This window comes from Microcoleus sp. EPA2, assembly GCA_020882975.1.
Taxonomy (GTDB): domain Bacteria; phylum Cyanobacteriota; class Cyanobacteriia; order Cyanobacteriales; family Microcoleaceae; genus Microcoleus.
Map to the genome: position 1 here is coordinate 57,672 of JAHRFD010000012.1, position 57,671 is coordinate 115,342.

General features: G+C 45.2%; 47 protein-coding genes (2 of these 47 cut by a window edge). 18 read left to right on the forward strand and 29 right to left on the reverse strand.

The genetic code is table 11. From position 1 onward, the window contains the following. Positions 1 to 39, reverse strand: partial view of a DUF2811 domain-containing protein gene (locus tag AAFP14_RS12995; RefSeq protein ID WP_340517738.1) — the start only. Its footprint begins 207 nt before the window's first position; the window shows 39 of its 246 coding nt (coding positions 1-39); the start codon lies at positions 37 to 39; the stop codon falls past the left edge of the window. A gap of 312 nt (positions 40 to 351) precedes the next feature. Between AAFP14_RS12995 and AAFP14_RS13000 the strand changes: the two genes are divergently transcribed. Next, entirely contained in the window at positions 352 to 483 is a 132-nt protein-coding gene (locus AAFP14_RS13000; RefSeq protein ID WP_341732670.1) for a hypothetical protein, read from the forward strand. A 253-nt stretch (positions 484 to 736) separates the two neighbouring features. Here AAFP14_RS13000 and AAFP14_RS13005 read toward each other — a convergent pair whose 3' ends face one another. The 4 genes from AAFP14_RS13005 to AAFP14_RS13020 form a co-directional block, all read right to left on the reverse strand. Continuing rightward, positions 737 to 1,168, reverse strand: a complete 432-nt coding sequence (locus AAFP14_RS13005) for a GUN4 domain-containing protein (RefSeq protein WP_341732671.1) — start codon at positions 1,166 to 1,168, stop codon at positions 737 to 739. After that, positions 1,131 to 1,274 (reverse strand): hypothetical protein, encoded by a 144-nt coding sequence (locus AAFP14_RS13010; protein ID WP_341732672.1) that lies wholly within the window; start codon positions 1,272 to 1,274, stop codon positions 1,131 to 1,133. The genes AAFP14_RS13005 and AAFP14_RS13010 overlap by 38 nt, the downstream gene beginning before the upstream one ends. A 38-nt stretch (positions 1,275 to 1,312) precedes the next feature. Then, entirely contained in the window at positions 1,313 to 5,710 is a 4,398-nt protein-coding gene (gene nrdJ / locus AAFP14_RS13015) for a ribonucleoside-triphosphate reductase, adenosylcobalamin-dependent (RefSeq protein ID WP_341732673.1), read from the reverse strand. Positions 5,711 to 5,918: 208 nt separating this feature from the next. Further along, on the reverse strand, positions 5,919 to 6,206 hold the full coding sequence (locus tag AAFP14_RS13020; protein WP_341732674.1) for a hypothetical protein: 288 nt from the start codon (positions 6,204 to 6,206) through the stop codon (positions 5,919 to 5,921). A gap of 43 nt (positions 6,207 to 6,249) precedes the next feature. Here AAFP14_RS13020 and AAFP14_RS13025 point away from each other — a divergent pair, with 43 nt between their 5' ends. Beyond that, a complete protein-coding gene (locus AAFP14_RS13025; protein WP_341732675.1) occupies positions 6,250 to 6,474 on the forward strand; it encodes a hypothetical protein in 225 nt (74 codons plus the stop codon). Here AAFP14_RS13025 and AAFP14_RS13030 read toward each other — a convergent pair. Next, complete coding sequence (locus AAFP14_RS13030; protein WP_341732676.1) at positions 6,460 to 8,622, reverse strand: DUF4394 domain-containing protein; 2,163 nt, start codon at positions 8,620 to 8,622, stop codon at positions 6,460 to 6,462. The genes AAFP14_RS13025 and AAFP14_RS13030 overlap by 15 nt on opposite strands. 135 nt (positions 8,623 to 8,757) lie before the next feature. On the opposite strand from AAFP14_RS13030, the gene AAFP14_RS13035 reads away from it, so the two are divergent. Next, the gene (locus AAFP14_RS13035) at positions 8,758 to 8,913 is read left to right on the forward strand and encodes an element excision factor XisI family protein (RefSeq protein WP_341732677.1); all 156 of its coding nucleotides are present in this window, start codon (positions 8,758 to 8,760) and stop codon (positions 8,911 to 8,913) included. A 173-nt stretch (positions 8,914 to 9,086) separates the two neighbouring features. Here the strand turns inward: AAFP14_RS13035 and AAFP14_RS13040 are convergent, their stop codons facing one another. After that, a complete protein-coding gene (locus AAFP14_RS13040) occupies positions 9,087 to 13,625 on the reverse strand; it encodes a WD40 domain-containing protein (protein ID WP_341732678.1) in 4,539 nt (1,512 codons plus the stop codon). Positions 13,626 to 14,014: 389 nt separating this feature from the next. On the opposite strand from AAFP14_RS13040, the gene AAFP14_RS13045 reads away from it, so the two are divergent. Next, on the forward strand, positions 14,015 to 14,371 hold the full coding sequence (locus AAFP14_RS13045; protein WP_341732679.1) for a hypothetical protein: 357 nt from the start codon (positions 14,015 to 14,017) through the stop codon (positions 14,369 to 14,371). Positions 14,372 to 14,500: 129 nt separating this feature from the next. On the opposite strand, the gene AAFP14_RS13050 is transcribed toward AAFP14_RS13045, so the two are convergent. From AAFP14_RS13050 to AAFP14_RS13060, 3 genes are all read right to left on the reverse strand, one after another. Continuing rightward, positions 14,501 to 15,469, reverse strand: coding sequence for a YegS/Rv2252/BmrU family lipid kinase (locus AAFP14_RS13050; RefSeq protein WP_341732680.1), 969 nt, complete (start codon positions 15,467 to 15,469; stop codon positions 14,501 to 14,503). A 660-nt stretch (positions 15,470 to 16,129) separates the two neighbouring features. Then, positions 16,130 to 17,002: a DUF3891 family protein gene (locus AAFP14_RS13055; protein ID WP_341732681.1), complete on the reverse strand. Its 873-nt coding sequence runs from the start codon at positions 17,000 to 17,002 to the stop codon at positions 16,130 to 16,132. Between the two features lie 181 nt (positions 17,003 to 17,183). Then, positions 17,184 to 18,785, reverse strand: a complete 1,602-nt coding sequence (locus tag AAFP14_RS13060) for a metallophosphoesterase family protein (protein ID WP_341732682.1) — start codon at positions 18,783 to 18,785, stop codon at positions 17,184 to 17,186. 453 nt (positions 18,786 to 19,238) lie between these two features. On the opposite strand from AAFP14_RS13060, the gene AAFP14_RS13065 reads away from it, so the two are divergent. Then, entirely contained in the window at positions 19,239 to 20,624 is a 1,386-nt protein-coding gene (locus AAFP14_RS13065; RefSeq protein ID WP_341732683.1) for a hypothetical protein, read from the forward strand. A gap of 133 nt (positions 20,625 to 20,757) precedes the next feature. Here the strand turns inward: AAFP14_RS13065 and AAFP14_RS13070 are convergent, their stop codons facing one another. Beyond that, positions 20,758 to 21,156 carry a DUF4342 domain-containing protein gene (locus AAFP14_RS13070; protein WP_341732684.1) on the reverse strand — a complete coding sequence of 133 codons (399 nt, stop codon included), beginning with the start codon at positions 21,154 to 21,156 and terminating at the stop codon, positions 20,758 to 20,760. A gap of 803 nt (positions 21,157 to 21,959) precedes the next feature. On the opposite strand from AAFP14_RS13070, the gene AAFP14_RS13075 reads away from it, so the two are divergent. Next, complete coding sequence (locus AAFP14_RS13075; RefSeq protein WP_341732685.1) at positions 21,960 to 24,854, forward strand: AAA-like domain-containing protein; 2,895 nt, start codon at positions 21,960 to 21,962, stop codon at positions 24,852 to 24,854. 59 nt (positions 24,855 to 24,913) lie between these two features. Here the strand turns inward: AAFP14_RS13075 and AAFP14_RS13080 are convergent, their stop codons facing one another. Beyond that, positions 24,914 to 25,294, reverse strand: a complete 381-nt coding sequence (locus AAFP14_RS13080) for a hypothetical protein (RefSeq protein ID WP_341732686.1) — start codon at positions 25,292 to 25,294, stop codon at positions 24,914 to 24,916. Here AAFP14_RS13080 and AAFP14_RS26685 point away from each other — a divergent pair. Beyond that, the gene (locus AAFP14_RS26685) at positions 25,272 to 25,484 is read left to right on the forward strand and encodes a hypothetical protein (protein ID WP_472851047.1); all 213 of its coding nucleotides are present in this window, start codon (positions 25,272 to 25,274) and stop codon (positions 25,482 to 25,484) included. The two genes, AAFP14_RS13080 and AAFP14_RS26685, sit on opposite strands and share 23 nt — an antisense overlap. Here AAFP14_RS26685 and secF read toward each other — a convergent pair. The 3 genes from secF to AAFP14_RS13095 form a co-directional block, all read right to left on the reverse strand. Further along, on the reverse strand, positions 25,481 to 26,449 hold the full coding sequence (gene secF, locus AAFP14_RS13085; protein ID WP_341732687.1) for a protein translocase subunit SecF: 969 nt from the start codon (positions 26,447 to 26,449) through the stop codon (positions 25,481 to 25,483). The genes AAFP14_RS26685 and secF overlap by 4 nt on opposite strands. Before the next feature lie 225 nt (positions 26,450 to 26,674). Then, positions 26,675 to 28,066 (reverse strand): protein translocase subunit SecD, encoded by a 1,392-nt coding sequence (secD, locus tag AAFP14_RS13090; RefSeq protein ID WP_341732688.1) that lies wholly within the window; start codon positions 28,064 to 28,066, stop codon positions 26,675 to 26,677. A gap of 243 nt (positions 28,067 to 28,309) precedes the next feature. Next, positions 28,310 to 29,293: an alpha-ketoacid dehydrogenase subunit beta gene (locus AAFP14_RS13095; RefSeq protein WP_341732689.1), complete on the reverse strand. Its 984-nt coding sequence runs from the start codon at positions 29,291 to 29,293 to the stop codon at positions 28,310 to 28,312. A 189-nt stretch (positions 29,294 to 29,482) separates the two neighbouring features. Here AAFP14_RS13095 and AAFP14_RS13100 point away from each other — a divergent pair, with 189 nt between their 5' ends. Next, entirely contained in the window at positions 29,483 to 30,058 is a 576-nt protein-coding gene (locus AAFP14_RS13100) for a Uma2 family endonuclease (RefSeq protein WP_341732690.1), read from the forward strand. Between the two features lie 221 nt (positions 30,059 to 30,279). Here the strand turns inward: AAFP14_RS13100 and AAFP14_RS13105 are convergent, their stop codons facing one another. Next, complete coding sequence (locus AAFP14_RS13105) at positions 30,280 to 31,653, reverse strand: NACHT domain-containing protein (RefSeq protein WP_341732691.1); 1,374 nt, start codon at positions 31,651 to 31,653, stop codon at positions 30,280 to 30,282. 268 nt (positions 31,654 to 31,921) lie between these two features. Here AAFP14_RS13105 and AAFP14_RS13110 point away from each other — a divergent pair, with 268 nt between their 5' ends. Next, a complete protein-coding gene (locus AAFP14_RS13110) occupies positions 31,922 to 32,767 on the forward strand; it encodes an SH3 domain-containing protein (RefSeq protein ID WP_341732692.1) in 846 nt (281 codons plus the stop codon). Positions 32,768 to 33,034: 267 nt separating this feature from the next. Here the strand turns inward: AAFP14_RS13110 and AAFP14_RS13115 are convergent, their stop codons facing one another. The 3 genes from AAFP14_RS13115 to AAFP14_RS13125 form a co-directional block, all read right to left on the reverse strand. Next, positions 33,035 to 33,784, reverse strand: coding sequence for a M15 family metallopeptidase (locus AAFP14_RS13115; RefSeq protein ID WP_341732693.1), 750 nt, complete (start codon positions 33,782 to 33,784; stop codon positions 33,035 to 33,037). Positions 33,785 to 34,210: 426 nt separating this feature from the next. Continuing rightward, on the reverse strand, positions 34,211 to 35,287 hold the full coding sequence (gene acsF, locus AAFP14_RS13120; RefSeq protein WP_341732694.1) for a magnesium-protoporphyrin IX monomethyl ester (oxidative) cyclase: 1,077 nt from the start codon (positions 35,285 to 35,287) through the stop codon (positions 34,211 to 34,213). Between the two features lie 25 nt (positions 35,288 to 35,312). After that, positions 35,313 to 35,483: a hypothetical protein gene (locus AAFP14_RS13125; protein ID WP_341732695.1), complete on the reverse strand. Its 171-nt coding sequence runs from the start codon at positions 35,481 to 35,483 to the stop codon at positions 35,313 to 35,315. A 170-nt stretch (positions 35,484 to 35,653) separates the two neighbouring features. Here AAFP14_RS13125 and AAFP14_RS13130 point away from each other — a divergent pair, with 170 nt between their 5' ends. Continuing rightward, entirely contained in the window at positions 35,654 to 36,130 is a 477-nt protein-coding gene (locus AAFP14_RS13130) for a TM2 domain-containing protein (RefSeq protein WP_341732696.1), read from the forward strand. A 247-nt stretch (positions 36,131 to 36,377) separates the two neighbouring features. After that, positions 36,378 to 36,551 (forward strand): 50S ribosomal protein L32, encoded by a 174-nt coding sequence (gene rpmF / locus AAFP14_RS13135; protein ID WP_006632406.1) that lies wholly within the window; start codon positions 36,378 to 36,380, stop codon positions 36,549 to 36,551. 38 nt (positions 36,552 to 36,589) lie between these two features. Here rpmF and queA read toward each other — a convergent pair whose 3' ends face one another. Then, complete coding sequence (gene queA / locus AAFP14_RS13140; protein ID WP_341732750.1) at positions 36,590 to 37,759, reverse strand: tRNA preQ1(34) S-adenosylmethionine ribosyltransferase-isomerase QueA; 1,170 nt, start codon at positions 37,757 to 37,759, stop codon at positions 36,590 to 36,592. A 145-nt stretch (positions 37,760 to 37,904) separates the two neighbouring features. Here queA and AAFP14_RS13145 point away from each other — a divergent pair, with 145 nt between their 5' ends. Further along, positions 37,905 to 38,294, forward strand: coding sequence for a hypothetical protein (locus AAFP14_RS13145; RefSeq protein ID WP_340521259.1), 390 nt, complete (start codon positions 37,905 to 37,907; stop codon positions 38,292 to 38,294). 100 nt (positions 38,295 to 38,394) lie between these two features. Here the strand turns inward: AAFP14_RS13145 and AAFP14_RS13150 are convergent, their stop codons facing one another. Next, positions 38,395 to 39,003 carry a YraN family protein gene (locus tag AAFP14_RS13150; protein ID WP_341732697.1) on the reverse strand — a complete coding sequence of 203 codons (609 nt, stop codon included), beginning with the start codon at positions 39,001 to 39,003 and terminating at the stop codon, positions 38,395 to 38,397. A gap of 14 nt (positions 39,004 to 39,017) precedes the next feature. Between AAFP14_RS13150 and AAFP14_RS13155 the strand changes: the two genes are divergently transcribed. Continuing rightward, positions 39,018 to 39,530, forward strand: a complete 513-nt coding sequence (locus AAFP14_RS13155) for a pentapeptide repeat-containing protein (RefSeq protein ID WP_341732698.1) — start codon at positions 39,018 to 39,020, stop codon at positions 39,528 to 39,530. A gap of 106 nt (positions 39,531 to 39,636) precedes the next feature. On the opposite strand, the gene AAFP14_RS13160 is transcribed toward AAFP14_RS13155, so the two are convergent. From AAFP14_RS13160 to AAFP14_RS13185, 6 genes are all read right to left on the reverse strand, one after another. Continuing rightward, positions 39,637 to 41,106 (reverse strand): hypothetical protein, encoded by a 1,470-nt coding sequence (locus AAFP14_RS13160; RefSeq protein ID WP_341732699.1) that lies wholly within the window; start codon positions 41,104 to 41,106, stop codon positions 39,637 to 39,639. A 136-nt stretch (positions 41,107 to 41,242) separates the two neighbouring features. Next, a complete protein-coding gene (locus AAFP14_RS13165) occupies positions 41,243 to 42,670 on the reverse strand; it encodes a hypothetical protein (protein ID WP_341732700.1) in 1,428 nt (475 codons plus the stop codon). A gap of 62 nt (positions 42,671 to 42,732) precedes the next feature. After that, positions 42,733 to 46,839, reverse strand: a complete 4,107-nt coding sequence (cobN, locus tag AAFP14_RS13170; RefSeq protein ID WP_341732701.1) for a cobaltochelatase subunit CobN — start codon at positions 46,837 to 46,839, stop codon at positions 42,733 to 42,735. A gap of 166 nt (positions 46,840 to 47,005) precedes the next feature. Next, positions 47,006 to 47,866: an EamA family transporter gene (locus AAFP14_RS13175; RefSeq protein WP_341732702.1), complete on the reverse strand. Its 861-nt coding sequence runs from the start codon at positions 47,864 to 47,866 to the stop codon at positions 47,006 to 47,008. Then, positions 47,863 to 48,600 (reverse strand): ABC transporter ATP-binding protein, encoded by a 738-nt coding sequence (locus AAFP14_RS13180; RefSeq protein WP_341732751.1) that lies wholly within the window; start codon positions 48,598 to 48,600, stop codon positions 47,863 to 47,865. The genes AAFP14_RS13175 and AAFP14_RS13180 overlap by 4 nt, the downstream gene beginning before the upstream one ends. Positions 48,601 to 48,848: 248 nt before the next feature. Further along, entirely contained in the window at positions 48,849 to 49,661 is an 813-nt protein-coding gene (locus AAFP14_RS13185; RefSeq protein ID WP_341732703.1) for an ABC transporter ATP-binding protein, read from the reverse strand. 156 nt (positions 49,662 to 49,817) lie between these two features. On the opposite strand from AAFP14_RS13185, the gene AAFP14_RS13190 reads away from it, so the two are divergent. The 5 genes from AAFP14_RS13190 to AAFP14_RS13210 all read left to right on the forward strand — a co-directional run bounded on the left by AAFP14_RS13190 (position 49,818) and on the right by AAFP14_RS13210 (position 53,960). Then, positions 49,818 to 50,081, forward strand: a complete 264-nt coding sequence (locus AAFP14_RS13190) for a DUF433 domain-containing protein (RefSeq protein ID WP_341732704.1) — start codon at positions 49,818 to 49,820, stop codon at positions 50,079 to 50,081. A gap of 12 nt (positions 50,082 to 50,093) precedes the next feature. Next, positions 50,094 to 50,351, forward strand: a complete 258-nt coding sequence (locus tag AAFP14_RS13195; RefSeq protein WP_341732705.1) for a type II toxin-antitoxin system MqsA family antitoxin — start codon at positions 50,094 to 50,096, stop codon at positions 50,349 to 50,351. Between the two features lie 251 nt (positions 50,352 to 50,602). Then, positions 50,603 to 50,725 carry a hypothetical protein gene (locus AAFP14_RS13200; RefSeq protein ID WP_341732706.1) on the forward strand — a complete coding sequence of 41 codons (123 nt, stop codon included), beginning with the start codon at positions 50,603 to 50,605 and terminating at the stop codon, positions 50,723 to 50,725. Positions 50,726 to 50,994: 269 nt separating this feature from the next. Continuing rightward, positions 50,995 to 51,909 carry a Uma2 family endonuclease gene (locus tag AAFP14_RS13205; RefSeq protein ID WP_341732707.1) on the forward strand — a complete coding sequence of 305 codons (915 nt, stop codon included), beginning with the start codon at positions 50,995 to 50,997 and terminating at the stop codon, positions 51,907 to 51,909. A 182-nt stretch (positions 51,910 to 52,091) separates the two neighbouring features. Then, positions 52,092 to 53,960 carry a hypothetical protein gene (locus AAFP14_RS13210; protein ID WP_341732708.1) on the forward strand — a complete coding sequence of 623 codons (1,869 nt, stop codon included), beginning with the start codon at positions 52,092 to 52,094 and terminating at the stop codon, positions 53,958 to 53,960. A gap of 174 nt (positions 53,961 to 54,134) precedes the next feature. On the opposite strand, the gene AAFP14_RS13215 is transcribed toward AAFP14_RS13210, so the two are convergent. Together AAFP14_RS13215 and AAFP14_RS13220 are read right to left on the reverse strand one after the other, a co-directional pair. Beyond that, positions 54,135 to 56,141: a beta-barrel domain-containing protein gene (locus AAFP14_RS13215; RefSeq protein WP_341732709.1), complete on the reverse strand. Its 2,007-nt coding sequence runs from the start codon at positions 56,139 to 56,141 to the stop codon at positions 54,135 to 54,137. Positions 56,142 to 56,181: 40 nt separating this feature from the next. Beyond that, on the reverse strand, positions 56,182 to 57,671 hold the 3' portion of the coding sequence (locus tag AAFP14_RS13220; protein ID WP_341732710.1) for a peptidase domain-containing ABC transporter. The gene runs 1,516 nt beyond the window's last position; only the last 1,490 of its 3,006 coding nucleotides appear in the window; its start codon lies beyond the right edge, outside the window — the gene reads right to left on this strand; the stop codon is at positions 56,182 to 56,184.

Sequence of the window (57,671 nt, forward strand, 5' to 3'; positions counted from 1 at the left end):
TTCGGGAATTTCGGCAAAAATACTGACTGTTGGGTTCATCATTTTTTTTAGTCTCGCTAATAAATTGAAAATAGAACCCACCTTTCGGCCGGATACAGGTGTAGACACTGCCGAAACCAGAGCATTTTTTTTAGGTAGGTCGCATCATTGTGCGCTATGAGGGGGTAGGTTTGTCAATGTGGCGAAATATTACAAAGTCCTTTAGATAAAAAAAAGATTTACGCAATAATCAGGCTTTGAGTACATTTTTTGTTACATATTTTTATATTCTTTAGAAAAACCGAGGGATGGGGGAGCAGGTTAACAAAATCCCCAATACCGCAGCAAGATCCGACAGCGCCGTTGATTTCTGTGGAAAACTTTGTCAAATCTGTGGAAAACCTGCAACTTGCCTGTGGAAACGTTGTGGAATATGGCGGAAAAACTAAGGGAAAAAATAAGAATTACGAAGGGGGATGGATATTGTTGATGCTGGATGGTTGACCAAAAAAAACAGTCCTGCCCACCTGCCCCAGCAGGGTGGTTTCAGGCAAGAATAGAAAAAACTTTGGGGAGTTGGTTGGCCAAAGCCATTTGTGCTTGTGGTGCTGTACCTCGCTAATATTTTTTTACTTCAACGGTTTCATCGCCGTTGATGCCGATTTCTAGGGTTTATCCGGCTAGTTGGTTTGTGTGTGGAATGTTTCGGCTGGGGCGATGTCTAATTGGATTAATAAAATCCTGAAACGTTTAGATGTTACAGTCTACAAATCTCGACGCGAGAGAAGAGAACCTCCTCCAGCCCATCCCCTATCACCTCATAAGGAAGATGACCTTGCACCGCAAACTCTGAAAAAGTGAGGTTGTGGTAGTACACCGATTGGTTATTTTTTCTCCAGCCTACCTTGTGGCCAAACTTTTGGCAAACTTCCCTATCGTATTCACTGGTTCCCCCCAGACTTTGATAGATGTGCTTCTGCACAGAAAAGCCAAAGCGCCCATTACTGTATTTTACCCAAAGTTGGTCAATGGTTCGCAAGTCCTGGCAGGGGAATTTTTCAATACTTTCTCTATTCAGCCATCCTCTTTTTTCCCTACCCCCCACCTTCAACATCACTCTCACCGTTTCCTCATCGGCTTCTTTCCACTTTTTAGCTGCCAATAAATTCCGCAAGTTTATATAATCCATTGATGTTTTCGCGTTGCAGGTTTGCTGCTGCTTGTAGTTCGATTAGTTTTTTTTCGGCTTTGGTTTCATCACTGGCTTTTTGGGAGATGTCTAATATCTTAAACAAAAAAAAATCCCCCAGATGGAGGATTTGATTCAACACTATTAAATAGCCTTAGTTTCCGGCATCAAACACTTATCAGAATCGCAGCCGGCTGGCCCGGAATCCATCATTTCACCCAAGTCATAGCGACTGAGTGCCACTTCAAACACATCTATTTGACGACGAACTAAAACGTCTTTCAACATCGTCTCGTAAGTTTCCTTTTTAATCGGTTCAAAGGGCAAACGTGGGAAAGTTTCTAGGGCATCAAAGCGAGACAACAGTGCGGCGGAAATGTAGCCTTCGTCATCGCGAATGGCTTCATAAATCCGCGTTCCCAAACTTTCAATTTCATTTTCCCGCAACTCTATCGTGGCGCTGGTGTTGTGTCTCACGTAGAACTTTTGGACTTGCATATAAAAGTCCATTTGTGCTGCGGCTGAGAATTTGTTGATGTCAATTTCATCCGCACCGGGCAAATCTGCCCAACTGACAGCAACTGGTATTTCTACTAGCCATTCTGTACAGCGTTCGTCGAAGGGGTTGTTTAGCAAATTGCCGTTTTCATCTTTGTCAGATTGGGAGGGAATTACGTTGTATCCGTAGTCGATGCAGGCGAGGGCTACAGGGTCGTTTTTGCCGAAAGTGATGCGGCGAATGAAACGTTGGGCTTTGGGGGGATGCCAGCCTGGGGAAGCACCTGTCAGCAGCGATTTTGTACCTGATGGTTGGACGGTGGTGCAGCGATTTGGTCGTTTTAATGAATGGCGATCGCAATAATCCCATACTACCTCATTCACAATCTCCCGCCAACCAGTCAAATACTCTTCTTCCCGCTGTTTAAACGCAATTCCTTGGTCGGTTTCCGGGCGGCCTTCCACCCACCAGCGCAACCACTCAACGCCAAAAGCATGAACGAAGAAGTCGAATAATCCGGTGAAAGATACGCCGACAATCGGGTCTAATTCGCGGCTGTATTGATAGCGAGGTTCGCTAAATTTGTGATTGAGAAGTACGGCGACAGATAAACCTGCGGCCCTGAAAGCTTCTTCTTGTTCTTTGAAGTTGTAAGGGTCGATTTGATTGAGGTGAACCTCAGAAAGATTACAGTTTCCAGTTAGGGTATTGCCGAAAACTCCCTTATGAAACTCTGGTTCGTTGAAACAGTAAGTATCATGCAATCCTGGTAATTCTTCGACACTTCTGACAACTTGCCATTTACCTTTACCTTTAGCCTTTGTCCCTTTACTCACATCCAACCGTTGACAAGGAATTTCACCACAGTCAGTAATTTGCAAGTAATACAAATCCCGACTTCGGACGCCGTAATTAGTAACTGCTGCTTGATGAGCACAAAGATTTAGCGATGAGCCAATACCACATTTGGTCAAAAGTAGCTGAACTCTAAAAGCGCGATCGCGATCGGAAAGATAAATTCTGATACCATTACTATGGGTATTCGATCCGTCCGTATCGGCTAATCCAGCAATAAAATGTAAAATTGCTTGCCGATTCCAACTCGCAATTACATTTAGTGCTTCCGGGTTAACTTTCAAACTTTTCAGAAATTCTCCAGAAAAGCTCAAGTTAGTTACATCTGTAAAAACAGGTAAATAGTCATAGTTTCTTTCAGGCGACTTATTTCCTGCTACTGACAATGCCATTTTGCCTTCGTAAAGTCGAACTTTTGCATGATCATTTTGGTCTGTAGTTCCATCTCCTACAGCCACACCCAAAGTGTAAGCATAACTCGAATCGATATTCATGCCATCTTCATACTGAATTGTAAAAGGTTCAGTATGAATGCTATATCGACTTGTATCCATCAAGTCTTTGGTTTGGACTTCCTGGTAAACTTTACCAAAGCGATCCTTGACAAAGAAACGATGATATTCTGTGGCATCCAGATAAGTACCATCAGCAAACTTTACACGATAAAGTTTGCGTCGCCCGCCATTCGTATCGCTCGCTGTCTGAAATGGTGTGACTGAGCTCCACCTTTGACCATTCCAAATCTCGATTTCAGTTCCAACAACGTCCTTTATTTTATGCAGTCCATCTTTCGTAATTAGCAAAGTGTCACCACTGACACAGTGAAAATTAGAGCCGATGATTTCACCACAGTTGTGCGCCACAATACCATTGGCATCGAACTGAGATGGACCGGGTACAGTGCAATCGTAAACGGATTCGATCCCACTGAGAGAAAGTGACTGAACTGTTACAACAAAACGTTCGCGGTTTAACTTACGCTTGTATCCATTTAATAAATTGCCCAGCTTTTTCTGTTTGTCAGGCTGACGGAAACCAACGATATCTCGGTAGTAAATCAGATTGTCGTTAGCGATGACTAATTCGTGCTGCGCTTGGCACCAGTAGGGAGCCATATTACGATCGGTATCGGGCATCAAACGATAACCTGCTGTCCGACGATTTTGATAAACAGTCGAAACAATTCCTAAGCGCAGCAGCATTCGCTGAACAGCTTGGAGTAATTCGAGATTACTTTGGGCTAAACGTATACTAATGCCTTTATTTTGCATTCCTTGGACACTGCCATCAGCATCAAACAACCCTTGTAAGAACCCACGATAAAGCTCGTAGCTTGCTTCTTCAACTTCCTGGGTAACTACTTTTTTACCGCGATGAATGTTGAACTGTGCCGCTAGTTTGGCAAGCCCAGTGGAAGCGACTTGATGCAAATTGTGTTGGCGATGATAGTGGCCTCCTAAATTCGCACCGCAAGTTACATTTTTATGGAGGGTTGTGACTGCATACTCAGCCATCTCTCTTTGAGAGTCACCCCAAAATCGTAATATGGCCTGGTCGTTCCATTTGGTTTCTGCTAAAGACCCGTCACCGACGAGACTGCCTAGTAGCCACCCTTCTTCAAATGTTCCCGCACCATCCCAAGGCTGAATTCCTCGGTGATTGTGCAAGCAAATACGATCGCCTGGTTTCAAATCCTCAGCCGCTATCCATTCGGTGTATTGACGCTTTTGGGTTTGAGCGCTTACCCGTAAAACTTGATGGTTTCCGGTCAGACGTAGCGAGACACCTTCTTTTGTGGATAAGGTGAAAACAGTGCGATCGCCTGTATAGAAAAAGCCATCAGCCGTTGTGCTAAAGAGTTCGCCGTTGACATAAGTCCCATGTTGCTTCCCGATTAAGTCTTTAACCTGGCGTGGACCAAATTCCGTATGAACCCAAGTATCAGCAGTCACACACGGGTTTAAACCCAAACGAACTGACCGATGCTCTAATTCTTCCGCAGTCATCTCAGGATAGCGTTCCTGCAACCACTGCTTAGCTTTTCCTTCGTCGTAGGCTTTCAAGAACTCAATTTTAAGACTTGGTGTTGAAAGTAGATCGACGTTAGCTCTAGCTACAGCTTCACCAGCCCATTGAATTGCACCTTCACCAGAATAATACTGTTTGCGAACAGCATCAATACATTCTTCTAATGTCGGTTTGGCATGGAAAACACGGGTATGGTTTGCCATGCGAAGGGCATCGCGTTCTGGATCAATTTTCCAGTTGCCATTTTCATCTTGTTGCCACAGGTTATTTTTAGCATTGGCTCCCAGTTCGTCATCAAAAGAAAACTGACGAATTCCCGCGCTGCGCCTAATATTTCCAGCAACAATTGTGACAGCAGCTTCATCAATCAATACGCAGCATTCTACTGAATTTAACTGCCGCCCTAAAGCTTTATTCAAAATAGCCGAGCAACGTTGATAAAGGTCAGGCAGTTTCACCGGATTTGCGACTCCGCCAAAACCTTTTAAAGGCTCTCCCGCCGGGCGAACGTCGCTCAAATCTATGTAAACTTGAACTTCGCCTGCAAATCTTTCATCTGTGGATAATTCCAGCAAAGTTTGATAGGAGTTTACCCAACCTTGGCGGGAGTCTCCGACATAAATTGTTGCGGTTTTTTCGTCTATTTTTACTTCGGTTGCTTGGCGGCGCGACTGGGTGGGTGTAGAGCCGATTTCGCCTTGCATTGTCACGGTTAAGCGGTTGCTAATCGGTGGTAATTGGTTGATATATTTGGGTTCCAAAACTGCACCGGTGCCGCAGCCCATCATCGCCAAATCCATCAATAAGCCAAAGGCCCGCCAGTCAAGAATATTGGTTGAGGAACAGTTATATGCGCCGGAAAAATTCTCTGGTTGCTCGATCCATTTGCTACCACCCACCCACAGCCAGCGCCCGGAAGCAAGGGTTTTGAGCTCCTTTTGCATCCGGTGTAGGAGTTGTGTTTCTTCGGGGGTGAGGTTTCCGAGCTTTTGGAGGCCCTTGACGGTACGATCGCACACATCAGCCCAAGTTTCCCTTCCCGTGTCGGTACGGCGGCTGTAAGTCCTGAAAAATACTGGATTGGCTGCGGGTGCTGTTTCGGGAAAATCGGAGAGGTGGCGTTTCTCGCGGGCACTCGATCGCTCTAATTCTTGAACCATAGGTTGTGTACTGACGTGTCGGAATATATCAACAGACTATGAATATACAACAGGATTCAGATTTAGGGTTAAAGCTTGACAAATTTCATATTTTGCACTATATATGGTGGACGCTTCCATACCAGCAAACTGGGGCGATCGACTAAAAACTTCAGCAAAAAACCCGGTTTTTAGCAAAAACCGGGTTAACCATAAATCTGGTGCATTGTCAAGTGTTTGTCAATAAAAACTCAACATTTGGCAGTAGGGGGTCTTGAACAATTCCTACACCTTGAAATCCCCAACGTTCCAGCAGTTGTTTGATATCTTGACCAGAAATGGACTCGACCCCGAAGCGATTGGCAACGTCTGCTGCATGATTGTTCAGGTAGCTCAAAGCGTCATAGTCTTCGCGGAAAATCAGCAGAAAACTCGCGACTGTATCAGGGTTGGGACAAGCGCTGAGATATTTGCCATCAGCACGGGAACGCAACAGGTAAAAAATTTGAGATAACATCTTATCTTTATTTGCGAAAATAATAGATTAACTCAAATTGGGAATGGGGAATGGGGAATGGGGAATGGGGAATGGGGAATGGGGAATGGGGAATTGGGAATTGGGAATTGGGAATTGGGAATTGGGAATTGGGAATTGGGAATTGGGAATTGGGCCCAAAAGCGAAGCTGAGGGATTGGGCATTCTCTTCCTTCTTCCTGAATTTCCCCCTTTGGGGGGGGCTGGGGGGGTGACTTCTTCCTTCTTCCCCAATTTAAATCAAAGTTAGCGCCAAACCTTTGACTGGGCGGCCGTCGCCAATTTGACCGATAATGGAAGCTTGACCACTTGTCAAATTGATATTGTACAAGCTGGAAACTCCGCCAACATCGATCGCAGCCACAACTTTCTCATTACCGCCGACACTCCTAATATCAAAGCCGAGGACAGTAGAAGCGTTAATTCCCAAAGATCCGATCGTATTTAAGACTCCATTATTCGGCGGATCTTGCCTCACCAAAACATCCAAATTGCTGTCAATTACAAACAGCGTTGTCGAAGTTGTACCTGCAAAGTTGTTCGTGTACGCAGCCCCCACACCTGCTGGAGAATTGCCAAAATTGCGATCGCCCGCCCGGTAAGCCAAATTCCCGTCGAGTTGAATTCCCCCCGTCAGGGTGTCAGCATCGACAATTGCGCCTGTATCCGGGTTGAGGCGGGCGTTTTGTCCTGCTTGATTGACTAACCGAAGGCGATCGACTGTGGGATTGAAATCGAAACCCGCAGCCCCCGGAGTCAGCCCGACAGCAAACTGTCCTGTACCGACTTGACTTGCAACCCCAGTTACCGGGTCGATCGCGTACAATCGATTGCTAGAACCTAAACCGTAAAGCAAACCGTTAGCAGGGCGAAAATCTATTCCCACCAAACTTTCTCCACTCTGCAAACCAGTGATGGCGACATCGCTGAGTAAAGTACGGGGTGCAGCCTCGTTAAAACCGACAATTCTGTCTCCACCATTGGTGGTAGTTAAGGCATAAGCTGTAGGCAAAGGCAAAGCCAAAGCGTTAATCTGTCTCCCGTCGGCAATTTGACTGACAAAGGAAGCTTGACCGGTACTTAAATTGATGTTGTACAAGCCAGAAACGCCGCCAACTTCTAGCGCCGCCACAGCGACATCCCGGCCGCCAAAACTTCTGATATCAAAGCCCAGAATGCTACTTGCATCAACTCCCAAAGATCCGATCGTATTTAAGACTCCATTATTGGGCGGATCTTGTCTTACCAAGACGTCTAAATTGCTGTCAATTACAAACAGCGTTGTCGAAGTTGCGCCCGCAAAATTGTTAGTATATCCAGCCGCCGCCGCCCCTGGAGTTGACCCAAAATTGCGATCGCCCGCCCGGTAAGCCAAATTCCCGTCGAGTTGAATTCCGCCCGCCAGCGTGTCAGCATCGACAATTGCGCCTGTATCGGGGTTGAGGCGGGCGTTTTGACCGGCTTGATTGACCAACCGAATGCGATCGACTGTGGGATTGAAATCCAAACTCGCAGCCCCAGCAGTCACCCCAACAGCAAATTGTCCTGTACCAACTTGAGTTGCTTCTCCGGTTTTGGGATTAACAGTATACAAGCGATTGCTGCTACCTAAACCGTAAAGTACGCCGTTAGCCGGTCGATAATCAATCGATAGCAAATTTTCTCCCTGCTGCAATCCACTCACAGGTACATCTGTGATGACACTTTGGGGGTTGACAAGGCTAAAACCGACAATGCGATTAGCGGGAGTTAAAGCATAAGCTGTTGTCAGTCCTACGGGCAAGGGAGCGGGAACAATGGTACTAATATTAGTAGTGAAGTCGGTTTGGTCGATCGCGTTTCGACTCACACCTTTGAGGGTTGCCAGAAATTCTCCAGTTACCCGGTCTTGAATAACAGTATCGTTTCCAGCTTCGATAATATTCAAGTCGCCAAAACTGAGTCCTCCCGCCAAACCGATTAAATCTGTACCGTTGGCAAAATCTGCGATCGCGTCAGCATTTCCCAAACTCACACCACCGCTGGTACGGAAAGGGTCAGCATTAGCATAGCGACTCAAAACAAAGACATCAGCCCCATCTTGGCCTACCAAAACATCAGTATCTCGATCGCCAGACAACAAATCATTGCCAGAGTTACCAGAGATAGAATCGCTACCTTTTCCACCAAATAAAAAGTCGCTATCTTCGCCACCGTTAACAGTGTCGTTACCTAAATCTCCAAATATCGAATCTCTGCCGGAATTTCCGTCTAGTGAATCGCCCTCTTTCCCACCAAAAATGCTGTCATTACCAGAATTGCCAGCGATCGCATCACTGCCCATCAAACCAAAAATCAAATCTTCTTCTGGAGTTCCTGCGAGTGTCTCGGCTTGTGCAGTGCCTCTAATTTCTGCCATGATTCAATCCCCCTATAAGTTTGACATTTCCGCCACCTTTGGGCAACGGGATTATCACTACATATAGTAATACGCTAGCTCTCTAATTTTGGATCTTTCTATGGACTATAAAATCTGGATGCAGCAGGCACTGAAGTGGGTATTGCTAATGAGCTCGTTGAATTGGGAGTACCGAACCAAGATATCGTACTCGGTGTTGCCCCGCCGATGATGCGAAAATTGACTGAATTTGCGATCGGATCAGTTTTCTGGTTTTTTCTATTAGATTGTCGCATTAATGCAATGATGTAGATGCAGATCAACGGTAAACCAGCAGTCCGGCAAGGATTGAAACCCCTGCCTCAAAGCGAAAGTCCTCGCTATGAGGACTAAAGAATTAATTAGTCCTCATAGCGAGGACTTTCGCTATTAGACAGGGAATTGATTCCCTGTCGGACTTGGTGGAGTGACAGCCTTTGCGACAATCAATTTTCCACAGCCCCTAAAGCTTTGAGCGTGGCTTTTTCAACTTCCGTTAAACCCGTAACACCTGTGATATTCATCCCCTCATAAGGTCGATAGCTTTTCAGTATTTTGAGGCACTCACCAGTCTCAAAATCCCAAAGTATAATTGTGCCATCACGACAGCAAGCAGCAATAATTTTTCCATTTGAACTGAAAGCAATAGAGTTAATTCTACTGGTATGACCTGGCAAAATTTTTAGACATTCACCTGTACTGATATCCCATAATCTTACCGTTCCATCGACACTTCCACTCACAACTATTTCACTAGAAGAACTAAAGGCAACTGAACGTATCCAATCAGTATGCCCCTGCAAAATTTGGAGGCATTCACCGCTGCGGACATCCCATAGTCTTATGGTGCGATCGACACTGCCACTAGCAAGTATTTCACCGTTATAGCTAAAGGCGATCGCGCGCGCCCAACCCGTATGCCCCTGTAAGATGTGGAGGCATTCACCAGTATGGATATCGCACAGCCTCACCGTTCCGTCAAAACCTGCACTGGCAAAGATTTCGCCCAAAGGACTGAAAGCAGCCGAGTTTACAGAATTGTTATGCCCGTCCAACGTTTTGAGGCATTCGCCAGTACCGATATCCCACAACCTCACCGTTTGGTCATAACCTGCACTAGCAAGTATTTCACCCGAAGGACTGAAGGCGATCGATCGCGTTTCATTGCCAAATTCTGGCAAAGTATGAAGGCATTCACCACTGCGAATATCCCACAGTTTCAGTGTTTGGTCGTAACTAGCGCTGGCAAGTATTTCACCCGAAGGATTGAAGGCAACTAAGTTTACCCGATCGAGGTGTCCGCGCAAGATTTGGGGGCATTCATCACTGCTGACATCCCACAGCTTGACTGTTTGCGCGTCATCGCCGCTGGCAAGCATTTCACCGTTGGGACTAAAGGCGATCGACCTTACTTGATTGCTATGCCCTTGCAGCGTATTCAAGCATTCACCGCTGTTGATATCCCACAGCTTCAGCGTTTTATCGTAACTGCCGCTAACAAGTATTTCACCGCCAGGATGGAAGGCGATTGACCCTATTCGATCGTTATGCCCTTGCAAAGTATTCAAGCATTCACCGCTGTTGATATCCCACAGTTTTGCTGTGCGATCGTGACTGCCACTTGCAAGTATTTCGCCCGAAGGGCTAAAGGCGATCGACCGTATTTGATCGAAATGTCCCTCCAAAGTTTTGAGACATTCACCGCTGCTGACATTCCACAGCTTCACTGTTTTGTCGCTGCTGCCACTAGCAAGTATTTCACCACCGGAATTGAAAGCCACTGAAAACACGCTTTTAGTATGACCTTGCAAAGTTTTGAGACATTCACCAGTACCGATATTCCACAGCCTCACTGTTTTGTCGCCGCTTCCACTGGCAAGCATCTCACCAGCAGGATGGAAAGCCACTGAAAACACGACTTTAGTATGACCCTGCAAAATTTTGCAGCATTCACCCGTGTGAATATTCCATAACCTGATCGTGCAATCGAAACTCCCGCTAGCGAGTATATTTCCATCAGGATAGAAGGTGACTGACATTACTGATCCGGTATGTCCCTGCAAAACTTTTAAACATTCACCAGTCTTGACATCCCATAACTTGATTGTATTTTCATAACTCCCGCTAGCCAGTATCTCACCGTCAGGACTGAAGGCGACTGACTCCACTACGTTGGTATGTCCTTTACAGGTCAATATTTCTCTACCGCTGCTAGCTTCCCACAAGCGAACTACGCCATCACTATCACCTGTAGCTAACAGTTTGCCATCAGGACTAAATGTTACTGACCGAACACTAGCGAAGATTTTAGTAAAAACAGAATCAGCTAAATTCGCTTCAGCAAAATTGACGCGGCGCAGACTAGCATTTGTAAAATCAGCACCTAAAATAACTGCACGAGAAAGGTCTTTTGCTTCTAACGCAGTGCGATCTATTTTCACCAACAGCGTCGCCGCATTGCCTCCCACATAACCTACCTCACTTTCTGTTTTTCCTCGCGTTGCTTCCACAATTTCCAGTAGGGGCAATCCCCCCGTGGTTGCCCTCACATCTGGACCGGGCGGGCACGGGGGCACCGCCCCTACATTTTGGCCGGGCGGGCACGGGGGCACCGCCCCTACCATTGGTAACAACAAATCCATCACTGCTTTTGTCAGAGGCGAGTGTCCGAAACTCGGAAGAAGTTGCTCTAAATCTTCAGCAACAAATCCCTTCAAAGCTGCGATAAGTTCACCTTTATTTCTCTTCTGCGCCTGAAGCCGACAATAATTAGACCAAGTGTATTCTTGAGGCGCTGCATTAGGATCTAAACAAGACTGTTCCGGCGCAACTAATTCGGTAAAATCTGCCGCTAAAACTCCCAATTCCGCGGCAAATTTATAAGCGACAAAAAACTCTAATAGCGAACGGTGCGCCGGAGTATAATCGCCATCGGCATTGCGGATTAGCATGGTTTGACCCATCATGTCATAATGCCAGTGGTCTAAGTCTTTTTCCTCTTGGACGATGGAACCAAACAGGCCGCGAATGCGATCGGGAAAACCGCGATAATTCAGGCTCATTTGGTTGGTAGACAGCATTTCCCAAGACAGTTCGCACAAGAAATAAAGCTTATCTGCCAAAGAAGTAAAAGTGCGTTCAGCTTTGATATCTCTTTCTATCTTCCGTCGCACCGCATACAGATAAATCCGCGACATATCCACTGGTTTTCCAGCTTCAATATCGGGCAATGCTTCCAAAATTAACTCGGTCATCACCGGGCGGCGCGCTAAATCTAATAATTGCGGGTTTCCCATCACTTTTTCGACAGTAGCTGCTTCTGTTTGAAATGACAGCGCTTGCCCAATTTGTTCGTCGTTAAATTTCTGTAATTCTAATACTTCAAATTGTGGAGTTTCGCCTGTTAAAATGGTTGTTGATGCTTGGAGTTCGGCATTGAACAATGCCCGTCCTTCCTTGCCTTCAGGAAAGTGTTCGGTACGGCAAGTGAGGATGACTTTTGCGCCGGGAACCACGGCTTTTGCTAGTTCCCAGAAGTTGTTGATGGTTTCCTGCCGATCGCACTTAGCGGCCATTTCATCAAAACCATCGAAAATCAACAGAAACTTACCCATCCGATTCAGTTGTTCAAACGCCGAATAACCCGCCAAAGGTATCTCGTGTTTCCGAAAGAAAAACTCCGAAAATAGCGACTCCACACTTACGGCTTTAGCGTAATCTCGCAGCGGAATTACTAACGGCAAACGCGGGCGTTCCAAGCCGCCTTTTTGAGCTTTTTTGTAGCGTTGCAGCGCCATCCAAGCATAGTGCATCGCAAACCAAGTTTTTCCCGTCCCAAATTCTCCTAAAACTGAAATATGTTCTTTTACGGGGTCATCTAACCACAGGTCAATATAACCTTCAATCCAGCCATCTCCCTCGCCATAATGACTCACTCCTATTTTGCGGTGAGTATCGGGGTCAATTTCTTCTTTTGTACAAGCTAGCGGCACGTATTTTGTATTAATTTTCCGGCTGGTAATTTCAGTTTCTAGCCAATCCAGATAAGCGGTAAAATCGGCATCTTGGTCGAGCAATTCATCGAAAGTATAGCAAGCTAGATCGCGATTTTCATCTTTTTTTACTTCATCCCGCGCGGCGCGACTGATGCGGCGGGCGGTAACTAACCAGCCTTCATCGGTGCGCTGTTTATTCACCGATTCGCGCAAGGCCAAGATGTCCTTGACTCCAGCTTCTCCGGCAATTCCGCGCACTAAAATGCGATCGTACTTTTTGCGTCTCACCGGAACATCGATAATCCATTCAAAATAGTTATCTTCGCAGATTTGATAGGTTTCAAACTGATAATTTAATGTTTCAAACCAACCGCGAACTTGTTGTGATAAAATAAAAGCCTGAGACTTTTGAATATTAGTGGATGCTGCTGCGGGAAGTGCGGGAATATCTTCGTCTTCCAAGCGCGCAAACTCGGTGCGAATTCCTTCCAGAGTGGGAAGACGTTCGATGCGATCCATTACCAGAGATAGGCGTTTTTGCAAAGAAGCGATCGCATTTCCCACCATCACGTCGTTGATCGATCGCGTCCGCTTTGCGACTTCCATAAACACGGCCGCAAAAGCCATGAATTCTCGTCTGGGGTCAATCCCTAAATTTCGGAGTTCCCGGCCCAAAGCAGACTCATTCAGATAGTCGTCGCCTGCTTGAATTAAAATCCCTGGGCTATCAGACTCGAAGGCTTTGCGAAATGCTGATTCAATCTCTTTTTGGCGAAACAGTTCTAAAATCTGCTTAGGTTTGCCAGCACCGTACTCTACTAAAGTATAAACATAAACTCCGCTAAAATCTGCGGGCGGAGCATCGGGGTCGAGGTTAAATCTCTTTAAGATTTTGATAACTCTTTCGTTGCGCTGAAGCTTGTCTTGTAGGGTGCCGAAGGGAATGGCCGTCAGGAGACTGATAACTAAGTCGAGACTAATTGGGATCATTTAGGCTTTCCTGTTTTTCCGTGGGAGTAACGCTCAAATCTAGAATCGGTAGGCTGTGTCCCTGAAATGCGCGGAGGGCGATCGCCCACAGCTCTATTTTTATGTTAACGCATAAGCCAACTACAGACTGCTCAATATTTGCCGTTCATCTCTCTCTTCTCTTTCTCTGTGTTCTCTGCGCTCTCTGTGGTTAAATAATTCCGATCCAACTGCACTTTCGGCCGATCGGGAATATTACCAAATACCTTAACATTTTTCACAACATTTAACAACCATAAAATAGAGAAAAAACCGACATATACAGTAGTAAAATAATCTCTAATATTAGTTGTGAACTCCTGGTATCAAAAGCTAAAATATAGATAACTTACAAATAAGAATTGCTATCTATGAAAATACAATCTTCCGTCTTAGTCCACCTAGGATTTGGCAAATATGTGCGATCGGACCGAGTAACAGCAGTCATCCCAATCGAAGAAGAACGGGGCCCCGGACGACGGACTTTCGTGCATATAGACGGCGAACCAGACCCCATCGTTGCTTCCCGCGCCGAAGACACAATTGTCCGCGATTTAGTGCAGGAACCCCGCGAAATTACTCAAGCCCGTCAACAACAGGAAATCCTCCAAGATTTGCTGGCTGATTTGAGCAATGTCAACGTCACCGTGCGTCGCATTAGTCGCGATGAAGGTGGACTAGACCTCGAACGTTTAGAACGTCGGATTCGCCAAATCTTAGAAGCTTAAAAACAAAAGACCGCCCCTGCGGTATTCCTCCCAAAGCCACCTAATTTATCTTTTCTCCTCACTTAGTCCGCCCAGGCGGACTTTGTTTTTATAGGCGCGAATTATCTTCAACGGACTGGATTTGTGTAGTTACAAAGTCTCCTTCAAAACAACTTTGATATCCGACAAACCCGTAAGTTTTTCCGTCACTGGTTCCTCTTCAATGCGGGGTACAAACACAGTTAACCCCCCCGGTACACACTCAATCGACAGCGGTGTCATGCCGATAATTTCCCCATCTAAAACAACTTTTTGAGGTGGATCGGTAGTAATTTTGATTTTTTTGGCTCGCATATAACCGATGTCATCCCGATCGCTCGCATTCCCAGTCAAAGCAGTTTGCAATAGGTGATAAGAAGCTGCGATCGCCCCAGCTTTATTCACAGGTGCCACCAGAGTCACATCCAGCAAACCATCATCAAAAATAATCCCCGCGGGCCCTTGAGCTAAAATAGAAGTAGGCGGCGCGGCATTCGCCACCGTAACAGCCACAGCAGTAACACTAACGATCTTATCTTCAGTTTCGATTTCCGCTTCAAACCTTTCTAAGTTATTTAACTGTTTAATCCCCGACAAAACATAAGCCAACATTCCCCAGCGATTTTTCATTTCGCGATCGGCTAATTCCACAGTTTCCGCCTCAAAACCAACTCCCGCCAACAAAACCATCGGCAGTTCACCGTTACAAATACCCGCATCCACCACCCGCGTTAAGCCTCCCAAAATCGTTTCGCAGGCCGTTTGAATTGTATTCGGCAGATCTAAAGCATTTGCAAAAGCATTCGCAGTCCCCCGCGAAATAATGCCCAAAGGAATATTTGTGCCAACAATCGCACCGGCAACCGCCGACAAAGTACCATCACCACCGGAAGCAATAATGGACTCAACGCCTCTAGAAACCGCTTCTAGGGCAATTTCGGCCGCATCTAATTCAGGTGTGGTCAGCCGAATATCCAAGTCGATCTCAGATTCCAAAAGTTGCTGAATTAAAGCTAAATCTTGGTCGGGATCGCTTTGACCGGCCGCGGGATTAAAAATTAGGCAAGCAGAACGTTTCATAAATAATTCCTAACAGGTAAGTAGAAGGAAGAAGTCACCCCCCAGCCCTGGGCTGTTGCATTCTCCGAAAAATAGGGATGAGGTAGGGGTAGTGCCCCAGGGCTGTTTCATTCTCACCAAAAAAAGGGTTTTGTAGGGGTAGCGCCAAGAGTGCCTACCCAGGGCGGTTTCATTCTCCAAAAAACGAGGGCTTTGTAGGGGTAGTGGATGGTGCGTGCCCATTGGTGTCAACTTAAGCTCAAATCCAGTCAGAGATTGCTGTTTGACTATTAAATCCAGAGCCCCCCTAGCCCCCCGATCGAAGGGGGGAACAAGATTCCGATCAAAGTCCCCCTTCGATCGGGGGATGCGAGGGGGATCTAGACTTGGCGTAAAAGCGAGAGATACCAAAGCTTTCAGGCTTAAGTTGACACTAATGGTGCGTGCCTACCCCCTCCACCGACCATTTTCCGTCATTTCAGAGATTGGGGCAACCACGGGGGGATTGCCCCTACAAGAGAATGAAACAGCCCTGGGGCACGGCCCCTACAGAGAATGAAACCGCCCTGCCCCAGCCCCCCCCCAAGGGGGGAAATTCAGGAAGTAAAGAGGAAGGAAGAAGCAAGAAGTCACCCCACTGTGCCTACTCCCCTGAAGCAGCAGCTATTTCTCAAATTTTAACTAAGACTTGACAAAAGTCCACTCCAACACTTTTTTGGGGGCTTTATGCAAGGCTTCTTTAATTTCCTCGTTGCTGTCAAACTTGGCTTGATTCAAATAGGATGCTTCCACATTCACAGTAAACTTTTCTTCGGCAAAGGGCCAAGGAGTTACTGTCAGCAGTTCGTTGCTATGTTGCACAATGTCATAGCGTTTGCCGTCAGGACCGACGCTAATTTCTAAAGCTCGTTCTCCCGCGGGTAACTCCCGGCAGCACAAAATTAAAGATAGCCGATCGCACCACTGGAAAAAAGCATAAGCAGACTCAGCATCCTCTTTCCTAATCTTCAACTCCTTGCGCCATTTTTGTTGATTTTCCAGTTGTTCATCCAAGAAGTCATCAAGTTCCTTCAACTCTCCCCGCTTTCCTTCAATCAGATAGCTCATGTGCATAGAAATCAGCATGGCTACCCACCTACCACGATATAGCGCATTCTGCGTCATGGCTTTGAGTTTCGGCACACAAATTTCGGTTTGTAGCGTAAAATCCAAGGGCGCGCCCGCCTCAGTTAGGATGTTTTCTTCCCACTCTTTTTCTAAATCATCGTGATGGGAAATAGCTGCTATGGTTTCGTACAAGCGAAGGGGAGACTCAGAGCGCTTCCACTGTCCGCCAAGTTGCGCAGCCAGCAAAGCATGGGCGCGGTGATAAATAATTTCCCAACCAGTGGCGGTTAAGTTAGCAATCATGACAATTTTCTCGTTGGTAAGGTTGATTTTTTGTTGAAGTAAGTAGAAGGAAGAAGTCACCCCCCCCAAGGGGGGAAATTCAGGAAGAAGATCGATGTGAAGAATAGCAAGCCAGTAAGCTTTTGAGCGATTTGGATCTTGCATTTAATTAGGTGGACTTACTTAATCGATCGCACTTCGATGAGACATCTGGCACAATTCTGATGGGGTAGGCATCAGCCTCCCCTAGACAGCCTATTTACCAGAGTCAGCTTGATTGTTGAGCACCAACTGTGTTAGCGATGCCCAAGGCCCAGATGAAAAAGCACCCAGAGATGGATGGATGCTAAATCACAAAAGGTTCGATCGCACTATCCTGCCACTTCCCGCTAAATCGTTCCGCCACCAAAGGTCGGACTCGGAACTTGGGGGGGCACCCATCCAAAACATCAATCCGCAAACACGAATAAGGACGGCGTTTCTGGGAACCTTGACCGCTGCGGCCGACATATAGCAAAGATTCCGCTACCGGGCGGCCGACTTTTTTTCCCTCCGCCGATCGCGCCAACTGATACACTGGATAACCGGAAGTTTCCTCCAACACTGGCCCTTCCACACGCTGACGACGCAGACTGTGCCCGCTTCCCCCACAGATAATCCAATTAATATGAGAATCAGCGTGGCCTGTATCCCCAGTCCGCAGGTATTCCAGACAATGAGCGTGGCCAGTCAGCACTAAATCTACTAACGGACGCCCCCGCAACCCCTCCCCAACTTCCCGCGCCACCGCATCGAATACCTCCCGTAAATGCCACCGAACAGCCAAAGTTTGAGCTTGATTCCACTTGGTCGCCTCAGTCACGTAGGGGGGATGGTGCAGGTAAATTACCCGCCCCCGCACCTGGGAATCAGCCCAAGATGCAATCAAACCCAGTTTCAGCCATTCGAGTTGTTCAAAGTCAGTAGCCGCGGTTTGGTCCGGGGAGAGTTGTTTGTCAATATCCATCAGCATTTCGTCAACTTGCGCTAATTTGGCACGCAAGTCGTCTAGCTGTTCGGCTTCCGACGGAATTTCCGGCTTCAGACGAGCGGAGGTTTCCAGCATTTCGGTTTTTTCTTGCTCCAATTTCTCCCTTTCTTGTGCCAAATTCTGGCGGCGAAGGTCGCCCTCTTTGGTTTTTGGGAGTGGCAAAGGTTCGTTAAAGGTGTTGGAATCGAGAGCAAAGAAGTCAATGCCGCCACTGCGGAAACTGTAGTAACGGTTGGGTAAGCGGGTAAAGCGTCCGGGTTGGTAGCGCAAGCAGCGGCCGGTGTTGGTTTGAGCCGTGTAGTGGGTGTCTAGGTGGCGATCGAGTTCTCCCGGCAGTTTGTGAGCTTGCAGGTAGTCGAGAAAGGCTTTAGCATAGGCATTGCCGCGATCGGAACCGTGCCAGCCTACATCCAGATCTAACTTTGAGCCTAACAGGTGGCGCAGTGGCTGTGCCGTAGCTGAGAGAATGCCGTAGAACAGCGGTAAGTCGTAATAGTCGTGATTTCCCGGTACTGGTAGGAACGGAAAATTGAATATCATGCGATCGTAGGCAATCCGAGATGGCGCATCGCCACCCACTAGAAACTCGCGGTAAGGGCGAATGAAGTTTTGCAAATAGTATTCGCTGGAACCGACTAGATAAACGACATCGCCTGTATGCAGCAGGAAACGGCAATTTTGGCGCTCCTGCACCATCAGTTCCGCAACTTGGCGCTGGGGGTTGTGACCCCGGTGGTTGCCGGTGCCGCTGTCCCCTACGACTAAAAACGAAAACTCTGGATCGTCTGGAACTCGATCGTCCAAAATTATCTTAGTTTGGTCGATCGCCCGATCGGCGATCGATTTATCTTGCCACCGTACCCGCTCTTTCATCTTGCGGACTTTTACCGAAATTGGCGGGTCGGACACGAATTTCACGCCACTTCATCTCCCAAATAGTTGAGTTCCTAGTTAATATTGCGACGAGCGATCGAGTTTTTGCATCTCTCTAAAAGCAGAAAATTGACTTTAGACCGGGTTTTAAACCCTGTTTTTTGAGAAAGTAGCCCAGCAACTTTTGTCAACCCTCAACCCAGAAAAAATACTGTGAGATTAGCACCGCGGGAAGCTGAATTTCCACCATCCCAAAGCTTTTGTCGGCTTTAGTGTAATTCAAGATACCGATCGCCTCTGTGCCGACCCGTGGCCACAAATCTCCCAGTTTTAATGTTTTAAATTTCCTCTCTCCCCCTGTCTCCCCCCCTATCGCTCTCTGCCTCTGTCTCCCTGAAATCCCAGCAGTTTTGATTGATTAATCATGGCACGATCGCAGCGCATTTTGATACCATTCAATCAAACGGAGGAATCAGGGAATGCACGGGAGGTGCGTAAATGGAACTCTTTGGAGAACAAAAACGGTGCTTGGATTGCTTAGTCACGTCGATCGAACAATTAGGAGGTCGAGTAGACGTTCCCAAGCTAGAGCAGATAGCCGAGCTCATCATTCAAACGATGAGGGGGCCTTGGCGCTATTTTCACACGTCGGAACATATTTTTGAGGTCGGGGGGTCCGTCGATCCGATCGAAGTGTTGGCGGCGCTATTTCACGACCTGGTATACGTGCAAGTCGATCAGGGAGTAAATTTTAATATCAGTAGCGCCCTTTGTCCTTTTGTCAAGGAGGTGCGATCGCAGTTAGTGATTAGGGATGAAACCGAACTCCCCAAGGATGCTATGTATGAGCTCGTGGCAGCCGTATTTGGGTTTGTCCCAGGTCAAACTCTGTCTCCCTTTGCCGGTCAAAATGAATTCTTAAGTGCGGTGATTGCAGGGAAATGTTTAGAAGCTTTTTTGCCTCCTAGGACGATCGTTCAGATCTCCGCCTGCATTGAAGCTACTATTCCTTTTCGTGGAGTTTCGCCCAACGGCTTAAGTGCGATCGAACTTTTGCACCAGCGTTTGGTCAATGTAAATCGTGATTTTAATTTAGGATTAACAGATTCAGAACTATGCCAAATTGTCAAGCGATCGGTTAGATTAGCAAATCGCGATGTCGAGAATTTTGCCTCTCCCAATTCCTCTAACTTCTTAGACAATACTTGGAATTTGATGCCCGAAACCAACCACGAATTGAGCAACGTCAATTCCTATACTGTGGGTGGATACCGCCGCTCTTTACAAAAAATGGAAGGATTTTTGAACTTCCTCAAACCCGAACTGGTTTTTCAGCAGTTCATGGAAGAACCGGACGATGAAACCTACACTAACATGATTGCCCGCACCAGAAAGAATATTGCAGTTGCCAAACTGTATTTGGGTATCAAGCTGATTACGATCGCTATTTTAGAAGCCCTTTCCTACCGTTTGGGACGCGACATTCCCCTTTCTACTATGATGGGAGAATTACGCGCACCTGGCTTTACAACCTCTGCCTTAGAGGATTACTTACCAGAGCGGAATATCGCCTATCCTCTCGAAAATCAGTTACAAAAACAAGTCTTAGATTTGTTAGAGATAGGACGCAATCAAGAATCTCCCTATGATATTAAAAACTCCCCTGTTTCTACGTTTATTATCAAATCTATTGGCTTTGCAGAAACTGACAGCTTTTTGAAAAAAGCTCACGATTTTTTCGCAGGTCATCTTTCTTCAGAAGAACTTCTATCCTACTGCGATGCCGAGGTTATTGACACCATAGCATCAGGAGTTATGAAACTTTTTGATAGTAGAAAGATAGCTTTAGGGAAAGTTCAACTAGCACATAAGGTGATTTCTTAGAATATCATTCATTAGACGAGCAAATTTGATATCTTCTAATCCCCCTTTTTTTAAAATTTTTGACCCTCTTCCCCCTAAAAAAAGGGGGAAGAGGGGGGATAGAAGCAATGATTATTATCCAAAGCCCTAGAGGTTAAGTAATTTCACTCTTTTCGATAATGATAGTCATGTGAGCTACTAAAGCACCGATCGCCCCTACTGCTGCAATCACTGGAAACAACGCCGCACCGATCACTCCACCGACTACTCCCACCGTCAGAGGCACTTCAATCAAGATCCGCCCCTCTTCATTTTTGATAATTATCCGGCGGATATTCCCTTCGTGAATCAGTTCTTTAACTTTAGCAACCAAATCATCACCATTAATCTTTAACTCCTCAACGCTCACTTTTTGCTGAGTATATACAGGAGTTTCTAGAGGTGGTACTTCCACCCCACTAACTTTTTGGGGCGAAACTTTAGTACCTACAGGTATCGAGTCAATTTCTCTTTCCCCAACTGGTTCTTGTTCGCGGTCTGTGTATGTGTCCATTCTTTCTTCTCCCTTCCTTTAGGTATTTTTTTTATATAATTATTCTAATTAACACCGAAATTATTGTTAAGTCATCTTTCTTTTGGCTGATATTAACCAGAGCAAAAGTTATTCAGAGAATCATTCCCTCAGTAGCAATTAAGATTCGTCTCCACTCCTGTGTCTAGCCCTATCGCCCTCTCACCCTCTCTCCGCCCAGGGCAGGGCTATTTCACTCTTGGTAGGGGCCGTGCCCCCGTGCCGGCCCTCATTGGCCGCCGATGCGAATAAAATCGTCTGTGATGGGGGGTAGTCTAGGAATGGGCGGGCATCATAGGTGTCAATTTAACTTCTAACCCAGTCAGAGACTGCTGTTTAACTATTAAATCTAGATCCCCCCTAGCCCCCCTTAAGAAGGGGGGAACAAGAACTTGCTCAAAGTCTCCCTGCCCCCTGTTCCTTGTGCCAATAGGCTAACTGTCTATCCATCGCCCCGGCATCGCCACAGCTCGAAAAAGCCTCTAATCTAGATAGAAAAAGGATTAGAGCTAGATTTTTAATGTTGAGTTATTCCGACTCAGCGACTGTGCAACTTCAAAAAGTGACATTGTACTGAAATGGCGATCGACCCATAGTTAATACACTTAGCACATCTAGTTCGGCAAATCGCCCATGGAAATCCTCACTTCCTGCCCTCAAATTAGGCTCACATCAAACTCTGTGAAATTCCCCGCAAAAGTCGCGCCCCCGGAAGTTCCTACCGTTAACATCCTAGAGTTTTTAATGAGAATTGCCTAAACAAAAAACAGGAAGAAAAATAAATTATGCTCCAACTTTTATCAAAACCAAGCCAACTGCAACAAGTCGAAGTTTCTGTTGACCAAAAGCCAGGTAAAATAGACAAGTTTCCTTTTTCTTCCCGTTTAATTTCAGTGTCAGATTTGCCAGCGACAGAATTTGAATATCAAGTAGGGGGAAGTTTGCCCCCAAATTCTCCTACCTATGTCACCAGGGCCGCCGATCGCGAACTTTACAAATCTTTAAAAGCTGGTGAGTTTTGCTATGTACTAACTTCCCGACAAATGGGAAAGTCGAGTTTGCGCGTACAATCCGCCCGCCGCTTGCAAGCAGAAGGTACTGTCTGCGGTACAGTTGATATTACCGGCATTGGCACTACCGATATGACTCCCATGCAGTGGTATGCGGGTTTTACTGGCACTCTCGCCAATAGCTTTAAAATTAAGTCGATGAATTTTAGGACTTGGTGGCGCGATCGAGAACACTTACCACCAGTATTAAGATTAAATGAATTTATCGAACAAGTATTGCTTCCTTCCACAGAACGCAATATAGTAATTTTTATAGATGAAATTGACAGCGTTCTTTCCCTCAATTTTTCTAGCGATGATTTTTTTGCAATGGTCCGAGGATGCTACAATAAACGCGCTGAAAATCCCGAATATAACCGCCTTACTTTTGCCTTATTTGGAGTCACAACTCCTCAAGATTTAATTACTGATAAAACCCGAACCCCGTTTAATATAGGTCGCCCCATAGAACTCAAAGGATTTACCCTCGACGAAGCAATCCCTTTGGCTCAAGGATTTGCCGAACAAATAGAAAACTCCCTAGAAGTGCTCAGAGAAATCTTGGAATGGACGGGAGGACAGCCTTTTCTTACTCAAAAATTTTGTAAATTAGCTTCGGAAAAATTAGGAATCTCAACAAGTAATGACAGCGGAAATTACCCTAAATATCGAGTGGCTAACACTCAATTATTCATGGCAGATTTAGTCTATTCCAGTGCCATAAACAACTGGGAATTTCAAGACGAACCGGAACATCTTAAAACAATTCGCGATCGCCTCCTGAGAAATCCCCAGCGCACGGCTCGTTTGCTAGGACTTTACCAAGAAATTTTGTCAAATCTCACCTCTGTCACTATTCTCAATAACAGCCAAGATACCTGTTCCATAAACAGTGAATTTGATGGTGGGGTGGGCACGGAACTAGCCCTAGTTCAAGATAGTCCAGAAAAAATGGAATTATTACTTTCAGGTTTAATCGTCAAAGATGGACAAAGACTGAGAGTATATAATCCGATTTACGCCTCAGTTTTTAACCAAGAGTGGATACAGAAAGAATTAGCCAAACTGCGGCCATACTCGGAGTCGATCTCCGCTTGGGAAGCCTCCAATCATACCGACACTTCCCGCTTGCTGCAAGGTAGAGCGCTAGCAGAAGCGTTAAGCTGGGCCGCAGACAAAAGCTTGAGCGATCGAGATTATCAATTTCTGTCAGCCAGCCAAGAATTAGAAAAACTCCAAGTACAAAAAGCTTTATCCACAGAAAAAGCAGCCTCAAAAATATTAACCGAAGCCAATTTAGTCTTGACAAAAGCTCAAAAAAAAGCTAAGCTAACAATCCAATTCAGCTTGTTAGGACTCGCTACCATTACTACGATTGCTGTCGGCATTATAACTCACGCCCAACGAGTCACCCAACAAATAGAAAATCAAAAAAAACAAGCAATAATTGCCCAAATAGAAGCCCTCAATTCTACAGCCGATATTTCCCTAGCTTACGACCAACTCGGAGCTTTAATTGCCGCAGTCAGCGCCACCAAAAAACTTAGAGAAATAGAAGTATCTTCAGGATTCAAAGCGCAGATAGTAAATAGATTGCACCATACGATCGATGCAGTGCAAGAACGCAATCGTTTGGCGAACGGACACACAGCTAGCTTTAGCCCGGATGGTAAGTTAATTGTTAGTGTCGGCGACAATTATAGTGTGAAAGTTTTTCAGCCAAACGGCAAGCTGATTTTGACTTTACCTGGACATAAACAGTCAGTTACTGAGGTGGTGTTCAGTCCTGATAGTAAGTTAATTGCTTCCACAAGTTTTGATAAAACTGTCAGAATTTGGGGCAGAGATGGCAGTTTGCAGCAAATTCTCAAAGGACACCAAGATTTAGTTTGGAGCGCTAGTTTTAGCCCCAAATTAGCACAAATTGCTAGCGCGAGTTCTGACAAAACTATTAAAATTTGGAGTTTAAATGGAGTTTTGCTACAAACTCTTAGAGGTCATACTAGACCGGTAACATCAGTGAGGTTTAGTCCCGATGGAAAGATGTTAGCTTCCACCAGTCAAGATAAAACTATAAAACTTTGGAAACGCGATGGAAACAAGCAATTTAGACTTCATAAAACTCTTGTAGGACACACAGATGAAGTGTGGGGCTGTAATTTCTCACCCAATGGCGAGATGATTGCGAGTGCGAGTCACGACTGGAGTGTCAAACTTTGGAATACTGAAGGCAAATTACTAAAATCTTTAGCCGATTCTACAACGGGTGTGGGTAGTGTTAATTGGAGTCCTAACAGCCAAACTGTGGCTGGCGGTAGTATGGATGGTAAGGTAAGAATTTGGCGGGCGGATGGTACTTTGCTGCAAACTTTGAAGGGACATCCTGGGGATGTTTGGAGTTTGAGTTTTAGTCCCGATGGTAAAACTTTAGCATCTGGGGGTAAAGATTCGTCGGTAAGGCTTTGGAATCTGGATGCTAGGACAGTGGAAAGTGGGGAACTTGACAAATTACTGACTATCGGGTGCGATCGACTCAGAGACTACCTACAATACAATCGGAATGTTGAAAAAGACCGACATTTGTGCGATCGAAAACAGAAAATTAATCTACCTAATTTTTTCAATAAGTAGGGTATATAAATCTGATTTGATGTTTAATAGTTTATTACTTCTTGCTTCTTCTTTCTGATTCAAAATCGGCAAACCCACTTCCACAGAGGATGACTAGGCCCCTGTTGGCGAATCCGACTTACTTGTTGTTCCAAACGCTGTTTTTCTCGTATTGGTAATCCTCGCACAACATTTCGACCTTGCCAACTTAGCACTCCCAAAGTCATCCCCAAGCACAAACCCAAACCGAGAGTTGGCCAGCGGTGAAAGTATAAACCGTAACGCACCGCAGCCCAAGTAAAGTTTTCGATCCACAAAGCAATTTCATCGCGTAAAGCCCAAATACTCCAAGAACCGATGCTAAGCCACAAAAATATTACAGTAAACCAGCGACCGTATACTGTTAGTTTATGGAGCCTTTGGACTTCGATTTGAAAATTGGAATCGCTGTCATTACTCATTGTTATTGGTTATTTGTTGTTTGTTGTTTGTTGTTTGTTATTGGTTATTTGTTATTGGTTGTTGGTTATTGGTTATTGGTTATTGGTTATTTGTTGTTTGTTTTTTGTTATTGGCGGTTCCTGGCCTTCGACTCTTCCACTAGACTGCGGTAGGCGCGTGGGAAGGGTCGAAGGGTCAACAGTCAACTAAACTTCATCAGATGGACTCATGGCTTCTACAGGAACGGGGATAGAGTTGCCCGTGCGACTGCGCCACCAAGCTAGCAGCGTACTAGCAATGAAAATACTGGAATATGCACCGGCAATAAAACCCACAATCAAAGCTAAAGCAAAGTATTTGAGAGTTTCGCCACCAAACAAAAAGATAGAAAACAGTGTCAGTAGCGTAGTCAGCGTCGTGTTAATCGACCTTCCAAGGGTCTGGATCACAGCATCATCGACAATTTGGTCGATCGACAAACCGGGATTTAGCTTAATTACTTCACGCACGCGATCGTAAATCACTACTGTATCGTTAACAGAAAAACCGATAATTGTCAAGAGAGCAACCACAAATAAACTGTCTACTTCTACGCCTAGAACTAAACCCAAAAATGAAAAAATACCCAGAGTAATTAACACATCGTGGAACAGGGCTACGAAAGCAAAAAAGGCATAATCTAACTGAAATCGGAAGGTCAGATAAATAGTAATGCCAGCAAAAGAGAGTAATAAAGCCAACAATCCCGAAGTAAATAATTGTTTACCGAGGGTAGGACCTACCGTATCAATTTGAGTAGATTTAGGGGCAAAATCACCTATTTTCTCACTCAAAGCTGTTTGCAACTTAGTCCGCTTTTCCACATCCAAAGTTTTCGTTCTTAGCGATAAACCTCGCTGTTCTTTGCCGACAACTTGAATGGTACTACCGGCTAAACCTTGGGTATCGAGGACTTCCCGGACAGCAGCAAGATTGATGGGTTTACAATTTTCTGGTTTCGTACAGTCAAGTTCAAATTGTAGCCTAGTGCCACCGATAAAGTCCAAACTAGGGCGTAGGGGTGCACGGATGTCGGGACGAGTCCAAGAAATTGCCATCGAGACTATACCCGCAAGGATAATCGCGGCGGAAATACTCCACCAGATCGATCGCTGTTTGATTACACTGAATTTCATAAGTTGAAGGAAGAAGGAAGAAGGAAGAAGGAAGAAGGAAGAGGGAAGAGGGAAGAGGGAAGAAGCAAGAAGGATGAGGGATGAGGGAAGAAGCAAGAGGGAAGCAATCAGTAGTTAACTTTTAAGTAAGTCCACCTAATTAAACGTAAGATACAGGTGGCTAAAAAGCTTGCTGTATGAGCATTCTTCACCTCGATCTTCTTCCTTCTTCCTTCTACTTAACTGTTAACTATTGGCAGTTTTCGACAAATTAGGACAGAACCATTCAGGTTTCCGCAATTCTGGAAAGCCCAAAACTACCAACATTAGAGTGCGGCTACAAGTGATAGCAGTAAACATACTGACTGCGACACCCAAGGCTAGCGTGACAGCAAACCCTTTCACTAAACCCGCACCCAAGTAGAACAGCGCTGCACAAGCAATTAGTGTTGTGACGTTACCATCTAAAATGCTAGAAAAAGCCCGGTAAAAACCCGATTCTACAGAACGGTATAGGGTTTTTCCAGCCCGCAACTCTTCTCGCGTGCGTTCAAAAATCAGCACATTGGCATCCACAGCCATACCAATGCTGAGCACAAAACCAGCAATTCCCGGTAGCGTTAAGGTTACTCCCAACAGCACGAAAGCAGCCCAAGTTAACAAAGCATAAATTAACAGGGCAATATCTGCAATTACGCCAGGGAGTCGATAGTAGGCGATCATGAAAATCAAGACTAAAACTAAACCCCCAATCCCTGCGGTGATACTGCTTTGAATACTGTCTTTACCCAAACTAGCACCGACTGTGCGGTTTTCAATAATTTCTACGGGTACTGGTAAAGCACCACCGCGCAGTTGCACTCCTAAATCGTTAGCTTCTTGGGCTGTAAAACGACCTTGAATTACGGCATTGCCTCCTGTAATTCCTGTTTGGGCAAATTCTACGCCCACTACAGGAGAACTAATCATTCTTTCGTCTAGAAAAATGCCGAGAGTTCGTCCAGTTCCGGCTAAATTTTTAGTAAGTTCGCCAAATAATTCGCCTCCTCTGGTGTCGAAACGGAGAGCGACATTCCATTCGTTACCAGTGGGTTGAGCTTGAGCATCCTTCAGGTTGCTTCCGCCGAGTTCACTACTTTTGTATAGTTTCGAGATTGCCTCATTACTCCTTTTCAAAGCAGCTTGATTTTCTTTAAATGCTGCTTCATTGGGGGTAGTTTTTAATGCTGCTTGTTTGGCGAGTAATTCCTGCTGCAACTGCCTCTCTATGGCTAATTGGGCTTCTGTTCCTGGTAGTTGTTCCCGGAATTCTAGCTTGGCGGTGCCGCCCAAAACTCGTTCTGCTTGCTGGGGGTCATTTACTCCTGGCAATTGTACGATAATTTGGTCTTCTCCTACTGTTTGTACTAAGGCTTCGGAAACTCCTAAACCGTTGACGCGATTTTCTACGATGCGTCGCACTGCTTCTAACATTCCCTGGTCAATTTTGGGGATGGTGGGGGTAGTTTTGACTTGAATTGTGAGTTGTGAGCCTCCTTGCAAGTCTAATCCTAGCCGCGTAGGAAGTGTTACTATGACAGTAGTGGCGGCGATGATTAAAACAAAAATTAGGGCTAATAGTGAACGTTGTTTTTGCATATTTAATTATTTGTTATTGGTTATTAGTCATTGGTTGTTAGTTGTTTTTTATTTGTTATTTGTTGTTTGTTATTGGTTTTTTGTTATTGGGTTAATAGTTAATTGTTAATTTTTGTTGGTTATTTGTTATTTGGTTAATGACCAATAACCAATAACCACTAACCAATAACCACTAACCACTAACCACTAACCAATAACCGACAACTAACAACCAATAACTAATAACCAACAACCAATGACTATTTATACTCGTAGGGCTACCATTTTTTGCACGGCTTCGATAATTTGAGCTGGCTGTACAATTGTCAGTCTTTCCAAATTACCGTTGTATGGTGTGGGGATATCTTGTGATGAAAGTCGCAAAACTGGTGCGTCGAGTTCGTCAAAGTAGCGATCGCTAATTGAGGCAATTAATTCCGCACCGATGCCTCCTGTTTTCATGCACTCCTCCACAATAATTACTTTGTGGGTTTTGCGAATGGATGCACCAATGGTATCCATGTCAAGGGGTTTGAGAGAAATTAGGTCGATTACTTCTGGATCGCAACCCTCTTTTACGAGTGCGGGCACGGCTTGCATGACGTGATGCCTCATCCGGGAATAGGTCAAAATTGTGACATCTTTGCCCGATCGCACTATTTCCGCTTTGTCCAGTGGCACTAAATATTCTGTTTCTGGCAAATCTTCTTTCAAGTTGTAAAGGAGAACGTGCTCGAAAAACAGCACTGGATTATCATCGCGGATGGCTGATTTTAAAAGCCCTTTGGCATTGTAAGCAGTCGAACAGGCAACTATTTTTAGACCTGGAACTGCTTGGAAATAGGCTTCCAGTCGCTGAGAGTGTTCGGCGCCTAGTTGCCGGCCCACACCACCGGGACCGCGAATTACCATGGGCATTTTGAAGTTGCCGCCGGAGGTGTAGCGCAGCATTCCAGCATTGTTGGAGATTTGGTTGAACGCTAGGAGCAAAAAGCCCATGTTCATGCCTTCGATGATCGGCCGCAATCCTGTCATTGCTGCCCCTACGGCCATGCCTGTAAAACTATTTTCGGCGATCGGGGTATCGAGGACGCGGAGGTCGCCATATTTATTACAGAGGTCTTTGGTGACTTTGTAGGAACCGCCATAGTGGCCTACGTCTTCGCCGAGTACGAATACAGCGGAGTCGCGGGCCATTTCTTCGTCTAGGGCCTCGCGGAGGGCGTTGAACAATAAGGTTTCTGCCATAGGAGGTGAATGATTGCAGGAGGGTTAGATTAGAATCTTAACCTTTTGGGGGTGTGGATTTGAATGCGATCGCAAATTCGGCAGTTACAACCTGAGATTTTGCCAATCTATATCATAACATTTGTCTTATGTCAATAAATATTTAAGTTAAAATAATACTAACTTGCCTGCCCCTAGCAGAGGAATATTATGCTCCAGACAAAACCTCAACTAACTCTGGAAGAGTTTTTCGCTCTTCCCCAAGGAGAAGGCGATATTACCTACGAACTTATTGACGAGCAAGCAGTACCGAAGATGTCACCTAAAAAATTTCATTCTCGCCTCACCCGAAGCCTCATAAAAATCCTCGAACAGTGGGGTGAGCAAGGGGGAGAAATTGGTGTAGAATGGGGGGTGAAATTAACCAGACTGGGGCGAGACTGGGTGCCAGTACCAGACCTTTTATATGTTTCTTACGAACGCTTGTCTCCTGAGTGGAATCAAGATGAAGCCTGTCCTGTAGTCCCTGAATTAGTCATAGAAATTATTTCACCAGAACAGACTTTTGGTCAGTTAGCTGCTAAAGCGAGAAATTATTTAGATGCTCAGGTATTGCGGGTTTGGGTGGTAGATAGCAAGGCTAGAAGTATTACAGTTTTTTACCCCGATGCAGCACCGCAGACTTATATCGGAGATACGCTATTAACAGATACACTTTTTGAGGGATTAGAATTTACGGCAGAACATCTATTTCAGATGGCAAAAATACCACCCACCTTCTGTTAGATACTGGACTTACTCTAGAAGTAGGGGTTATAGATATTCGGTTTGGTTGAGCGAGGCTTACTTAATTGGTCATTAATTGGTAAACTCCACATAATATCGTTGACCGTTGCATGGTCATGATTTAACCACAGAGAACACAGAGAACACAGAGAGATCCCAGAGAAATGAATAATTCCTCTGAAGACAGGAATTGATCTAACAACTACAGGACTTACGCATAACTAATGACTAATTTGGGCAAAATGCTTTTGCAATAAATTGTGAATAAATCGATAACGCCGATCGCCCGTTTTTTGCATCAGCAAGCGCCCCGCTGCTACATCGAGGAAAAGACTGTAATTCCAAGGAATGTACCCATTAGACCACAGCACTAGGTGCAAGATAAATTTTTCAAGGGCTGGAATCCCCGGTAACAAAGCACTAATTACCGATGCGATCGCCCCTGCTATCAATCCCCAAATTGAGCCACTAACCAAAGTGGCCGCTAATCCCAAAATCACCCAAATCAGCCCGCCCAGCAGCTTAACTCCAAAGTAATACGCCCGCTGCTGTTCGCCAGTTTCTAGCCAGGTAAAGGGTATTTTATCGAGTAAAACTTCTTGAATTCCTTGCTGTTCCATCTTGTTCGCCAGCCATCCCAGCCAGTGCCGTATTTGTTCCGATCGCAGTTCTTTACCTTTGGGATACTGCTTCACTTCCCCAGTCATTTGGCGACGAATGTAGGCTGTCAATAGGTATTTGCGTTGTTCTTCTGCTGAATTTAAACGCTTCCAAGATTCGATTAATATGTCTTCGTAGGCCAAAGCCATCATGCTTAACAATAGTGGTGCTTTAGCCATTTTTAACAAATCCGGCTCCGGTTCGAGGCTATACCAAAGTTCGCGACTTCTGGCTTCTAAAAGATAATTTTTAATTTGAGTTTCGGTCAGAGGTTTCAATAAAACTGCTGCGTGCAGACTCAATCTATTTAGACAGTTTTTGTAAACTTCAAAATTGCTACAAACTACTAAATGTTGGGGTGCTAATTCACTGGCAATAAACTGATTTATTGCTTGAATACATAAGTCTTGGCGGTGAGTTTCTACTTGTTCCAAACCATCTAGCAAAGGCAGTAATTTGTGTTCTTTAAGCCACTTTTTACCTACCGCCGTGGGGATGTCGTATTTAAATTTAAGTTGAGCAATTAACCAATCGGCGATCGCCCCGGATTCGGCTTTCCAAGTACCGAGTTCAAATAGTACCGGTAGTGGCTTGGTAGCATCTTTTTGGGCGCGGGAAACTAAGACCAGAGCTAATTCTAACAGTGTAGTGGTTTTTCCGGCACCCGTCGCGCCTAAAATGACCAATTTACCCCCCGTGCGATCGAACACTTTTGCCACGCTAGCTTTGGGAGGTAGCTGAAAACTAGGACGGTTTCCCACCTTGACTTCGACATCCCAACAGCGGGTGACACCGGGAGGCGCAGCTTCTTGACGGAGGTTTGATAAGACGGCATTGTGCAAAGAGTGCGATCGAGATGCTTGGACTTCCCGCTTCACATCCTGGAGTAATCGATCGCGAGGCGGTTGTAATCTCAGAGGAATCAATCTTGACATTTTAGTTAATCGGCTCAACCTTACCCTGGATGCTTGATTTGCCAGATTAGGCACAACTGGCTCACAGCAACAGTACCATCACTATAGGTGTTCAGTAAATATTAACTAGAATTGGACATCTCCCGCAGCCGGAAGCACGGGGCTTTAGACCCATTTTTTCGGTAAACTTTGCCCTAATAGGATTGTTGTGTAGAATTTGCCCTCACCTGGTGTTGTTGATTATTCTGGATATAGCGCTCCCAAACATCCATGAATATTTCAAAAATATATGTCATTAAAAACTAGCCAAATCATCATCCTCTGCCTAGCAGGGCTATCAACGGCGATCGGAGTAGCCTGGGCAACCATACAGTCAGGTTCGATGCAAGTCTCAAATCCTGCCGTGACAGAATCAGCAGTATCCGACAAAAAAACTACTTCAGCGGTTCCAACCACAATTCCTAAATCTCAGAATACCGAACCACTGGAACTAAAAACCAGACCCATCCAATCTCAGAAATTGCAACCTCAACCTGCGAAAAATTCCCCAGTTACATCTTCTGTAATCCCAGAAAACTCGAAGCCAAAAGTTGAGCCGATATCGATCGCACCTCCCGATGGGGGCTGCAAAATCAGTATGGCTGTAGTCAGCGATCCCAATCCACCGCTAAATGTGCGATCGAACCCAGGAGTAACAGACAGCAAAATAGTAGGAACACTCAAAAATAATACCTTTGTTTCCGTCGCCGAAGAAGAAAATGGCTGGTTACGAATTACCGATCCAGTTGCCGGTTGGATTGCCAAAAACCGCACCGAAAGTAGTTGTCCCAATGTGCGACAGGAGATTAACTTTTTGCCTGGGGGTAATGAGGCTATTGTGAAAGGTCGAATTATTGGTGGTGGCAGTCACTCTTACATAATTCGCATCCTTAAAGGTCAAACAATGACTGTGAGGAACCGCAAAGATGTTTTTCCACAAATTTTGAGTCCTGATGGGAAACTGTTGGGAGGAGATCCTTATCAAAACAATCCAACTGAGTGGAGTGGAAAAGTTCCCGTTACTGGTAATTACACATTTCAACTAGACTCAAATTTCCGAGGATACGAATATGAATTTTCAGTAAAAGTCCGATAAGTGTGCAGGTTTGTAACATAGGAATTATCTCAAATCCTCTCTTCATCGTCCTGTATTAAACTCTCTCTTCTCTTCCTTCGCGTACTTCGCGCCTTCGCGGTTAAATCATTCCGATACAACCGGAATTGATATAAATCATGACCATGCAACGGTCAACAATATTACGGATTGGTAGTGAGAAACCAAGTTTTTAGGATAATACTTCCTGGAGGGGCAAAGATTCGCTAAAAAATCCGGTTTCTTTGTGGGAGTGCGTAAGTCCTAAAATTAAGGAATCGCTCCTAGGGAAACATCCAGAATCGCAAATTTTTCCCAATCTTCTGAATCAAAGTGCCACCATTCTGTTGTGATTCCCATAAATCCTTGCTTTTTCATCGCATCTTCCAGCAATTTACGATTTTTACGAGATAGGGCGCTGCCTCCTTGATAATCTCTGTGAGCTTTTACGGTAAAATCATCAAAGGGTGTGGGCATTTCTAATTCTTTGCCCGTGCGATCGACTAAAGTTAAATCAATAGCAGCACCGCGATTGTGGCGCGAACCCCTAGCAGGATTAGCCACATAGCGGGGATCTGGCAAAACTTGCCACATTTGTTTTGTAACGGAGAAAGGTCTGTAGCAATCGTAAACTTTCAAACCCAATCCGATTTTTTCTAAATCTGTTTGAACTAGGGCTAACTTTTGAGCAACGGAACTTCTCAAGGCACATTTGGCTGTGGAGTAGAGTTTTCGTTTTAAGAAATTGTTAGCTGTGGCGTAGCGAATATCGAGACGAATGTTGGGGTTGACAGTGCGGATGTCAACCAGTCGCGCCCAATTGGGAAGTTGACTCATGAAAATACTTTCAGGTACTACGGGGTTTAATTCTGGTTGGGGAGATTGCACTTGTGGTGGCTCCTGGGCGCGGACAAATGTGGGATGGTGCAGACCGTGAAGCGAAGCTATCCCGTAGGGAATCGCACATAGCAAAACTAACATAAATGCGATCGGGTATTTTCCAAAACGTTTAAATTTCATAAAAACCTCACGGGATCTTAGAAACCCAGTGGCTTGAGCCCTGGGAGGAAAATATAATACCAATTTTAAAAAAGAATGCAACAGTAGTCTTGTCCCTCCCCTTGATAAGGGGGGGTTAGGGGGGGTCAAAGATTGTTGCACGATTTTAGAGAAACAGTAGTCTTGTCCCTCCCCTTGATAAGGGGGGGTTAGGGGGGGTCAAAGATTGTTGCACGATTTTAGAGACATGGTATAAATATCTGGAAGGAAACTTCCTATATAGCAATCCTTGCAGGAGTCGTAAATATTTTTACCCCACCCCAACCCTCCCCAAACTCGCGGGGAGGGAGTAAGAAATTCACAAATGATTTAGGATTGCTATATATCAAAAAAAAAGCGGCTCTACTGGTCGCAGAACCGCCCTAAAATAGGATCTAAAATCCCAATTTAACGCACAGCACCCTCAACAGAAGGTGATTGGATTGTCTTCATGAAGTAAAGCTTGAGTAATTGCCAGCCATTGGACAAATACAGAGGCAATTTTTGGAACAATTGCAAGAATTTGGGAGTATTGGACTCAACAATTGCGGTCAATTTTTGATTGTTTTTGAGGCAAACATCCAGCCGTTCGTAAAATTCTGGATTGTTCACATCTAGCATGACTGGGAATACTCGACCGGCGGTTTCGTTGGTCTTTTTGATGACTTCGATGTCGTATTCGCGAGCATCTAGACCTAGCGATCGATAAAAACCCGCTCTCTGGATATCATTGAGATACATGGTGGCGAATACCGACAGCAAGAAGAAGCGACACCAAAGTTTTGCCTTCCAATCGTTCAACATCTGAGGCTGAGCTCTCATCACCGCATCGAAGAAATCTCCGTGGCGGTTTTCATCCTGACACCAATTTTCAAAGAATCGGAAAATTGGATAAATTTGGTCTTCAGGGTGAGCCTTTAAGTGTTGGTAAATGGTGATGTAGCGCCAATAACCTATCTTTTCAGACAAGTAAGTAGCGTAGAAAATGAACTTCGGCTTAAAGAAAGTGTAGCTGCGGCTCTTAGTCAGGAAACCTAAATCCAGGGACAAATTAAAATCCGACAAAGCTTTGTTGAGGAATCCGGCGTGCCGCGCTTCATCCCGTGACATGAGGGAGAAACCCTCGGCTAGCACAGGATTTTTGTCCTTGAGCTTGCGAGCCAACTCTTTGTACAGCAAGAACCCAGAAAACTCAGCCGTGCAGGAACGTTCCAGAAATTCAATGAATAACTGGCGTTTTTCGCCGTCAATGTGATCCCAAGATTGAGCGAACTCCTCATCCCGCACGAAGTGATTTTTGTTGTAGTCAACGCGGAACTCTTGCATGATTGCTTCTAGTTCGGCTTCGTTGATCGAGATGTCCATTTTTGCCATCTCGTCAAAATCTGTTGTGTAAAATCTCGGTGTGAGAATAGTTTCTTTGGCTGGGGTTTTTACTCCCGGCCGCATTTCTTCAAAAGTTGGTTTTTTGAGGGAATCTACCATATTTTTATTGGATTTCTGTTTATAACTACTGGCTGGTTTCAGTTTTCAGGTATGGCGATCGCCCGCGGGGGCCTATATTTTTTTCCACTGAACTACGGTGGGGTAGTCTGAGTGGAATCAAGGGAGGCAAACCTGCTGTAATTTCCACGTTCTCCAGTGTACCAATTTCTTGACCCACGGAATATGTTGCTGGCATTAAGAATTGCTACGCAGAATTACTCATCGGCCTGGGGAATTGGGTCCCCTAATTTATGACCATACACAAATAAAGTCTGGTGTCAAGCTGTTTAAACACAGAACAGACAGTACAAAATATAGATATAACTGACTCGAATTCTTAGAATAAGCAGGCAGGACGTTCAGAAAATGAGCAATTTAGGTGTTAGTTACCTTTTATGGGCTGCTTGTTTTTTCGGCCCCTTCGGACTCCACCGTCTTTATAACGGGAAGATTGGTACGGGTTTGCTGTGGCTGTTTACCTTTGGGTTATTTGGGTTTGGACAAGTGTTTGACTTACTGCTGCTCCCCAACATGGTGGAGGAACATCAGGCGACTCTCCGGGGCAAACTGGGTGTATCTGGGACAGGGATACCACTACATCCAATCAACGGAGCGATCGCCCAGACATATCCCAAGCAAACTCCCGACCAGTTGGGGGTGAAACTACTGAAAGCAGCTTATCTTAAAAGCGGAAAATTGTCGGTAACTCAAGGGGTGATGGCAACTGGTGCTACCTTTGCCGAAGTGGAAGAAGCCTTCACGGCAATGCTGAAAACAGGTTATGTCAGTATTGAGAACGACCCTGTAACGGGCGTTGTGATGTATTACTTTCACGAACTCTAGTCTAGCCAGAGTGGTCGATCGGCCTGCTGCTGCGCCTGAGTCGATCGCCCGCGATCTCAATTCCGGTTGTATCGGAATGATTAAACCACAGAGAACACAGAGGACACAGAGAAAGAGAAGAGAGAAATCATAATTCCGATGTCAACGGATTTGATATGACGGGGTAGTTGCTGTCGATCGACACAGCACGATCGGCAAAATCAGCTAGAATGTTTGTTTGTCTATATCAGCAGAAGTATTTACGGTCATGGCAGTCCCTAAGAAGAAAACCTCCAAATCCAAGAAGAATATGCGTAAAGCAACCTGGAAGCGCAAAGCTGTGGTGGCAGCTCAGAAGGCTTTGTCCCTGGGCAAATCCGTTCTGACTGGACGTTCCAACAGCTTCGTGTATCCCGGCAATGAAGAAGAAGAGGAAGAGTAAAACAGGAAGAGGGGGCATGGGGCCAACCCGATGCCCCATCATTCAATCTCCTCTTTAATCTGATACGCTTCGGGCAAAATCAGCATGGCATCGCCAAAGGAATAAAAGCGGTACTCCTGGGCGATGGCCTCTCTATATAAATCGAGCACGCGCGATCGACCAATCATCGCACTGATCATCATCAACAATGTAGAGCGGGGTAAGTGAAAATTGGTAATCATCCCATCTACTACCTGCCATTTATAACCCGGATAAATAAACAAATTTGTCTGGCCATAAAAAGGTTGCAAGGGAAAATCACCAATTTTGGTCTCTGTGGCCGCGGCCGCCCCTTCCAACGCTCGCACTGCTGTCGTACCCACAGCAATAATCCGCCCGCCTCTGGCTTTAGTTTCGCGGATTTTTTCGACGGTGGCGGGGGATACTTCCACCCTTTCCCCGTGCATCCGGTGAGTCGTCACGTCTTCCACCTCCACGGGGCGAAAAGTCCCGACTCCAACATGGAGGGTGACAAAAGTTTTTTCAATTCCCCGCTGCTGCAAGCGGCTGAACAAGTCTTGGGTGAAGTGTAGGCCAGCAGTGGGGGCTGCGATCGCCCCTAGTCGATTAGCATAAACAGTCTGGTACTGTTCTGGCGCTGCTTGGGAATTGTCAATGTAGGGCGGTAGGGGTACGTGACCATAATCGTCCAAAAAAGGTATGAGAGACATTTCTGTAGGCAGATTAAACTCCAACAGTCGCCCTCCTGTGGCATCGTCCCTTTCTATAACTGTCGCAGTCAGGCGCTCCGGTAGTGTGGCTAATGCTGCTTCGCCAAGGCAACAACAGGGGCCGGAGGCTTCCTCGTGGCCAGGTGGAGCGATCCGATCGAACTCTATTTTCGCTCCCAACTTCAAGCGTTTTCCGGGTTTAACCAAAGCCAGCCAGCAATTGTGTTGTCGTTCTTCCATCAACAATATCTCTACAGCCGGACCATTGGGTTTGTGCCCGTAGAGCCTAGCTGGGAGTACGCGAGTATTGTTGAGTACCAGCAAATCGCCTGGGTTGAGTAAATCTGGCAAATCTTGGAAAATCCGGTGTTGTTGGGTGCTGGCAGAATCTACCACCAGCAAGCGGGAACTGTCCCTGGGCACTACGGGATTTTGGGCAATCCGCGAGGGGGGAAGTTCGTAGTCATAGGCGTCCAAAGACCAGTCTATCTCTGTCATCGGGTGAATTCCTGTCAAAAATCTGTCAACTTGGTAACAAATTGGGTAAAAACCCCCATCCAAAGTAGGGTGCTTTTCCCCTTGTAGCGGCGGATCTAGAAGGGGAGAATAGAGGTGTAGCATCAGCTTTGCTCGAAGGATAGTTATGGAATACCTCTACTACATCGCCAATACTAGCCTCACTCTAAGAGTCGTGGATTACCTACGCAGGGCTAGTCATCTGCCCTTGCAATTTATCACCGTGATTCACCAAATTAACGGTTGGGTAGTCAAGGTGAAAATGAGCCAATATTTAACTCCAGAAATGCACGGGGATTTTCGGGCTTTTATGAATGAACTTGGGATTCCTTACGATCCTGAAATTCGGTTACAAATGGCACTTTGGAGTTTGGAAACGGGACAGTCGCCCCTGAGCGTGATGCGCCGTTACCAGGTAGCCGTAGTTTGTCACGGAAGTCCCGATCGCAAGGAAATTGAAGCCTTTCGCCATCAGTTTGTTAAGGGACTCGGATATTGTCCCGAAACTTTGGCCTGAGTTCAGGGGCGCAGAAATTGGCTGTGATGGCACTAGGCTCGGCAGCAACAATTTCAGAATCTAACATCTAATACCTAAAATTTCAAATTAGATGACATTTCTAATGGCTAAAAGCCGATCGAATGTATGTTTGCAAAGTTAGCAGGTAAGTGCCTGTAAGTGCGGGTTGAGAGTTGGCTGTCGTTGATGATAATCTTTTGTGAGTCTTTAGCCCTGAAGATTCGCACCTGACTAGGGCGACATCAAAACGACACGGATTATTTGCTAAATCGGGGTAAGCACTTAAAAATATTTCGGCAGTTTGCCAAATTTTTGCTTGTTTCGCCGCACTAATCGCCAGGATTCCATCGGTATCCCAATTGCCCCGACTGCGAGTTTTAACCTCTACAAATGCTAAAGTCGGAGATGGGAAATCGGGAATGGGGAATCGGGAGTTTTCAGGACATTCCTGGACTGTACTCTCTCGATCTGTTCCCTGTGCAATGATATCAATTTCTCCCCATCGACAGTGCCATTGTCGGTGCAGGATTTCCCAGCCTTGCTGCTGCAACCACTCGGAGACTAAGTTTTCTCCTAAAGTGCCGAGTTGGCGAGAGTGGGAAGATGGGGAACAATTGGAGTCAGCAAGAGCAATCCGGTTCGAGGGCTTCGCTAACGGGCGATCGCCCTTTCTGGTAAAATTCAATTTTGAACTATCACAGATGCTCATTAGCGCTAACTTGTATGGATTCTCGAATTCGCCAACATATTTATACTTTCTTGCTCAGTGTTGTTATTCTAGCAGTATTTGTCGCTGGGGCGATCGGCATTAATGCCGCACCAGCCCTAGCCTTGGATCACGACAAAGAAATCCTTGTTGGCGCTGATTTTAGTGGGCGGGTGCTGACAGACGACAGTTTTAATAAAGCTAATCTTCGCAACAGCAATTTTACCAATGCAGATTTGCGGGGCGTCAGTTTTTTTGCAGCCAATATGGAAGAAGCAAATTTAGAAGGTGCTAATTTCACGGGTGCTACTTTAGATTTGGCTCGCATGATGAAAGCAAATTTAACTAATGCTATTCTTGAAGGTGCTTTTGCTTACAATACTAGATTAGAAGGAGCGGTGATTGACGGTGCTGATTTTACTGAGACATTGCTGCGGGACGATATGTTGGAAAAACTTTGTCTAGTTGCCAAAGGCACTAATCCGGTAACAGGTAGGGCGACTCGCGAAACTCTGTTTTGCGATTATTAGAAATTGAGATGGAATTCGTTGCCGATCGCCATCATATCAATTCCGGTGACACCGGAACGCTCTAACCCCACAGAATACAGAGTCCCAGAAGAGATAGGATTTGAGATCACCCCTCGATGCTTGGGGATTTGGGGTTGGGCCATGTGATGCTGGTATCGGCGGCGATGAGACGAGAAACCGCGATCGCCCCAAACCGATTAAGATGGCTAGGGTCAAAAAAATACTGATGGCGACTGGGCCACTGCTGGGATAACTCGCGGAAAGCGAAACCTTTTTGGCGGGAGAGTTGCTGCATTCGTTGCCGAAATTGTTGTTGGGCCCAGATACGAGTGTCGTCTAGATAGTCGTCGGTGAGGGGTAAACTCACAAAAACCAATGGAATTTTGCGACTTTTGGTCAAAGCGATGACTGAATTGAAGGCTTGGGCTTGTTTACCTCCGAGGTTAAAGTTTTCGTAGTCGCGATCGAATCTACCAGAAACATAAGGGCGATCGTTATAGTAGGTGTTGGGATTGTAACGGACAGACAGGGGCAGAAATCCGTTGGAGTCGATCGAGTCTGCCAACTCGCTGACTGGATTGATGCCGATGACAGCAGTGTTAGCAACCGGCAAGATACCTATTCTACGATCGTCAATTTTAGCAACCGGCAAAATACTTGCTTTCTGGAAAGTACCCCTGGGACAAGGTTGGGGAAATTGGTAACACTGGGGAATCACGTTGGGTTCATCTTCTGGGAGTTTAGGGCGAATACCGGCAACTAAAAGTTGATTGCCCTCGGAAGCGATAATAGAGTTAAAAGTGCGATCGACTCTGCCACTATTGAACGCCCGTACCCCATCAGCCCAGACAATCATTTGAGGTAACTGCTGGGGTTTTAATAGTCGCCGCAGTTGAAAGTCAACTACTTGTGCGGTGGCACCGTTGACTGCAAAATTAAATATGGTTAAGCCCGATCGACCCTTTTGCGCCAAAGATTGTTTTAGTGCTTTGGGATCGACACCTTGCAGCGCCCGCGAACTCCCCACAATCAAAACATCAGGCGGGCCCACCGTCGCCACGTAGGATAGATAAAGTTCTAGTTGTTCGTTAAGCAAATCGCTACTGAAGCTGGCGGAAGTTTGACGGCTTGTCCCTGCTTGCTGTTGCGAATAAGCCAGGTTTCTCATGTATTCCACCACTTTTTTCTCAGCAAAAGCCCGTTTGGGACTGCTTGGAGGAACAGCTTGCATCCAAGCTACAGCTTGCACCCACAGGGCTGCTACTTCATCCCACTCTTGTTTTGAATTGGCTGATTGAGCCAAATTAGAAGCTTGGGTGGCAAAGTTTACTGACTCCGTGAAGCCATCATTTTCGGCGCAAGAACGCGCGCTAGCGAACTTTTTGGGTTTTTTGGAGTTATTAGCCACAACAGGTTCCAGGGGCTGTGCTTGGACTGGCGAGATTTCCCTCTGCGTCAGTACAGTGTGGGGCAGATTGGTTGAGGAACATCCCAAAGTTACTGCTAGCAAGGTGGCTATCGTCCAGGTACGTTTGAGGATATGGGTGCTGAGACTAACAATTTCGTCGCGAATCATAAAGCTTTCAGCTAGTTATCGATTTGAGATTAGGGATTTGAGATGGTTATATCCTTAATATTCTAGAGCAAGTTCACTAGCTATCGATTACTGTTGGGTTAGGGTATTTCTGTGTGGGATGAGATAACGCATTTTTTTAACCCTCAACCACAGGTCTGTTTGCGATAAATTTCTTAACACGATTCACTAACAAGTAACACGACAAACCAGCCAGTGCTGCTATTAAAATTACCCTTAACTGCTTGAGTGCAAATAGCAAAGAGTTGGAAAACGACAGTTGCATTGCCTGGTTATTCCCGTAAATTTGAGTATCTATGGGCTTAAATGTATAAACTAAAGCATTAAAAAATGAACTAGGATGCTGTTCATCAACGGCGACAAAAGGATGATTTACGCCCACAAAAGAGATAAAAATTGACAGACAACTCACTATTATAAAAGCTGTTCTTAAAAGTTTTGAATGTTTGATATCATTGCTGATTTGAGCTAGTGGTAGGCAGAGCAAAAACATGAGATTGGCATACCATCTGACTCCATAAGAATAACCACTGTAATTGTTAGAACGCAGAATGTACATCAGCACATAGGCAGAAGATGCCAAAAAAATCAACAGATATTCTTGGCGATATTTTAATTCTTTGTTTTGGTAAATTTTCACAAATCCCCAAATAGAAAATACTAAAACAGGAGTATAAGAAATCAAGCCTCTATGACCGATAATCATATGAAAAGCGTAATTTACTAAAGCCGGAAAATTTGAATGATATGCTAAACCGGAAAGGGTTGTACTATCGAAGACAGAACCAGGATATTCCCACAGAGACTTGTTCATAGAAGGCGGTCGCAGACTGCCAGACGTGTAAAGATTTAACTGTAAGTAAATTATTAGGACTACAGCGCAAGCTAAAGAAAAAACTATCTTTGATTTCAGGGGTTTATTAAAAAAGCTGACAGCCAGAAATGGCAGAAAAATAAAAGCGACTACATCAATGCTACCAGCTAGGGTAATTAACAAACCTGCAACCAGAGAATATGTAATACTTTCTTTGACCCTGAGTAGATAGTAAAAACCAGCAATAAGTAAACTTCCACTAACCACATGATTGCTGAATACAGTTGAGTAAGGTAACAAGAGAGTCCCCGTACCCGCAATAATTAAAATTACATCTATCCAGGTTTCTTCTACTTCTAACAAACACAAAACTTTATATAAATAAATCATGCCAATAGCTGTAGCTACTCCTACAACTAAAATTACTATTAGCATATTAGCCAGCATTAGATTTTTATCAAAAGAAATGCCGATCGCCTTGAGAAAAGCGTAAAAAAATGAACCATATATGGAAAGTATAGGAGGCTTGTCAGAGTAAAAATGACCTTGGTAGAAATATTTATCTATTGTCCACAAAAATCGAGAATTATCAATAATAAAAGTATGAAAATCTACCAGGGATTCAATAGTCGCTAACCGAGAAGCATCATTGGCTCCTGCGACTGGTCTTGTCAAGAGTGCAAATAGGCCTAAAAACACTGAAAATATTTGCCATTCTTTTTTAATTCTCATGCTCTGCATCCAATTTAAGAGTATGGAAAATCTATTTCAATTTGTAACGATCGCTTCACAAATTACTTCGACTCGATGACGGCTTCGGCTTCCAGGGCGATCGATCGCAATTTATCCAGTATATCCTGGCTGGCAGACTCCCACAACCCCCGCTGACGAGCTTCTAACAATCTTTCAGCCATATCTCGCAGTGCCCAAGGATTATTTTCCTGGATAAAGCCCTGCACTTTTTCGTCAAAAATGTAAGCCTCAGCGATTCCCTCATACATAAAATCCTCAACACAATTTGCGGTAGCATCATAAGCAAACAAAAAATCAACAGTTGCGGCAATTTCAAACGCACCCTTATAACCATGTCGCATCGCCCCTTCAATCCATTTAGGATTCACAGCCCTGCTGCGATAAACCCGCGCAATTTCTTCCCGCAGTTGCCGCACTTTGGGATTCTCAGGAATTGAATTATCTCCGAAATAAGTTTCAGGATTTTTGCCTTGCAAATTGCGAATTGCGGCCGTCATTCCACCTTGGAATTGATAATAATCGTCGGAGTCTAAAATGTCGTGTTCGCGGTTGTCTTGGTTTTGCAGAACTATTTGCATTTGGGTGAGGCGTTTGGTAAATGCTTCGGGTGCGGAACATCCCCATTCACCCCCGGTAAGTTCACCCCCCCTAGCCCCCCCTTGGTAAGGGGGGGGACAAGAGTTGGAGTTAGCCCCCCCTTGTAAAAGGGGGGTATCAGTGGAGTTAGCCCCCCCTTGATAAGGGGGGGTTGGGGGGGTATGAGTGGAGTTAGCCCCCTCTTGATAAGGGGGGGTACTTGTATAGGCATAACTGCTCCAATTAATGTAAGCTTTGGCTAGATCTCCATCATCTGTCCAATTTTGAGCTTCAATTATGCCTTGAAGTCCCGCACCGTAGGCACCGGGTTTGGAACCAAAGACGCGAAATTGCGATCGCAATTTAGCCTCTTCCCGACTCAAACCAGTCGATTCCCAATCTTGAATTTCCTGCTTAACCTGTGCTGCTAAAGGATTGGTTTCGGCTGGTTCATCTAAATCTGCCACCGCTTTTACCGCCGAATCAAACAAATCAATTAAATTAAAAAAAGCATCCCGAAAAAAGCCAGAAATCCGCAAAGTAACATCGACTCTGGGCCGTCCCAAAACTGAAATTGGCAAGACTTCAAAATCTACAACTCGGCGCGAAGGGCCATCCCAAACTGGCTGAACTCCGATCAATGCTAAAGCTTCTGCAATGTCATCTCCTCCGGTTCGCATGGTGGATGTTCCCCACACCGACAAGCCCAAAGTTTTGGGATATTCGCCGTTTTCTTGGGTGTATCTTTCGATTAAAGTTTCGGCTGCAACTTTCCCCACTCTCCATGCAGTTTCTGTGGGAATGGCGCGGATATCTACGGAGTAAAAATTGCGGCCTGTGGGTAATACATCGGGGCGGCCGCGGGTGGGTGCCCCTGATGCGCCACTGGGTATGTGGCGGCCATCTAAGCCATGCAAAAGATTGGTAATTTCTTGGTTTGTTTGGAGGAGTGATGGTAAAAGATAGTTGGCTATCCAGTCTATTTCTGGTTTGGTTGCTTTTCCTATGGGGAGATTTTTAATCGCAGATTCACGGGACTCAACCTGGAGGTTCTCGATTAATTTATCGACTAATTGAATGGCTTGTGTTTCTATTTCTGCTGTTAAATCGCCCGCTGTGCGCTGTTGAATTAGGGAGGTGGGATCGGAGGTTAAGGGGTCGAAATCATAGCCTGAGTCTTCTGCTAGGGCGCGGGTTAAGCCCGATCGCCCGTTGGTGGGATGGCGGGCGATCGCAATTATCAAATCTCTCAACTGCCTGCCTTCCGGGCACTGTCCAAAAATGTGCAATCCGTCGCGAATTTGGGATTCTTTTAGTTCGCAAAGATAGCCATCGGTGCGGGTGATAAATTCGGTGAATTCTGATTTATTGAGTTGGATTCCTAAGTCTTTGTCTAAGTTTTCTTGGTTGGTGAGGGCCACAATGCGATCGCGAATCATCGGTAATCGAGACGGATCTAAGCTTTGCGCCTCGCAATATTCGTCGATTAAAGCCTCTAACTGCTGCAAAGGTCCGTAAAGTTCGGCGCGAGTCATGGGCGGGGTGAGGTGGTCGATAATCACGGCTTGGGAGCGTCTTTTTGCCTGGGAACCTTCCCCCGGATCGTTGACAATAAACGGATAAAAATTTGGCATTGCGCCTAATGCAACTTCGGGGTAACAATTGCTGGATAAAGCGACACTTTTACCGGGAAGCCATTCTAAATTACCATGTTTTCCCGCATGAATGATTGCCTGAGAACCAAAATTTTGGCGCAACCAATAATAGTAAGCTAGGTAATTATGAGTAGGTTCTAAATCCGGTGCGTGATAGTTCAAACTAGGGTCAATTTCGTATCCCCGTGATGGTTGAATTCCCACAAACACATTGCCAAACTGAATCCCCGGAATGGGAAACAGATGGGCAGCCAAAAGTTCCGTTTTTTCTCCCGTTGCTAAGCCCCATCTGTTACAAATTCCATCTTGGACTTGCTGTGGCAAAGTTGCAAAATAATCTTGATATTCCGCCAAATCTAAATATTGATTTATAGGGCGCAATTCCCGTCCTTCCGGGTCATTTGTCACGCCGGATGTGAGCATTTCAATTAACTCGTTGCCGCTGTGGGGAATATTATCTACTTGATAACCAGCTTGCTGCAAAGCTTTCAGGATTTCCACACAGCTAGCGGGCGTATCCAAGCCGACACCGTTGGCTAATCTGGCGTTGCGGGTGGGATAATTGGCGAGAATGATGGCGATGCGTCTGTTGGCTGGAGGAGTTTGTTTAAGTTTGACCCAATTTGTAGTTAAATCTGCTACAAATGAAATGCGATCGGCCGCAGCGACATAACCCACAACATCAGTTTCTAATTCGTTATTCCAAGTTTGAACAGCCTTAAAAGAAACCGCCCTCGTAATGATTTTCCCATCCACTTCTGGCAAAGCTACATTCATCGCCACATCGCGGGGCGAAAGTCCTTGCAAGTCACTTTCCCACTGTTGTAAACCACCGCCACTAAATATGGCTTGCAAGACGGGAACATTTAATAATTTTAAGGTATTTTGTTCTGCTTCGGGGCTGTTGAAACCTGAGACTGCAAAACTTGTTGTATTGAGCAATAATTGAATTGGTGCTGCGTCTTTTGGTTGGAAATATTCTAGCAACTCCACTTGCAAATCTGGTTCTCGCAAGGAAGACACAAACACGGGAACAGGTACTAGATTTCGGTCATATAATGCTTGACAAAGTGCATCAATTGGTGCAAGATTTCCCGATAAATAATGAGCGCGATAAAATAAGATTCCCACTGTAGGGGCGGTGCCCCCGTGCCCGCCCTCTTCCTGTCCTTTAGCATCTGTTTCCACCCCCGGAGATCCCCCCCAACCCCCCTTAAGAAGGGGGGAGCAAGAAGTGGTCAAAGTCTCGCTTTTTAAGGGTGATTTGGGAGGATTGGAATCAGGAATCAAAGTCCCCCTTATTAAGGGGGATTTAGGGGGATCGAAATCTGGTTGCAAAGTTTCAAAACACCCCCTCGCACTTCCACTCCATTCGTAAATTCCCACGCGGGCAACGGTTTGAGGTAAAGGCGGATTGTAAGCAGTTTTTAAACAAGTATCTGCCCCAAACTTTAGGGCATTGACAAAGTTTTGGACTCCGCCTTCTGTGAAGTAGCGCCACAGTTGATTGACTGCTGATAGCGATATATTTGAATGACTAATTAAATCGGGATCTGGACTGTCGTCACCAGGCATGATAATCAGTTTAGCTTGAGTCTTTTCCGCTATTTCACGCAGTATTTCCAAGCCATAAGACCAATAGGAACGGCCTCCTAACAACCTTAGAATAATTACCTGGGCGTGTTGTAAAATTTCTTCGGCATAGGTATCAATGGTTAGTTGTTGCTGCAATTGCAGGAGATTGACGGCGCGCAGTTTGGGGAATTCTGCTGGTAGTTTTGATGCAGCGGCTGCGAGGGTTTGAATATCTGTATCAGCCGCACTAATAAATACGATTGGTGCGGGGGTTTGTTGAATAAAGATTACTCCTTCGGCTTGGGGGTTCCAGCCTCCTGGTGTTGCTGCTAGTTTGTGCATTTAATTTTAAGTTAATTTGGATAAATATATTTTGTGCGATCGCTCTTAGTATAACATGACTTATTTTCAATCCGGTTGTATTAGATTTTTTGAACCGCAGAGGGCGCAGAGTACGCAGAGGAAGAGAAGAGAGAGATGGATGATTTCTTGTTTCTGAGGTTTTAATCTATAAACTGATAACGAAAACTCCCAAAACCATTATTGCTGCGCCTAGTAATCTTTGTTGAATATCTTTTTCCTTAAAAATAAAGTGACCGAACAATACACCCATTAACACGCTAGTACGTTTGATAGCTATTACTTGTACTACCAAGGTTAATGTCAAAGCTTGCATTTGACAAAGCACTCCGATAGCATTGAAAAATCCCATAGCTGCTAGCATCGGTAATTGTTTGAGGATTTTGCGGCTGGGATTTGGGGTTTTGTGCAGTAAAACTGGGAGTAGCAAGATACTCATTGTACCAAATATAGAAAATATCCAAAAAATTGGGGATGAATTTTGAACTCCTATTTTGTCAAAGTTTGAGGTAATACTCCATAGGAATGCCACCATTAACATCAATTTCGGTCCTGGTTCTTTTACCAGTGCTTTGAAGGGGGCTAAATATCCCTGGGATTTATCTTTGATATTGAGTAAGTAAGAGCCTGTTACGATTAGAAAAATGCCAATATAATCAAAAAGTTTGGGATATTCACCAACAATTAAGGGTGAAGTTAGCAACATGAATAGTGGTGTCAATGCTACCAGGGGTACTGTCAGGGATAAGTCTGATACTTTGATGGCTTTGATGTAGAGTAGGGCTGTGACAGCGTTGATGCTACCTCCGATTAATAGGGCGAACCAAAATTGAGAGTTTAATGCCGGAATTCCTGTATAAATTACCCAGGGAGTCAAAGAGATGACTGAAAAGAATGACAGGGACCAAGCGACGACATATTCGTCACTTTTTTTGAGATTTTGTTTACCAAAAACGTCTTTGACGGCTTCAAAGAAGGCGGTAAAAATTCCTAAAATTAACCAAGTCAACCTAAGTATGCCCTCCTCACTCGCTCGTCATTTAGCAAATCTGATGCCTTGCCTGTGAGAGTAATGTTACCAGCTTCTAGTACATAACCTCGATCGGCAATTTGCAATGCTAAACTGGCGTTTTGTTCGACTAACAGAATTGTAACGCCTGTGGAGCGCAAATGTTGAATTATTGCAAATATTTCTTTGACTATGGCGGGGGCTAAACCCAAACTGGGTTCGTCTAATAATAGCAGTTTCGGACGCGACATCATGGCGCGGGCGATCGCCAACATTTGCTGTTCCCCACCGCTGAGGGTTCCCGATAGTTGATGGCGGCGTTCGGCTAGTCTGGGAAACAGTTTAAATTGGTAGTCTAAATCTGCTTTGATTTCTGCTGTTTGCGATCGCACATAGGCCCCTAATTCTAAGTTTGTCAACACCGTTTGCTGCGCCAAAACTCTCCTCCCTTCTGGGCTGTGGGCGATTCCGAGTTGGACAACTTCGTGGGCTTGGCGGCGGGTAATATCGCGCCCGTTATAAATAATTTGTCCTTGATGCAAATTCACTATTTTGGAAATAGCCCTGAGTGTGGTACTTTTGCCCGCACCATTGGCACCGATGAGGGTGACAACTTCGCCTGCATTAATTGTGAGATTAATATTTTGCAGGGCTTGAATTCCGCCGTAGTTTACAGAAAGGTTTTTGAGTTCTAAGAGGATATTTTGGGTGGTTTTGGGTGGAGTTTCGTGCATTCTTTGTGACTTGATTGTTGATAATAAACTATCTATTTCCCAGCAGTTTGTTTGTCGGTGAGTCCGATAGTCCGACAGGGAATGAATTCCCTGTCTCATAGCGAAAGTCCTCTCAAGAGGACTGGGAGATACATTTAATACTAACTATTACTCTTAGTCCGCGTAGGCGGACATTGTTTGTGTAGACGCGATTTCCAATCGCCGGGTTATTTTGCAACCTTCCAATCGCCGGATTTGCCATAAATTAGTTATTTTTCATCTCCTAAATAAGCCTCAATCACAGCAGGGTCATTCCTGACAATAGCAGGTTCACCCAAGGCAATTAGCTGGCCGAAATGGAGCACGGCAATGCGATCGCACAATCCCATAACCAGCGGTACGTGATGCTCGATCAATATTACAGTTAAATTGAACTTGTGGCGCACTTCCCGGATAAATTCACTTAATTTATGCTTTTCATTGGGATTCATGCCCGCCGCAGGTTCATCTAATAACAATATTTGCGGTTCTAGGGCTAAGGCGCGGGCAATTTCTAAGCGTCTTTGGTCGCCGTAGGACAAGTTTTTGGCTTGTTCGTTCGCCCGATCGCCCAATCCGACCAATTCCAACAATTCCAACGCTTTCTCGTGGGTTTGGCGCTCCATGGCGTTCGATGCTGGCAACGCAAATATGCCCGCTAGCAGTGATAATACGGGATTGTGCGATCGGCTGTGGATGTGTCGGGCGATCGCGACATTTTCACTAACAGAAAGTTCCCCAAATAAACGGATATTTTGAAAAGTTCTGGCCATACCTTTATTGGCAATTTGATATGGTTTCAATTGGGAAATATTTTCATTTTGATAAATCAGGTTGCCGCTAGAAGCAGGTATCAATCCAGTCATAACATTAAATAGGGTAGTCTTGCCCGCGCCGTTAGGGCCGATCAGTCCAAATATCTCGTCTTTTTCAACTGTAAAAGATACGTCGTTGACGGCAATTAAACCACCAAAGCGGCGAGTTAATCCTTGGGCGGCTAAAACCGGATTGGTTTTTGAGAGGGTAAGTGGTTCGGAACTCATAAACAAATGATAAAATATAAGATATAGCAATCCTAAATCATTTGTACAAATATGTAGGGGTAGTGCCCCCGTGCCTACCCCAGCCAAAACGGGCAACCACGGGGGGATTGCCCCTACAATAATTACGCAAATGATTTAGGATTGCTATATCTAATTATGCCTCAAATTATGGATGCTCAAAAACTCTTAGAACGAATCACAGTAAACTCCCAAATATTTAACGGAAAACCGATTATTCGGGGTCGCCGTCTTGCCGTTGAGCACATTCTAGGAATGTTAGCCGCTGGCGACACTCCTGAAACGATTCTAGAAGGTTATCCCTGGTTAGAAAGAGAAGATATTCAGACTTGTCTAGTTTATGCCCACCGACTGGTTAGTCACGAGCGAGTCGAACCGCTTTTGGTGGAAGCTAGTAAATAAAAATATAAACTCATGCGAGAAATCCGATGCAATACCTGCGGTAGTAACCGCTATGAGGAACGTAAAATCAATTACCTTTACAGTCATCAAGGTAAATACTTGCTAGTTCCTAAAACGCCTGTTGAGATTTGTCTGGATTGTGGCATGATTTATTATGATGCAGCAGTTCTTAAAGAAATTGAGCGCCGTTTATTTGCTATTCACCAGCACAATGAAATGCCGGATTCATATATTCAAATTCCCAGCAAGAGTTATACCAATTTTTTATGAGGCTGCATAGAATCCGATCCTTAAAGAGGGCGGGCACGGGGGCACCGCCCCTACAAGGGGGGGGATAAGATTCCGATCAAAGTCCCCCTTCTTAAGGGGGATTTAGGGGGATCGAAATATGTGCAACGACCCATTAAATTCGTATTTACATCGCCCGGACTCTGGAAACCAATTTGATGAGAATGTAGATACAATTATTCAAATGGCTGAGACAGCTCATCAAGTACAAGGATTATAGCCCATAAGGTTTTATGCTAGCAGTAAAAGATTGCTATCTAGATAAAATTCCCGGTGCAAAAGATACTGATTTTCTGCCACAAGAAATCGCAGCGCGCTATAATATCACAATTACCGCAGTGCCCGTATCTCCTTAACATCAAATCCGTTATACCAATTTAATGGGAAGTTGCAGATATCTCGATCCCCCTAAATCCCCCTTAAGAAGGGGGACTTTGAGCAGAATCTTGTCCCCCCCCTTGTAGGGGCGGTGCCCCCGTGCCCGCCCTCTTTAAGGATCGGAGTCTATGCAACCTCATAAAAAATTTGTATTACCATCATCGGGCGTAAAATCGAGTCAATAGTCAATAATCATTCCGGTACAACCGGAATTGATATCACATCTCGCAGGGATAATTGTATAACAATGTACATACCAGATTCGCAATCTTCCCAAGCAAAAGTGCTGCCGACGATGTACGATCTACCCAGTGAAGACCCGGAGGAACCCGGTTTGCCTGACGAATATCATCGGTGGCAAGCACAACTTTTGTGCGATAGCTGCATTCCTCCTAATTATCCAGCCGATCGCCTATTTTCGGCCAGCGATCTCAATCTATATTACGACTCCAACCATCCCAATTGGTACAAAAGACCCGATTGGTATTTAGTTGTGGGCGTTTCGAGGTTTTACCAAGACAGAGACTTGCGCCAAAGTTACGTAATTTGGGATGAAGCAGTCAATCCTTTAATTGCGATCGAGTTTCTGTCACCAAGTACGGAAGATGAAGATTTAGGGATGACAGAATCTGAACCAAACAAACCGCCGACTAAGTGGCAGGTTTACGAGAGAATTTTGCGGATTCCTTATTACTTTGTGTTTAGCAAATACAACAACCAATTGAGAGTTTTTCGCTTAATTGGCAACCGTTACCGCGAACAAGTGTTAACAGGTTCTCGATTTTGGATACCGGAAATACAGTTAAGTTTGGGTTTGTGGCAAGGTGCTTTCCTGCAAAATGAAAGGTTGTGGCTGCGGTGGTACGATCTTAATGGGAATTTGATTCTGACTCCTGAAGAATTTGAGAGACAACGAGCTCAATTGGAAAGCCAACGAGCCGAGTTTGAAAGGCAGCAAGCTGCAATTGAAAGACAGCAAGCAGAAATTGAAAGACAGCAAGCTGAATCAGAAAGGCAACGTGCTGAATTTGAAAAACAGCAAGCTGAATTAGAAAGGCAACGTGCTGAATTTGAAAAACAGCAAGCTGATTCAGAAAGAGAGCGGGCAAATCGTTTAGCCGATCGCCTCCGAGCAATGGGCATTAATCCCGATGAGCTGTAAAATGAAATAATAGGACTTTCTCTTTCATCCAAAAATAAAATTAGTTGGTAAGGAGGACTGGAGTCTTTAACTGCTGGTGACTAAAGTCCTCACTACAAACATTTTTTTAAACTGTAAGATGAAATAGTAGCGTTAAATGCTGCTAGCACTGTCCATAAAATTTTATTAACAAAACACTACTTATGCCAGAATCTACCTCATTGCGCGATCGCTACTTAGCCCTGATCGACAAAATTGTCGAAATCACCCTCAAGGGTCAAATTCGCTCCAAAGAACAAGTATATCAAATGCTCGTCCAAGACATCGGCACCGGCACTGGCGAAATTTTTGAACGCTGTTTCGGAGAACGCCTAGATGCCACCGAAAACCTGCTCAAAAATGAAAAAGACGAAATCAAACAAGCCAAAGCAAATCGCACCCTCAGAGCGCTAAAAACTATCCAAGGAGAATGGGAACGCTGGCAAAAGGACAACCGAGTTTCCAGTGCGATCGCCTCGGCCATCCAACAAATCCTCACCGCCGAATCTAACGCCCGTCTTCTAGCATTATTACAAATAATTGACCCCAACAAAGAACTGCCCCTGACTCTCGATCAATTGCAGCAATTAGCAAAATCCCTGCACCAACAAATGCTGCAAACTTCCAATCCCGAAACCGAGCGGGACTTGCAGCAAATCACCGCTGGGATTGCCAAAGGTTTAGAATCTTGGCAACGGCTGGAACCGGAACTTGTAGGCTGGATTTATCAGCCACAGCAGCTAGGATTTGCCGGTAGTCCCGAACAAACTGGACCTTGGGCTTTTTGGGCAAAAAAGGTGAAAAGTCCGTTTCCTCACGCTCTTTTGCAGACAATTGCGATGGGTGAATCGATAGTTGAGTTAGCAGCTAAAGAATCGAGTTTAGAGTTAGGCGCTTTGGTGGAATTGGCGATTATTTTGCAGTGCTTGCAGCGGGCATTGGCGACATGGTTTGACAAGCAAGTTTATGATTCTAAAGTGTCAACCAAAGCTTCTATTTCTACTTATATTACTTTTGCGGTAATTTGGAGTCAGTTAGCCACGGGGTTTAACAATTCTACCAAAAGTGGCGAACAGTTGGCAAATGCTTGTTTTCAAGTAACTCTGCAAATTTTGCGGGCTTTTTCTCAACGAGAATACTTTCCGCTGTACGGCGGGATTTTTGCCTCCTTTGATGGCAAATCTCTGCGCCACACTTTGGAGTATTTAGATGAACCCCTGCGACGGGTAGAAGGTACTCAAGCTAAGGCTCGAATTTTGACGTTGTTGGGTTATTCGATGCGGGCTGTGGGAGCCTATGAGCGATCGATCTTACTGCACAAAGAAGCCCTGGAAATTGCTCGTCTAGAAGATGACAAAGCCTGCGAAGTTGCGAATCTAAATCACATCAGCCGCAACTATGTTTCTCAGAAAAACTATCAGGAAGCGATTAATTACAGTCAGCGGGCTTTAATTTTGGCACGACAAGCGGGTGAGCGCCAAGGTGAGGCGAATGCTCTAGCTAATTTGGGTTATAGCGAGGTGTTTCAAGCGCGGCAGTTGGAGGATGTGGAACCAGAAGTGTATGAAAGTGCGATCGGCTATTTGGAACAAGGTTTGTTGCTTTCGGAAAGGTTGGGAGACAGGCAAAGTCAAGCTTTTTGTTCCAGCAGTCTGGGGATTGCTAAAATTGCGCTGGAAAATTCTGAAAGTGCGATCGAATATTTGGTCAAAGGTTGGCAAGCGGCCCAATTTTCCGGGGACTTGTATTTGCAAGGTCTGAATTTGGCTTATTTAGCTCAAGCTTATTATAGCATTAATCAGCTAGAAAAAGCGATATTTGCTGGCAGTTTGGGGATGTATACTTTAGAGCAAATTGGGGCGATGGAGTGGCGTCAATCGGCGGGTTTGCTGACTATTCTGCGGGGACAAATGGGGGCTGAGGCTTTCAAGGAGTCTTTGGCTAAGAGTCGAGGAAGTATCATTCCGGCGATCGGAGTTGATGGCTATGATTACATCTCGGAATTGTTGGAAAAATATCAGCAATCTATTTAATATAGCGGGATATGAATTCCCTGTCTAATAGTGACAGTCTTTTCAAAGATGACTAATGATTGAAAATGCTTCTTCTGAGTCCTATGTAAGAGGACTTTTCCTTTGAGGCAGGGGTTTTAACCCCTGCCGGACTATCGCTTGTATAAAAGCCCTGCAATCGCTGAATTATAGTGGCTACTTAACAGTCTTGAAGGTATCCAATTTGCCAGTAAATCGGTTGATAAACATCTGCAAAACAGTCCGCTTACCAATATTGATATTAGAACTGACGGCCATTCCCGACTGCAAATTAACTTCCACTTGATTCGGTTTGTCCTTGTTCAAAACAAACTTTTGATTTTTGAGCTTAATTGTGGTTTTAAAAGCGTAGTATTTCCGCAGTTCAGTCGGAGCCACAGCATCGCTGCTAATCTCTATCACTTCACCTTCAGCAGTACCAAATTCCATCGCTGGGAAAGCTTCTACATTCACTTCCACAGGCACGCATTGGTATTTAGTCAAACCCAGTTTCTCTCTGTTAACTTCCTTCTCAGGACAAGCGCAACTTTTACCTTTTTCGCAGTCAATCTTTTCTCCATCCAATTGTTTGCCGTGATACTGCTCCAATTTTGCCCGCTTCTGTCTCAAAGCATCCAATACCAGGGCTACGTTGCTGTTTTCTAGATAAACAGTTGCTTGCAAACCGTTTTCGTCATCCAACACTTTGAGCAATTTCTCAGTTTGCTGCGCTTCATAATAAGCTTCTTCGCAGCGTTTGGGGCGCGGTTCCCCCGGTTTTAGCACTGAGTTAATAATGGATTGGCAGATCGGATCTTTGGCCACATCTAATTCTGATTTCTCCTTGGTCGAAGGTTTCAAATCAAAAATCACGCCGGATACTGGGGACTTCAGAACTTGAGTGTTACGGTTTTCCTGTGCCTTTTCTAGTTGAGAATTGATCTCTGATAGCTTTTTCAGGTTTTCTACTTTGAACCGACTCAGTTGAGAATCGCTGGTGGCAATTTGTTTCTGGTTTTCGGAAATTTTAGTATACAGTTCTTTTGCCCAGGAATCCTTGGTGTTTTTCAACTGTTCCTCTGCTCGCTTAATCGATTCTTGAATTCGTTCTTGCTCTCCTCGCTGGCGTTGGATTTCAGCCGTGATTTTTTGGATGTCACCTTGTCTGGCGTTGATCTCACCTCTGCGGGTGTTTATCTCACCTCTGCGGGTATTGATGTCGCCTTTACGGGCATTTATTTCACCTTCGCGCTGCTTGATTTGATCTTGTTGTTTCAGGACGTCGCTTTGGCCTCGGAAAACATCTTGCTCCTGTTTTTCTTTTTGGAGTTCAGCGATCGCTCCTGCTTCCACCAGTGGGCCTAGTCTGCTCAAAATGCCTTGATTGGACTTGAGCACCTGTTGGGACTTGGCTAACTGTTCGTCGGCTAAGATTTTCTGAGCTTCGGCAGATTTTACTTGCTCTCTGGCAGAATCTAATTGCTGCTGAGAATAGTTTAATTGGTTCTGAGCAAAACCCAATTGTTGCTGGGCTACTGTCATTTGATCGCCTGCTGCTTTTTCGGCATCTTCAGCTTGCTTGAGTTGTTTTTGCAACTCCTGAATTTGTCCTTGGACGGCGGCTGCACGAGACAAAAATTCCGATCGATAATTAACATAAAGTCCTTGTTGAGCTGCATCAAAATTACCGCTGGCTCCTCGGTTCAGGTAGAGTTCGTCAATTAAGGCTTGCAGCACTTGATTTTGGGCACTGATGCTTTGCCTATCTTTGATGGTTGATTCTAGATTAGAAGGAATCGGACCTTGAATGCTGCCATTAACCACGTCTTGGTAAAATTTATTTTCCTTTTCCAGGGCTTCTTTGGTTTTCTTCAGGGATGTGAAATCGGCACTGGATGCCACGGGGTTAAAAGTAAGCAAAGGCTGGTTTTTTTCTACGCGATCGCCATTTTCGACGTGAACTCTCACCACTGCCCCTGTAGCAGGCGCTTGGATGTCTCTAGCACCATCTTTGAGTTCCAATTGACCGACGGCGGGTACGGCTTGTTCTACGCTAGCAAAATAGGCCCAAACTACTGCTGAAGTGGTCATCAACATGATCATCCACAAAAATAAGCGCGACCAAATCGCTGGTTTTTCTAGAATGACTGGTTGCTCTGAGAGCATTATGGATTTCATTGCCATGGGTTTACTTGTTATTAGTTATTTGGTAATTGTTTGGTTATCAAGTGTTAGATGACTCTTGTTGTTGGAAGAGGCAATAGTAACGCCCTTTAAGACTCATTAATTCTTTATGAGTTCCCTGCTCGACGACAGCACCTTGATCCATCATAATAATCACATCCGCATTTTGGATGGTAGTCAGACGGTGAGTAATGAAAAACACGGTGCGACCCTTAAAAGCTTCTGCTAAGTTATTACAAACTTGGCGTTCGGAATGATAGTCTAGGGCGCTGGTAGCTTCGTCCAAAATCAGCAGTCTGGGGTTTTGCAAGATTGTCCGGGCGATCGCCAAACGTTGCCTTTGACCCCCAGAAAGCGAAGAACCCCGCTCTCCCACTACCGTATTATAGCCAGCGGGTAAGCCCATAATAAAATCGTGGGCTACTGCTAGTTTCGCAGCTCGGACAATCTCATCCGTGCTCGCGTCGGGATTGCTCAGAGCAATATTTTCCTGCACCGTACAGTTAAACAACAAAGTATCTTGGAGCACCACCCCTAGTTGGCTGCGGAGGGAATACAATTCCACCTTGGAAATGTCGTAGCCATCAATAAAAATCCGACCAGACAGCGGCGGATACAGACGCTGTAACAGCTTCATCCCCGTACTCTTACCGGAACCACTTCCTCCCACAATTCCCACAAAACTACCAGCCGGAAATTCCAAATTCACATTAGCCAATTGCAGGGGGCCGCTCTCCAGGAATCGGAAAGAAACCTCCTCATAGGCCACCTGTCCTTGAATGGCGGGCATTGGGATGTTACTCCGGTCTTCATCGCTGGTTTCCGTGGGCGTATCGACGACATCCTTAAGCATATCGATCGACATTGACACCTCTTGGAAACTCTGCCAAACGCTAACAAACCTGAGCAATGAACCTGTCACGTTCCCCGAAATAATTCGGAAAGCAATTAACTGACCCAAAGTGATGTCATTGTTCAATACTAAATAAGCTCCAACCCACAACTGAGCTAAGTTACCGACTTGGTTTAAGAAGCTACTAATTGTACCGGCTGTAGTCCCCGTAATAATAGTTTTAAAACTGGCAGTAATGTATTTAGCATAGCGGCTAGACCACTCCCAGCGGGATTTCAATTCAATATTTTGCGCCTTAACAGTTTGAATCCCGCTGACTACTTCCACTAAATAAGATTGAGAGTCAGCAAAACGCATATTTCTTTGTTTAATCAGGCGCAGCACCAGGGGATTGATCAGCACGATCATCAGGGCAAGGACTGGTACGACGGCCAAAGATACTGCCGTTAACTGAACGCTGTAGGACAGCATCACGGCGACGTAAACCACCGAAAATACTGCATCGAGAACTACTGTCAGGGCTGTACCGGTCATGAATTCCCGAATCTGGCCCATCATGCTAAATTTGTAGACCAAATCTCCCACGCGCCGATTGTCAAAGTAATTCTGGGGAAGCCGGAGTAAGTGGTCGATGACTTCGGCACTTAATTTGACATCTATGCGGTTGGAAGTGTCTA

Bases quoted from the DNA above. Each gene is read 5' to 3' on its own strand.
- AAFP14_RS13005 (WP_341732671.1), bottom strand. From the start codon at position 1,168: ATGGATTATATAAACTTGCGGAATTTATTGGCAGCTAAAAAGTGGAAA.
- nrdJ (WP_341732673.1), bottom strand. From the start codon at position 5,710: ATGGTTCAAGAATTAGAGCGATCGAGTGCCCGCGAGAAACGCCACCTC.
- AAFP14_RS13020 (WP_341732674.1), bottom strand. From the start codon at position 6,206: ATGTTATCTCAAATTTTTTACCTGTTGCGTTCCCGTGCTGATGGCAAA.
- AAFP14_RS13025 (WP_341732675.1), top strand. From the start codon at position 6,250: ATGGGGAATGGGGAATGGGGAATGGGGAATGGGGAATGGGGAATGGGG.
- AAFP14_RS13030 (WP_341732676.1), bottom strand. From the start codon at position 8,622: ATGGCAGAAATTAGAGGCACTGCACAAGCCGAGACACTCGCAGGAACT.
- AAFP14_RS13040 (WP_341732678.1), bottom strand. From the start codon at position 13,625: ATGATCCCAATTAGTCTCGACTTAGTTATCAGTCTCCTGACGGCCATT.
- AAFP14_RS13045 (WP_341732679.1), top strand. From the start codon at position 14,015: ATGAAAATACAATCTTCCGTCTTAGTCCACCTAGGATTTGGCAAATAT.
- AAFP14_RS13050 (WP_341732680.1), bottom strand. From the start codon at position 15,469: ATGAAACGTTCTGCTTGCCTAATTTTTAATCCCGCGGCCGGTCAAAGC.
- AAFP14_RS13055 (WP_341732681.1), bottom strand. From the start codon at position 17,002: ATGCAAGATCCAAATCGCTCAAAAGCTTACTGGCTTGCTATTCTTCAC.
- AAFP14_RS13065 (WP_341732683.1), top strand. From the start codon at position 19,239: ATGGAACTCTTTGGAGAACAAAAACGGTGCTTGGATTGCTTAGTCACG.
- AAFP14_RS13070 (WP_341732684.1), bottom strand. From the start codon at position 21,156: ATGGACACATACACAGACCGCGAACAAGAACCAGTTGGGGAAAGAGAA.
- AAFP14_RS13075 (WP_341732685.1), top strand. From the start codon at position 21,960: ATGCTCCAACTTTTATCAAAACCAAGCCAACTGCAACAAGTCGAAGTT.
- AAFP14_RS13080 (WP_341732686.1), bottom strand. From the start codon at position 25,294: ATGAGTAATGACAGCGATTCCAATTTTCAAATCGAAGTCCAAAGGCTC.
- secF (WP_341732687.1), bottom strand. From the start codon at position 26,449: ATGAAATTCAGTGTAATCAAACAGCGATCGATCTGGTGGAGTATTTCC.
- secD (WP_341732688.1), bottom strand. From the start codon at position 28,066: ATGCAAAAACAACGTTCACTATTAGCCCTAATTTTTGTTTTAATCATC.
- AAFP14_RS13095 (WP_341732689.1), bottom strand. From the start codon at position 29,293: ATGGCAGAAACCTTATTGTTCAACGCCCTCCGCGAGGCCCTAGACGAA.
- AAFP14_RS13100 (WP_341732690.1), top strand. From the start codon at position 29,483: ATGCTCCAGACAAAACCTCAACTAACTCTGGAAGAGTTTTTCGCTCTT.
- AAFP14_RS13105 (WP_341732691.1), bottom strand. From the start codon at position 31,653: ATGTCAAGATTGATTCCTCTGAGATTACAACCGCCTCGCGATCGATTA.
- AAFP14_RS13110 (WP_341732692.1), top strand. From the start codon at position 31,922: ATGTCATTAAAAACTAGCCAAATCATCATCCTCTGCCTAGCAGGGCTA.
- AAFP14_RS13115 (WP_341732693.1), bottom strand. From the start codon at position 33,784: ATGAAATTTAAACGTTTTGGAAAATACCCGATCGCATTTATGTTAGTT.
- acsF (WP_341732694.1), bottom strand. From the start codon at position 35,287: ATGGTAGATTCCCTCAAAAAACCAACTTTTGAAGAAATGCGGCCGGGA.
- AAFP14_RS13125 (WP_341732695.1), bottom strand. From the start codon at position 35,483: ATGCCAGCAACATATTCCGTGGGTCAAGAAATTGGTACACTGGAGAAC.
- AAFP14_RS13130 (WP_341732696.1), top strand. From the start codon at position 35,654: ATGAGCAATTTAGGTGTTAGTTACCTTTTATGGGCTGCTTGTTTTTTC.
- rpmF (WP_006632406.1), top strand. From the start codon at position 36,378: ATGGCAGTCCCTAAGAAGAAAACCTCCAAATCCAAGAAGAATATGCGT.
- queA (WP_341732750.1), bottom strand. From the start codon at position 37,759: ATGACAGAGATAGACTGGTCTTTGGACGCCTATGACTACGAACTTCCC.
- AAFP14_RS13145 (WP_340521259.1), top strand. From the start codon at position 37,905: ATGGAATACCTCTACTACATCGCCAATACTAGCCTCACTCTAAGAGTC.
- AAFP14_RS13150 (WP_341732697.1), bottom strand. From the start codon at position 39,003: ATGAGCATCTGTGATAGTTCAAAATTGAATTTTACCAGAAAGGGCGAT.
- AAFP14_RS13155 (WP_341732698.1), top strand. From the start codon at position 39,018: ATGGATTCTCGAATTCGCCAACATATTTATACTTTCTTGCTCAGTGTT.
- AAFP14_RS13160 (WP_341732699.1), bottom strand. From the start codon at position 41,106: ATGATTCGCGACGAAATTGTTAGTCTCAGCACCCATATCCTCAAACGT.
- AAFP14_RS13165 (WP_341732700.1), bottom strand. From the start codon at position 42,670: ATGAGAATTAAAAAAGAATGGCAAATATTTTCAGTGTTTTTAGGCCTA.
- cobN (WP_341732701.1), bottom strand. From the start codon at position 46,839: ATGCACAAACTAGCAGCAACACCAGGAGGCTGGAACCCCCAAGCCGAA.
- AAFP14_RS13180 (WP_341732751.1), bottom strand. From the start codon at position 48,600: ATGCACGAAACTCCACCCAAAACCACCCAAAATATCCTCTTAGAACTC.
- AAFP14_RS13185 (WP_341732703.1), bottom strand. From the start codon at position 49,661: ATGAGTTCCGAACCACTTACCCTCTCAAAAACCAATCCGGTTTTAGCC.
- AAFP14_RS13190 (WP_341732704.1), top strand. From the start codon at position 49,818: ATGCCTCAAATTATGGATGCTCAAAAACTCTTAGAACGAATCACAGTA.
- AAFP14_RS13195 (WP_341732705.1), top strand. From the start codon at position 50,094: ATGCGAGAAATCCGATGCAATACCTGCGGTAGTAACCGCTATGAGGAA.
- AAFP14_RS13200 (WP_341732706.1), top strand. From the start codon at position 50,603: ATGCTAGCAGTAAAAGATTGCTATCTAGATAAAATTCCCGGTGCAAAA.
- AAFP14_RS13205 (WP_341732707.1), top strand. From the start codon at position 50,995: ATGTACATACCAGATTCGCAATCTTCCCAAGCAAAAGTGCTGCCGACG.
- AAFP14_RS13210 (WP_341732708.1), top strand. From the start codon at position 52,092: ATGCCAGAATCTACCTCATTGCGCGATCGCTACTTAGCCCTGATCGAC.
- AAFP14_RS13215 (WP_341732709.1), bottom strand. From the start codon at position 56,141: ATGGCAATGAAATCCATAATGCTCTCAGAGCAACCAGTCATTCTAGAA.